Genomic DNA, 57,333 nt, shown 5'->3' with positions numbered 1-57,333 from the left:
TATCAATAAACACCATTTTACCGCGTTGCCAATCGTCTACACAGTTGATGTAATCGATAGACGGGCACAAGGTTACATTTACCTGCTCATTGACACCAGTAAAGCGCGCTCGTTGCACAATAGCACTAAGACTGTTTATATCGGCAGTTATCCTATTCTTTATAAGTATACTGGATACATTGGGCCCTACCATAGTCACCATGATGGCCAGTATTGCTACCGTAATTAGCATTTCAAAGAGGGTTAGCCCTGCCTGAACGTGGGCCGAAATAATCGACGTGGGGCGCGGTGCAATTTTCACTATTTATGTTATCCAAAGCCACTAAGGTCAAAAACAGATTATACGAGACCAATGTGATAGTAGAGCCAACGTATGATGCGTGGTTTAGAGTAAACTATAATGGCGAGAGTTGGGTATGCCAATTAACAATTAGGCATTGTTGACAATACAATGGCTGTTAGCGAGGCGCTTAATTTAACCTTTATGGATAAGAATGTACCCAATAGCACTAACATCTGGTTTCAGTTTGGCGTAAACTCAGACCTCAGGACGCCTTAATCAATGTGGACATTATAATGCAAAAACAAGCAGTTATTGAAGAAATGAAAGTGCTGCCTGAAATCGACGTAGCCTTTGAAGTCACGCGTCGTGTGTCTTTTATCAAGAAGCAGTTACTTTCTTCAGGGTTAAATGCACTTGTGCTAGGAATAAGCGGTGGCATTGACTCTTGTACGTTAGGTCGGCTCGCTCAGCTCGCAGTGGATGAGTTGAACGCCGAGCAGCACGAAGCGTATCAATTTATTGCCGTTAGATTACCTTACCAAACCCAGGCTGACGAGCAAGATGCGCAGGCATCTATAGATTTCATCAAGCCCACCCACGCGGTAACCGTAAACGTACAGCCTGGCGCAGACGCTATCCACCAAGCTACTTCTGATGCGCTTAATGGTACAGGCCTATTGCCTGACAACGACGCCAAAGTAGACTTCGTTAAAGGTAACGTTAAAGCGCGTACGCGTATGGTTATCCAATACGAGATAGCCGGTTTGGTGGATGGTTTAGTTCTAGGGACAGACCATTCTGCTGAAAATATCACAGGCTTTTACACTAAGTACGGAGACGGTGCATGTGATCTAGCCCCCTTGTTTGGGCTTAGTAAACGTCAAGTGCGTCAAGTTGCAGCCTATTTGAAAGCGCCTGAGCATGTTATTACTAAAGCGCCTACCGCTGATCTAGAGAGTTTGTCGCCACAGAAGGCTGATGAGAAAGCCTTAGGCATGACTTATGATCAAATTGACGATTTCCTTGAAGGTAAGTCTGTATCAGCGGAAGTGGTTGAGAAGCTACTGTACATTTATCAGCGTACTCAACATAAGCGCGTTCCTATACCCACAATTTACGACGAGTAGGTGCTATGAAAAAAATAGAAGCTATAGTTAAACCATTTAAAATGGACGATGTAAGAGAAGCGCTGGCAGAAGTTGGTATTGCTGGTATGACAGTATCTGAAGTAAAAGGCTTTGGTCGCCAAAAAGGTCACACCGAGTTATACCGCGGCGCAGAATATCAAGTTGATTTTTTACCTAAAATTAAAATTGAAGTGGTGTTGGATGACGACCGCGTTGAGCAAGCAATTGAAGCGATAGAATCTTCGGCTAAGACAGGTAAAATTGGCGATGGTAAGATATTTGTTTACAACGTTGAGAGCGCCATACGTATTCGTACTGGTGAGCAAAACGAAGAAGCAATATAAGTATTACTAATACCCTAGCCTATAAACAAAAAAGGGAGCCAACTGGCTCCCTTTTTATTAACTAAGATTTAGTGATCGTGGCCGCAACCGCCAGCTGCGTGTGCGTGGCCATGCTCAAGTTCTTCTGCGGTAGCATCTCGAACATCAACAACTTCTACATCAAAGGTAAGGGGAATACCCGCTAGCGGGTGATTACCGTCCACCACAACTTCCTCGTCGGTGGTTTCAATAATGATAACCGATTGCTCACCTTCAGGGGTTGTCGCTCTAAACGACATACCCACTTCCACGTCCATGCCATCAAACATTGAACGTGGCACTTGCTGCACAAGGGCATCGATACGTTCTCCGTACGCTTTTTCTGGCTCAACCGATAGGTTGAATTTGTCGCCTTTTTGTTTTCCCATTAAGGCGTCTTCTAAGCCTTCAATAAGAAAGCGGCGGCCTTGTAGCACTACTAAAGGTTCTTTACCAACAGACGAGTCAAGCTCTGTTCCGTCTTCGGTAGACACTGTGTAGTGAAGGCTAACAACACTATCAGAAGTAATGGTCATAATAGATCCTATTTTTTGGGCCTCGTAAGGCGATGAATTTAAATTGTTTGAACCCCAGACGTATCTATTTACGCTTTTTCACAATTTTACTGGCCGCTTGTTCAATACTGTAGGGCAGTGGATTTGGGTAGCACACAATGTCTGGTTGCTGTGCTAAACGATGAGCGTCGTCTTGCTGTGTATCATTGGCAAGTACCGACATTATCCACGTTTCTTCGGCGAGCGTGGCCGATGCTATGATCATACCTGCTCTGCGCCAATTGTCACCCAACTGTTTCTCGAGGTTACTGCCAACTTCAACATCAACTGCTTTGGGTATAGTAAAACTATAGGCCGCTCGCTTATTTTTTCCAAGAAAGCGAGTGCGTGCGACGACTTCTTGGCCCATATAGCACCCTTTATCAAAGTCGATACCATCGATGGCCTGCACGTTAAGCATTTGCGGAATATACTCATTAACCCCGCTCTCACTAAGTGTCGGAATTACGTTGCTAATCAATAAAGCATTATAAATCTCTTGCGAATAGACAGCGCCCTCGGCTTTTTCGCTAAAGCGTTCTTCTAAGGCTTTGGATTCGCTAGCCGCGATAATGAGATAGTAGCCGGCCTGGCTTAACGGGGCTTTGAACACTTTTCCCGCAGAAGATTGCGCAGAGCTCATAGGCTCTTCAGGCAAGCTATCAAAATAAGGCGTTAATACCGATTCAGCTAAGGCTTGGCTAATAAAATACTGGTTATACTCATCGCTCTTATCCACAATGTCTACTTTGGAGAAAACGCCGTACTTATTGAGCTGTGCAAGGGTGTGCGCACCTGCCTCTTTATCGGTAACGAGAACTATTTCATTGTTCATTCGTGTAATCATCGAAACAGACCAAGTTTTGCCTTTATTGTCGCAGTGGGCGCAAAATCTAACCTTGGTGTTATCCAGTTCGTTAACATTCACCGTTACTTGCCCGTGTAAATAGCTGTCCGCCTGCTCGCCTTCAAGGCTTATCAACATTTGATTGGATAAACGGATGGCGTAATGAGATGGCAGATCTGAGAGCGAGTGTAATGCTGTCATGTAGAGTCCTGAATAAAATTGCAAATGATAGCGTCAGTAAAACGCGTTTAACTATTCTCTTTAAGGTGTGGTGCTAAATCAATATATCAAGGGGGGAATGCACAATCGCGCGTATATGCCGTTCGCGAAGTATTAAAATACAGGAAAAAAGGCGTACCCTCGTTACAATACTCAGCGAATCAGACTAAAAGGGCAGTGATCCTGGCCCCCGCGCCATGATATTATCTAACAGTCCTAATAACTAGAATGCTGATATGTTTGAACAAAAAAGATTATCTCGCCTTAAATGGGCCTGTCGCCGCGGAATGTTAGAGCTAGACGTTCTTTTGTTGCCGTTTGTAGAAGAAGCTTTTGCTGATTTACCCTATGAAAAACAAGAAACATTTGAGCGTTTACTCACGTGTGATGATCCCGATTTATTTGCATGGATAATGGGCCACCAGAAGTGCGACGACCCTGAACTCGCCGAGATGGTTTCCATCGTCGTCAATCGTGTCAAAGCACAGGGTTAAGCTGCATTATTGTGCAATAAGACGCTACGGTTTCTTATTACCCGTGGCGTCGTTGGCCCTTGCCCTTGTTGCTATGCCTGAACCAGTATGGTCTTACGCAGTGGCCCCCTGGCTGGCATTAGCGGCGTTTACAGGCCTTGTCGGATTAAAAAACGTATTTGGTTACAAAAATATAGGTCATAGTGATCTGTATACCTTAGCCTGTGATGGTACACTGCAAACCCACTTATTGGCTGGGGAAGAAGTAAGTTTTCCTACCTACAGTATTCACCCTGCGTCAAAGATAATGCCGTGGGGCATTGCATTAGCAGTGGCGAAAAACGCCGATTGTGGCAGTAGAAATTCGGCGAAGCACTTACGCTGGATATTGAAAGGTGAATGTGCAGAAGCGGACTATAGACGTTTTTGTCGCTCCGTTTTACAAGCACACATTCACAACGTAACAAGGAATAACATTGATGTTTCGTGAGTATATAAAAGCCCTCTTTAAACGAGCAGATTCGCGGCAGTTATCACAATTTCGCCCGCCTACGTTACCTCCTCGTATTTATACTAAATACATTAATGTGGATAGCACACACTACCAAAAATTCTGCCATGAAACGCAGTGGCATAGCGATGATCACATGCATCCCTTGTATTTGCAGGTACTGTCGTTGCCGTTGCAAATGCAGTGTTTACTTGACAAAAAAAGTCCATTTCCCTTACTCGGTTTAATTCATTACGCCAATAAGGTTCAAGTGCATGGGAACTGCAATATAACCGACGTTTTTGAGTGCCGCGTTAAATTTAGCGACGTGCGGCCTCATAGCAGAGGGTGGGAATTTGATGTGTCTTTGTTTGCTTTTCAACATGGACAATGCGTTTATGAAGCCATTAGCACCTACTTATTGAAAGCAAAAGCGGTACATGTTGCGCCTAAGCCTATTCCAGCGCAAACGAATGATAGCTGTTTTGAAGAAAGCCAATGTGAAATCGGGACCCTTGATGTTTCTACTGACATTGGGCGCAGGTATGCCAAACTTTCGGGCGATTATAACCCTATTCACTTGTATCCATTCACGGCTAAAGCGTTTGGATTTAAACAACCCATTGCACATGGCATGTGGACCTTGGCGCGAACGATTTCTGTGGTTATGCAAAATGAAGACAAAGTGCTAAGTCAGGTAGATTGCTACTTTAAGCGCCCCATTTATTTGCCCTCGAAAGTACAGTTAATAACCTATTGTGAAACTGAAAACGCATGCAATGTGGATGTAGTTGACGAAGAACACGCATATACCCATCTAAAAGCGCAGCTTACCTTTTAACGGCGCGTAAACTACCTAAGCACAGCACAGATACATGCGCATAAAAAGCCCCCGAATATAACTTGCATTATGGCGAGCAGGGGGCTTTTTTGTTACCGCTTTTTATTACCGCACCTTAACCTTATTTCGATGTCCACTGTGTGCACGGTAAAACCGCGCGGCATATGTGAGCACTAGAGATGGGGGCTCGATGAGGTAGCGTTTAATGAGCCCGGCACCGATTGAGATTCGTTAGGTTCGGGGGCAAGTATGGTCGGCACAGGGTTTGCTAATTGTTCCGGGTGATCAAGGTTAAAGTGCAAACCGCGGCTTTCTTTTCGCGCCATTGCACAACGCACGATAAGTTCTGCTACCGTCACTAAGTTTCTTAGTTCAAGTAAGTTGTTGCTTACCCTAAAATGGGAATAATACTCGTTAATTTCCTGCTCTAACAATTGAATACGGCGCATAGCACGCTCTAAACGTTTATTGGTTCGAACGATCCCGACGTAATCCCACATAAACAAGCGCAACTCGTGCCAGTTATGTTGAATAATAACTTCTTCGTCTGAGTCTGACACTTGGCTTTCGTCCCACGGTAATATGGGCTCTTCACAAGAGGCGATGGGCAATTTAGAAATAATGTGCTCAGCGGCGGCAGTGGCAAAAACGATACATTCTAATAGCGAGTTTGACGCCATACGGTTAGCACCGTGCAACCCCGTATAGGCCACTTCGCCGATAGCATACACGTTCTCTAAATCTGTCTTAGCGTTGAAATCAGTCATTACACCGCCACAGCTATAGTGCGCTGCAGGTACCACGGGAATAGGTTCACGGGTAATATCAATGCCCAGTGAGCGACATTTACGATAGATATTAGGAAAATGTTTAACGATAAAATCGGCAGGCTTATGGCTAATATCTAAATACATACAATCAGCGCCTAGCCGTTTCATTTCATAATCTATCGCACGCGCAACCACATCCCGCGGCGCCAAATCGCCACGCTCATCAAACTTTTTCATAAACCGAGTGCCATCGGCATGGCATAAAAATGCACCTTCGCCACGTAGCGCTTCAGTAATCAAAAAGTTGCGAGCTTGTGGATGGAACAAGCAGGTGGGATGAAACTGGTTGAACTCCATATTTGCAACCCGACATCCTGCTCGCCATGCCATCGCAATACCATCGCCGCTAGACACGTCAGGGTTAGAGGTATACTGATAAACTTTACTACCGCCCCCTGTGGCCAACGCAATAAAAGGTGCGCGAATCACTTCTACATGTTCCTGCGTGCGATTCCACACGTAGGCCCCTACGCAGTGACCCTTTTGGGTTTTTGAGGGAATGAGGTCGATAGCGTTGTAACGTTCAAAAATATGTATGTTAGGGTGCGTAGATACGGCATCGTTAAGGGTAATTTGCAACGCCTCGCCAGTGGCATCTGCGGCATGCAAAATACGTCTATGGCTATGGCCACCTTCGCGGGTTAAATGAAAGCGCTTTTCACCTGATTCGGTCTTTTCCGTATCAAACGGTACCCCATAACCAATTAACCAGCTTAACGCATCTTTAGCCCGTTCCGTAGTGAACCGTACGGCCGGCTCTTCACATAGGCCGCCGCCTGCGTTTAGGGTATCTTTTACATGCGCATCAATTGAGTCTTGTTCATCAAATACTGCCGCAATACCTCCTTGCGCATAGCGTGTTGAACCTTCGTTCCTATCACTTTTACTTAATACAATAACCTGGCAATGTTCTGCCAATTTAAGTGCTAGGCTTAATCCGGCAGCTCCGCTACCGATAACGAGCACATCACATCGATGTTCTATGGCATTTGACGTGGAAGTTAGTGAAGACGACACTGATTTCATGTATTTTTATATATATTCAAATGAGCAAAGGTTCGGCAAGTCTAATGGATGAGTGATAAAACACAATGATCCTTGCGACTTTCCCTAAGCATTTTTTATTATTTTTAATATTTTTAATGTGAATTAAGAACTTTATTTAAAAGTTAACGTCTACATCCATGCTTGTGAGAGCTATGTTGTAGTTGAAGTAGGAGTAGTGGCTCGAATGAGCGAGCAAATAACCGACCAACAATTGGTTGAGAAAGTACAGCACGGTGATAAGAATGCATTTAACCTACTGGTGACACGATACCAGCATAAGGTTATGCATTTAGTATCCCGCTATGTGAAAAATTCAGGCGATGTGGCAGATGTTACTCAAGATGCGTTTATTAAGGCGTACCGTGCCCTACCAAATTTTCGTGGCGACAGTGCGTTCTATACTTGGCTGTATCGGATTGCGGTAAACAGTGCTAAAAATTATTTAGTAGCACAGGGCCGCAAGCCTCCCGCGAGTGATGTAGATGCTGAGGAAGCTGATTATTACGAAGGCAGTGACGCGCTAAAAGAACAATCGACACCGGAACGAAGCTTACTCTCCGATGAAATAGAAGAAACGCTATTTCGCGTAGTAGAGAAATTACCCGATGACTTACGTATGGCCATTACCTTGCGCGAGATTGAAGGGTTAAGTTACGAAGAAATTGCAGGGGTGATGTCTTGCCCTGTAGGCACGGTTCGTTCACGTATTTTCAGAGCTCGGGAAGCAATAGATAAGGTTATCCAGCCGCTGTTAGAAAATTAAATATGCGGAAAATGAACTTTCTGCATATTGAGTAGACTAACAGGTGTGTTAGGGTAGAAAATGATCACGAATGGTCAGGAAATGAATTTATGACGCAACAGCAAGAAAAAATGTCCGCATTCATGGATGGCGAAATAGATGATGATAGCATCATCAACGCCATCAAAAATGATGACGCGCTACAAGCGAAGTGGCAACGCTATCATGTAATGAGAGGCGTAATGCGAAAAGAAGCGCATGTTGCACCTGAACTTGATATTGCTTCGGCAGTGGCAACGGCACTTGAAGATGAGCCGGCTATAGTCGCGCCGAAAAAACCGCGATGGCGCAATGTTCCCGTTTTAGGGAATGTGGTACCCTTTGCGAAGCAGTCAGGGCAGTTTGCCATGGCGGCATCAGTGGCCGTAGCGGTTATTCTAGGTGTTCAGAACTTCAATCAACCCGCACCGACGGAACCCTTTATGACCGCACCGACGGCAGGGCCACAAGGTGGGTTGGCGCCGGTAAGCCTTGAGCAAACCCGTGCGTTACCACGAAACGACATGAACGAAGTGCTTGTGAAGAAGCGTAAAATCAACGCATTAATTGCCGACCATGAACAGCAGTTAAAAATTAAGCAAGCGCAAGAGTCAGAAGAGAATGAATATGAGGGCAGCCCTAACCAGCGCCCCTAATGACGAAGTTGCATGAAAAATACAGTGAATAATAACGTACCAGCGCCAAAGTCGCTGGTACGTGTGTTTTCGGACACAGTAAAACAACGTAGCAAAGTGAATTTTTCCCTTCTATTGGTCGCTGGCTTATTTACAAGTGGTTACGCGGCTGGCCAACAAACCACACCCTCTAACAGCGCTATCGAAGTAGAAGAGACGCAAGCGTCAACGCAAACTTCGCCACAAACCTCCCTTGATCGTATTGAAAGTGAGTCCACCGTGCTCGCCGATAAGCCGCCTTTAGCGATGCCAGATAGTACCGCGGAATGGCTAACGCGTTTAAGCGAAGTGGTTAGCACAAGAAATTTTCAGGTGTCTTTTGTACAAAGTCGGGCAGGAGGCGAGACCGTTCCATATCTTTGGCGTCACGCAGTGATGCCTGATGGCACTGTGATGGAACAACTAAATTTACAGAACGGGCCAGGTCGAGAGTTAATCAGAGTTGGCGATATAGTGAGCGTTTTCGAGCCGGATGTATCGCCTTATAGCTTGAAGTCTGAGCATATCAATGGCCCTATCCCAAGTTCGTTGTTACACCATCCCAACCGGCTTAAAACAGGGTATGAGTTCGTATCTGTAGGAAGAGCGAGGGTTGCAGGACGTCCAGCGCAGCAAATTCGTATTGTTAGCAGAGACAACAACCGATTTAGTTATCAGCTATGGTTAGATGAAGAAACCGGTATGCTACTTAAGCTTAATATGCTTGATTTACAAGGCGGCTTGCTCGAACAAATACAAGTGACTTCGATGGAGTTAACTGCTGCGCCAGATGCGTATTTTGAGCGTATTAACAAAGCGAGCTTGCCAAAGCCAATGGTGATCCCGCAGCGTCAGTCGAAAGCACATTCTTGGTACGTAGACTTTCTTCCCAAAGGAATGACAGAAGTAAAACAAGATACTCGAAGACTTGCGTTAACTGGGCAAGTGGTAGAGTACAAAATGTACAGTGATGGGCTAGTTGATGTGTCTGTGTATGTGCAACCTGCAGCAGATGCACTGGGAAGCGATCTAGTTTTGCGTAATAATTTAAGTACATTTCTTACCTTAACCGATGGTAAAGCACAGGTTACGGTAGTAGGGGAAATTCCTCTGCAAACCGCCAATGCTATGGCTACATCGTTAACGCCAACGCCAGCGGCAAACCCATGATTAAAGAAACTGCTACGGTTGTCGCCATCGACGGTGATCTCATTACCGTTGAAGCAGCTATAAAGTCTACCTGCAGTAGTTGTCAGGCACAAAGCGACTGCGGTACCGGCGCAATATCCCGCGCACTGGCGCCGAAAACGCAACAGTTAACCTTGCGTTCGCCGCTGCCCGTTTCGCTCGGCCAGCAGGTTACTGTAGGCGTACCAGAGGCGGGGGTTTTAAGCGCATCAGCGTGGTTATATTTAATTCCGCTATTGGTCTTTATTACGGCAATGTTGGGGCTATCCCAATTACTGCCTATGATGGGAATGACCCATGAATTATGGCCACTTATTCCTGCCGTGCTTGTCACCTTTGCTACCTATCGTTTTGTAGCCAAGCGATTAAAGCGTCGAGATCAAGGTAAATATCAAACTGTCTTACTTCGTGCTATCAGCGAATAATCGCGCCCTACAGCCAAGGGCTTTAATGAGATAGGTAAAAATAACGGTGTTGACCCGCCCAAATATGCAAGCTAATTCGCTTTTCGGCAAAGAAATGGGTAAAATCCGCACGCGCTAGGCAGAACCTCAATAATTAGGGCTGTCGGCATTTTTTTGTTTAATGAATTTTTCTGCAGGTAATTTCCAGCATTATGCAACAATCGCACATTCGTAACTTCAGTATTATCGCCCACATTGACCACGGTAAGTCTACCTTGTCAGACCGTCTAATTCAGCATTGTGGAGGGCTTTCCGATCGCGAAATGAATGAGCAAGTTCTTGACTCGATGGACCTTGAGAAAGAGCGTGGAATTACCATTAAGGCGCAAAGCGTTACGCTAAATTACACTGCCCAAAATGGTGAAACCTACCAGTTGAATTTCATCGACACTCCAGGGCACGTAGATTTTACGTATGAAGTTTCTCGTTCTTTGGCCGCCTGCGAAGGTGCGCTTTTAGTGGTTGATGCGGGGCAGGGTGTGGAAGCGCAAACACTCGCGAACTGCTACACCGCCATTGAAATGGATATGGAAGTGGTTCCGGTACTTAACAAGATAGACCTGCCGCAAGCCGATCCTGACCGCGTGGCTGAAGAAATTGAAGATATAGTCGGTATTGATGCACTAGATGCGGTTCGATGTTCAGCGAAAACCGGCATCGGCATCGAAGATGTATTGGAAGTTATCGTTAATAAGATACCACCGCCAGAGGGCGAGCGAGAAGCTCCGCTTAAAGCCCTGATCATAGATTCATGGTTTGATAATTATCAAGGCGTGGTGTCGTTAGTACGCATCGTAGAAGGTCAATTGACCAAGAAAGATAAAATTCAAATTATGTCGAATGGTCAAATACACCAGGTAGACAAAATTGGAGTATTTACCCCTAAGGCATTAGACACTGGCGTGCTAAGAGCTGGTGAAGTAGGCTTTATTATTGCGGGCATTAAAGATATTCAAGGCGCCCCTGTTGGCGATACTATTACGTTAGCCAAGCAACCTGCCACCGACATGCTTCCTGGTTTCAAAAAAGTGAAGCCTCAGGTATACGCAGGTATTTTCCCCATTAGTTCAGATGATTATGAAGACTTCCGCGATGCGCTGGCGAAATTAAGCTTAAACGATGCCTCATTATTCTATGAACCGGAAAGCTCCGCGGCGCTAGGCTTTGGATTCCGTATTGGTTTCCTTGGCATGTTGCATATGGAAATTATTCAAGAGCGTTTAGAACGTGAATACGATCTTGGTCTTATTACTACCGCCCCTACCGTTATTTATGAAGTAGAGACTACCAAAGGCGAAATTCTTACCGTTGATAGCCCTGCTAAATTACCAGCAGTTAACGATATTGAAGAAATTCGCGAACCTATGGTTGAAGCCAATATCCTGGTACCACAGGAATATCTCGGTAATGTTATTACTTTATGCGTTGAAAAGCGTGGTATGCAAACTAACATGACTTATCATGGTAAGCAGGTGGCAGTAACTTACGAAATCCCAATGGCAGAAGTGGTACTCGACTTCTTCGATAGACTTAAATCTACCAGCCGTGGATTTGCTTCGTTAGATTATAACTTTAAGCGTTTTCAGTCTTCTGACATGGTACGCGTAGATATACTGATTAACGGCGAGCGTGTGGATGCATTAGCCGTTATTACCCACCGTGAAAACTCTCAAGGCAGAGGCCGTGAATTGGTAGAAAAACTTCGCGAGTTAATTCCTCGCCAGATGTTTGATATTGCGATCCAAGCGGCCATTGGTAATCATATTGTAGCTAGAAGTACGGTTAAACAATTACGCAAAAACGTTATCGCCAAATGTTACGGTGGTGACGTAAGTCGTAAGAAAAAGCTACTTCAGAAGCAGAAAGAAGGGAAGAAGAGAATGAAGCAGGTAGGTAATGTCGAATTACCGCAGGATGCATTCCTTGCAGTGTTAAAGGTGGGTAAATAATGGCCAATTATTTTTCCCAAATTCTGGTGGCACTAACGGTGCTTACTGGTCTTATTTGGTTGGTTGATAGTTTAGTGTTTGCCCCTAAGCGAAAGGCGCGCCTACAGGCCGCGGCAAGCTCAGAAGGTGCAACCTATGGCGAAGATCCTCAACTACCGTATTTGGTAGACACTTCGCAGCAAATTTTCCCCATTATCGCGTTTGTACTGGTATTGCGCTCGTTTATTTATGAGCCCTTTCAAATTCCATCAGGTTCAATGATGCCCACTCTACTGGTAGGCGATTTCATTTTGGTTGAAAAGTTTTCCTACGGCATAAAAGATCCGCTATTTCGCTCAAAGCTGATAGAAACTGGTGAGCCAGAACGTGGTGATGTTGTGGTATTTAAATACCCCGAAGAGCCTTCAGTTGACTATATTAAGCGTGTTGTTGGCTTGCCAGGCGACACGATCGTGTATAAAAATAAACAGGTTTTTATTAAACCCCATTGTGAAAGTGCCACAGCAAGTTGTGAAAAGCTGCAAGCAGTTCCGCTGAAATTTGTTGAGCGTGGAGAGTTTGTGCAGGATATGGCGCAGCTAATGCGCTATACGGAAACGTTAGGCGATACTAAACACGACATTTTACGTCACCCTGTACGTGAAATTTCACCGGTTAATTTCTACACGCAACCGGGTACCCGCAGCAACGAGTGGGTAGTGCCTGAAGGTCAGTATTTTGTGTTAGGCGACAATCGTGATAATAGCCGCGACAGCCGTTTTTGGGGCTTTGTGCCAGACGCTAATTTAGTGGGTAAAGCGGTGGCTATTTGGATTTCATTTGAATTCGAACGTAGCCCTCAAGACTTTTTGCCTTCCTGGATCCCAACCGGCGTGCGTTTTGAACGTGTAGGTGGCATTGATTAATGCAAGGAATTGATAAATATATTCGCCTAAATAAGGCGATAGGTTACACCTTTAGCGATGTAGCCTTACTAGAACAAGCGCTCACTCATCGAAGCGCGGCGAAAAAGCACAACGAACGACTAGAATTTCTCGGCGACGCTATACTTGGTATGGTGATTGGCGAAACCTTATATAAACGCTTTCCAAACGTGCCTGAAGGTAAACTTACGCGTATGCGCTCTACCTTGGTAAAAGGAGACACGTTAGCGGAATTGGCAAGAGAAGCCTGTATGGGTGAACTTTTGTTGCTAGGGCCTGGCGAACTCAAAAGCGGCGGACACCGTCGTAGTTCTATTCTTGCCGATGCAGTAGAAGCTTTGCTAGGCGCTATTTACTTAGACTCTGGTATGGAGGCAGTACGCAGCGTCATCGATCGTTTGTGGGAAAGTCGTATTGAAAAGCTCGACCCGAACGCCCATCCAAAAGACAGTAAAACGCGACTACAAGAATACCTTCAAGGTAAAAAATTACCGTTACCAACCTATGAAGTGATATCGATAACCGGCAAAGATCATGCGCAAACCTTTGAAGTTTGCTGCAAGGTGGAAGGTGAAAGCACGCCGGTTTCTGCAACGGGTAACAGTAGACGCAAAGCGGAACAAGAAGCCGCTAGACTGACTTTGGAGAAGCTAGATGACTGAGCCGAATATTACAACGCGGTGTGGCTTAGTAGCCATCGTAGGCCGGCCTAACGTGGGTAAATCCACCTTATTGAACCGTTTGCTAGGGCAAAAAGTGAGTATTACCTCACGTAAGCCGCAAACCACCCGCCACCGTATTCTCGGTATCGATTCTGAAGGCGATTACCAAGCGGTATACGTGGACACACCAGGATTACACCAGGAAGAAAAACGCGCCATTAACCGTTACATGAACCGCGCAGCGTCAAGCTCTTTAGCCGAAGTAGGCTTAGTGTTGTTTGTCATTGAAGGTACACGCTGGAACAGTGATGATGAAATGGTGCTATCTAAGGTAAAAGAGTCAGGGTTGCCCTGTTATCTTATCGTCAACAAAATGGATAAAGTTGAAGATAAAGAAGCCTTTATGGTGCATCTACAGCAGTTAGCTCAAAAGCATACGTTTGAACATATAGTGCCGGTAAGTGCTACTCAAGGCAAAATGGTGGATGAAATCCGCGAACTTGTTGCGAAGAATCTGCCAGCAAGTGAGTTCTTTTTCCCCGAAGACTATATTACAGACAGGTCTAGCCGGTTTATGGCCGCGGAGATTATCCGTGAAAAGCTTATGCGTTTCACCGGTGATGAACTTCCTTACTCTACTACCGTAGAAATAGAACAATTTAAACTTGCTGATAACGGTATCTATCGCATTAGCGGGCTCATTCTCGTTGAACGTGAAACCCAAAAACGTATGATCATAGGTAAAGGTGGTAAGCACCTTAAAACCATCGGTGAGCATGCACGAAAAGACATGGAAAAGTTATTTGATAACAAAGTGTTTTTGGAATTATGGGTAAAAGTAAAACAGGGGTGGGCCGATGATGAGCGTGCTTTGCGTTCGTTAGGTTATGGTGACGAAAACTAGTTACTAAGGTTTCGTTTTTTGCGTTATAGGGTTTGTGCTATGTCTTTATCTAATTTACGCCGTCAGTATTCAAAGGGAAGCTTGCAGGATGCAGACCTAACCGACAACCCAATGACATTGTTTGAACGCTGGTTAGGGGATGCTATCAAGGCTGAAATTCCTGACCCAACAGCCATGACAGTGGCCACCGTAGATGAGCACGGGCAACCTTCTCAGCGTATCGTGTTGTTAAAAGATGTAAGCGATAACGGGTTTGTTTTCTACACTAATTTAGGCAGCAGAAAAGCCAAAGAGCTAGCGCAAAACCCGAAAGTGTCCTGCCATTTCCCATGGTTTTTTATGGAGCGTCAAGTTCGTGTTTGCGGCGTAGCTGAGAAGCTGTCAATGAAAGAAAATACGCGTTACTTTTTCTCTCGTCCTAAAGATAGCCAATTGGCGGCTTATGTGTCTAAGCAAAGTACGCCAATTAGTAGTCGCGAGCTACTCACTACCCAATTTAGTCAAATGAAAGCCAAATTTGCGAACAAAGATCTTCCCATGCCGGATTTTTGGGGTGGGTTTCGAATAGTGCCTCACCAAATTGAGTTTTGGCAAGGTGGGGAAGATAGACTGCACGATAGGTACGAATATAATCGTACCACGCAGGGCGAGTGGACGACCCGAAGGTTAATGCCTTAAATACACGCTTTTGATCGATGTCGTTTAAAAGCAGCCTTCATCTTGTATTAGTACACGGTGAGTTTTGCTCCAGAAATATTGAGGTTTAGCCGTGATAGACAGCCATTGCCACCTCGATTTAGACCCCTTCAAACAAGACTGGGAAGCCGTTCTTCATCGGGCGAAAAAAGAAGGATTAACCCGGCTGTTAATACCGGGCACCCATCCGCGTAATTTACCTTGGCAGCGAAATATATTCTTAGCTGCGTCATCATGTCTTCCTGTAGATCTGGCCCTAGGCGTTCATCCTTATTTTATTACCCAAGATCTCCAGCCTAGCGATATTGTACGCTTTCTTGAAGCGGCGTTTTCCTGTGACGAGGTAAATCCAGTAGCAATAGGTGAGATTGGTCTTGATGGACACATAGATACCCCAATGAAGCGCCAAAAAGATTGTCTTAACGTGCAAATTCAGTTTGCTCAGGAACGACAGTTGCCTATTATTTTGCATCATCGTAAAACCCATCATCTACTCTTTGAGGCGCTAAAAGAGACTCAATTTGAAGGAGGCGGTGTAATACATGCATTTTCTGGTAGCAAAGAGGTGGCGCAAGCCTATATAGATAAAGGGTTTTACTTAGGGTTTGGTGGCACGATAACTTATGCGCGGGGCGCAAAAACCAAAGAGACGTTAGCCTATGTGTTTGAAAAGCACCCAGAGCGAATACTTATTGAAACAGATGCCCCGGATATGCCCATGCAAGGCCGCCAGGGTGAGCGCAACAGCCCAGAGTATCTAGGCGAGGTGATATCTTCAATAGCAAAGCAAACTGGGGCTACAAAAGAGGCCATCGATAAGTTAAGTAGCGACAACTATTATAAATGTTTTGGTTTATCAGCAAAAAGTCTGTAAACCGCTGGCGGGTCAATATAGCAAAAAGCTTATTTCGCTTTAAGCTGCAAGGTTTCCAGTAACCAAGGGCGGAATTTATAAAAACCGCGGGTAAGGTACACACCGATTATAAGCGTAAGCGCGATAATAATGGCGGCGATAAGGTCTTGTTGATGACGTAGTACCAAAGGCTTGGTAAGAATTTGCGCGGTATCTATATTTACGCTCAAATAACCGATGGTGTTACCTTCATTATCTGTAACCATCTGTAAATAAGTCACCGGAGGGACCGTTCGTTCCCGCGATAAGGTCACCACACTATCCACTTGAGGCAAAGGTGCTAGGTATTTCCCTTTATCGTCAAATACGCTTAGCGATAAAATGGCAGGGTCTTGAACAGCAATAGCGGTAAGTGCTTCTATACTTTCTCTATCTTCTTGCATTAGCGCAGGGGCGATAATTTTGGCATATTGTTCACTCATACTGCGTCCTGGCTGGGCAGTTTGAATCTCTATCCAGTCTTGTTGATATTGATCGTACACAAGAAAAAGGCCAATAGTGAGTGCCACCCCAATGCTCATAATCATCGTATGAACCAAGCGCTTTAATGCCGTGTACATAGAGTGCGACACAGGCGGGCGTTGGGTTTTTATTTCTTTTTCGGTGTGAGTTAGCATATCACCTGAATTTTTAAATTTGCTTGCGCTTACAGTAGGTGAATTTAGCTAAATTTAAAAGAGGCTATTTTCACATGGGTCCTGTTTAAGTAGCATAGAGACAATTATTTTTAAGGTGTGTATAAAAAGTGTCCATGTTTTTTAGCGATCTCTCCATTCAGCAGCAACATCAAACAGACGTTCTTACCACAGTATTACGCCGCGGGCTTCCTACTTCACAGGGGTCTGTACAGAAAGAAACTGATGGTCAACGAAAGTTGACCATTATAGGTCAAGCGCTAACGCCTTATCAGGTTTCACAGACATTGGCCGCATTGGAGGATATTTTTGTTCCCAGCCAACTTGCGCTACATCCCTTTCACAATAAATACGGCGATAGTGTGGTGATGTGCTTCGGTGATATGCAAAGTAGCGACAAAGCGCATATCGCCAATACGCTAGAGCAGGTATCTACACGTTTTCATGTCGATATAGGTTTTACAGACGCAACGCCCTCACTTAATCAGGCAGGTTTATTGGTAATGGATATGGATAGCACTGTGATTGCTATTGAATGTATTGATGAAATTGCCAAATTAGCTGGGGTAGGGGATGAAGTTGCCGCTGTGACCGAAAAAGCGATGCGTGGCGAAATTGCGTTTAATGAAAGTCTGCATCACCGTGTCGCATGTCTTCAAGGGATACCTTTAGATCACTTACAGCAAATTCGGGACGCCATCCCCATTATGCCGGGCATACAAACCCTTATTAGCGTGTTAAAACATCATGGCTGGAAGATAGCGATTGCCTCCGGCGGGTTCACTTATTTTGCTGATCATCTCAAGCTGAGGTTAGGCCTAGACGCTGCGGTATCTAATACGCTGGTCGTTGAAAATGGCGTTCTAACCGGGGAAGTTCAGGGCGAAATAGTTAATGCTGATGTCAAGGCGAGAACCGTCAATACGCTAGCGAATGAGTGGGGTATACCCTTGTCGCAAACCATTGCCATGGGAGATGGCGCAAATGATTTGGTCATGATGGCCGCGTCGGCACTCGGCGTTGCCTGTCATGGTAAGCCTGTAGTAAACAAAAAAGCAGACGTAGCGCTGCGTTATGGTGGCCTACACGCACTTCTTTATTTTTTGGCCTAGCCAAGGCTGCGTAAGCTTAGACATGGTTGGCCATGTCTAAGCATGCAATAGCGCTTGTATACTGCTTTTAACGGCGGCTTTTTCCACAGTACTATCTCGGTTCGCCTGAATAGTTTCGTCATCAAAGCCATAGCGAATGAGTACTTCATCGGTAACGTCGACTAAATGCGCACACGCTGCCACGCTCCACAGTTTTTGCTCTAGTTCGCGTGCGCGGTGCAACGCATACATGCTAACGTAATTTATCTCTGTTTGTAGCATAGATAAATCAGGTTTCCCTGTGGTGGTAAGCATGACATGTAGCGCAATAAACAAACCACGATTCATGGCTTCGCGGATAAAGGCTTTACGCTGTTCTATATTTTCGAAGCGATGGGAATAACGAGGAAGAATAGCGAGTCGTTGATCTTTTTGCGTGGGATCAAAAGACACCAATAATTCCTGTCGCATGGGCATGTTTTCAAGTTTTACCTGTTTAATACCACTTTGTACAAAAGGGGTGTCCAATTTTCTATCGCGAAACAAGAACTCTAAGTTTACTTCACGTTGCGAAGCATAATGGGTAGTAAGCAAAGATACTTTTTCATCTTGCTTACCTATTATGCCTGCTTGCGGGGTGTATCTAACCCCATCTTTACTCATAAGAAACGACATAGATGTAGGGTTTCGCGCATTAATACAACGAAGTGCTTGCCCCATACCCAGAATTTCTTCTTCGCCGTCGTCTTCTTCTAAGCTATGCTTGTTTTTCTTAATCAATTCGTCGAAAAAGGCCCGTGCTGATTTACCTTCTTCACCGGGCATTGCTTTAAGGTGCAAAATGTTTTTATCTACATTGTGATAAACCACCATGTACTGCAAATGCATGACATCAAAGGATTTGGTTATATTTTGTAACCGCGGAAAGGCCACTTCAACCTGGCCTTCTAACTCGCCGCTGTATTCCTTATTGAGCTCTATGCGTAGCCCTAAACCATGTACCGATATATCTTCACTTACACCTACATGAACACTATCATCGCCGGGTATCCTAAGCTCAATGCGAGAGCGTAACCGGTAGCGAGACTCTAAACGCTGCTCTTCGTATTTAAACCGCGATAAAGAAATTGTAGAGGGAATACGATTTCTTGGGTGTCCGAAGTTACGAAGATGAGATAAATCTTCACGGCTAAAAGTAAAGGTGTTATACGCCTGCTGCCCAAAAACCGACGACACGTCAGTGACATGAACAAGGTATTTTAAATGCTTTAACTTTGCCATTAATCGCGGAGAAGGTGGTGTATTTTGGCGTTTTACCTTACTACCTACGGAATCTGGAATAGACGTAGGGACATGGGCTTGTTCTGGGCTCATTTCGGTTAGCGTAACTTTAAACACCCGCCAACTTGCCTTTCTTGAGCCAAAGCCTAAAAATACGCTTTTAAACACATCCTTGCGCTGTAACTCATCATAAGATGCGGAATAAAAGTACACTTTCTCATTTTGCAAATGGGTAAAGCTGTAAATAAAGAGCGCACGGTTTTCTACCGGTTTATCAACCAGCTGTTTTAAACGGGACTCATTTAATAAATATCCAAGCTTACATTCGTCTTCTTCGTCTTGCCAATAACTAACGGTTTCTCGGTTAACTTCATTCGTCATGGCAAAGCGGGGGATAAGCTTTCCGTTAACTTCATCAATGTAGACCGGAAGAGTAGGGCTACGCGGCGAGAAGTATTGTTCGCAGGTTTTACTTGTGATGGCTTCAATCGTATTGGCCATATTCACTTTATAACGGCGTTTGTTACCATGAATGAAGCTTTCAAGAAACTTATCGAAGCTGGGGTTAGGACGGTCTGTATCCCGTTGTAGTGCTAAATAGATAATGTCATTTTTGCGACTGATTTTAACCAACTTATAGGCTATGCCACGCTTTCTATCCATGGCAAATTCGTTTTCCAAGCCTCTAAAGTAAACCGAAACGCGCTCATCTTTCTTAAATAAACTCTCTTTGGTTAGTTTAACTTGCAAACCTTCCAATGAGATATCTACACTTAGCCCACGTATCGACTGGTTACTCTCATTAAACAGTTCAACCGCCACTGCAAAATTCATACGTTCAGTATTGCGTTGGCGGTAATCAAGCAAGTTAACGATAGGCACTTTAAACTGAGAGAGAATAGACGACGTCTTTTGCGTACCTGGCGATTGCTTGCTTTGATCTCGCGCCTCTGCCCTTTCGCGAAGCACACGGTAGTTGTTTTCGGTATTTTGTACCGCCTCATAAACCCCAAACGTGTAGCCACCAAAAACCCGAATTTGTTCTTCGAACTTTTCTACCGCAACTTCATCCATATAATGTTTGCGGCCTTCGTGCTCGTACAACTTACATTTACCGTCAACCAATCCTCTTAGGTCGATAGAACGCATGCAAGGCTTAGCTAAACGCTTTACTTCCATCTTTATTAAGAAGCGCTTTTCTTTTGGGATGTCCGCACCTACCTGCAATAAAACCTGATTAAATTCAGGCTCGTTTACCATAGGTTTTAGCTGGTCAATGATGTCTGCGTATTGCAGTAAATCCTGGTTCATGTAGGCATAACTTCTTTGCTTGAGTCCATGGTTATAGCTTTTTATCGGCAGATTCACTCAACACATTAATATAACCCTATTGTGGCGTTAAAGCTTACCTATTTAACTAGGTCAATTGGGGTAGAAAGGGTACGTTGAGCGAGTTACTTATGCCTTTATTATCGTGTTAGAATACCCCTTTTAGGGTGTGGATAAAACTGAAATATGGCAAAACGCAAAACCGCATACGTGTGCTCCGACTGTGGAGCAGAATTTCCCCGTTGGCAGGGGCAGTGTTCAGAGTGTAAAGAATGGAACACTATTAGTGAGTTTGTGGTAAGTAGCGCAAAGACTAGTTCAAAGCCAACCTTATCAGGGTATGCGGGGCAAACGGTTGCAAAAATTGAAACCCTTAATGCCATTGATTTAGAGGCGTTACCGCGCTTTAGTGCTGGGTTTAAAGAGTTAGACCGTGTACTGGGTGGTGGTATTGTACCTGGCGCAGCCATGTTAATAGGGGGGTCGCCGGGGGCGGGTAAAAGCACACTATTACTACAGGTGATGTGTCAAATGGCACGCACTGCATCGGCGCTTTATGTAACTGGTGAGGAATCACTTCAGCAAGTCGCAATGCGGGCAAAACGCTTAAACTTGCCCGACGATAAGTTAATGATGTTAGCGGAGACTAATGTTGAAACCATTTGCGATCTAGCCTTGACAAAAAAACCGAAAATTATGGTTATCGATTCTATTCAAGTTATGCATGTGGCCGATGTTCAATCTGCTCCCGGCAGCGTTTCCCAAGTCCGTGAAAGTGCCGCATATTTAACTCGTTTTGCCAAACAGCAGCATATTTCTATGTTTATCGTTGGTCATGTAACTAAAGATGGCAATCTCGCAGGCCCTAAGGTTCTTGAACACTGCATTGATAGTTCTATGATGCTTGAGGGGGAGAGCGACGGCCGTTATCGCACACTGCGAAGCCATAAAAACCGGTTTGGCGCAGTAAACGAACTTGGTGTGTTTGCCATGACCGAACGAGGCCTTAAAGAAGTAAGTAACCCATCGGCAATATTTTTAAGTCGCGGAGAAAACGAAACCCCGGGTTCCAGTGTAATGGTAATCTGGGAAGGAACACGTCCACTACTGGTAGAAATTCAAGCACTGGTTGATTACTCCCAAATGTCTAACCCCCGTCGAATTGCCGTAGGGCTGGACCAAAACCGTCTGTCTATGTTGCTAGCGGTCCTTCATCGCCACGGTAATGTGCAAATGAATGACCAAGACGTTTTTGTCAATGTGGTGGGCGGGGTGAAGGTAACTGAAACCAGCGCAGATTTGGCGTTGTTAGTCGCTATGGTTTCAAGCTTTCGAAATCGTGCGTTACCTAAAGATCTTATCGTATTTGGTGAAGTAGGCTTAGCGGGGGAAATTCGCCCTGTGCCAAATGGTACCGAGCGTATTGTCGAAGCCGCAAAGCATGGTTTTAAACGCGCCATTGTACCTAAAGCTAATGCACCTAAGCAGGCTATTGCTGGTATGACAGTTGTGCCTGTCGCTCAGCTGTGTGATGCCCTTGAAGCACTTCAGTAAAGTGCATTTATAAGCGCGTTGATTTCTTTCTCGTCAATGTGGGTGTCTGCGCTGTTTAATGTAATTAAGCGGCGTAGGGCGCTCACGCTTTCAATATCAATTTTATCCACCTTACAACCCAGCGATACGTAATCTGTGCGACCGTCTGAGTGTCGATAGAGCTGTTCAATATGCAAACTGATTTCGGGGCTATCCGCATTAGCCTGAAAAGTGGCGGTATAAGGAAAATGGCTGTCAAAAGGTAATTTTGCTAAATGCCCTTCTTCGGCGAGCAGTTTAATTCCGTGAAGCGACACATCACTAACAATGATGTCTACGTTTTGCCCACTATGAGAAAGTGTACCTGGTACATTTAAAGCCACCCTTGTAAATTGGCGTTTATCAGACATAGCTGCGAACCACACTGCACTACGTAAAATGATACCCACAGTATTGGTTAAATAGTGAAAGGTCGCAACCTTTGTGCTTGTTCGATTGCCTGTAAGGTAAACGCACATACAAAACCCGTACAAAAAAGCGCCCCTTAAAAGGAGCGCTTTAGAAAAATAGCTTAAGAAGCCTTATCAAGGTTAACCCTTGCTATTATTTAGTCATACGTTTGTATTTTAAGCGGTGAGGCTCAACCACATCTTGGCCATATTCTGCTTTTAACCAGCTCTCGTAGTCGGCGTAGTTACCTTCAAAGAAATTGATGCTGCCTTCGTCGCGATAATCCATGATATGGGTTGCTACGCGGTCTAAGAACCAGCGGTCATGGGAAATAACCATGGCACAGCCAGGAAACTCTAAGAGTGCATTTTCTAGTGCACGAAGTGTTTCAACGTCCAAGTCGTTGGTGGGCTCATCTAAAAGCAGCACGTTGCCACCCGCTTTCAATAGCTTAGCAAGGTGTACTCGGTTACGCTCACCACCCGACAAATCTTTAATAAATTTCTGCTGGCTGTTGCCTTTGAAGTTAAATCGGCTGCAATACGCGCGGCTATTAATTTCAAAGTTGCCAATACGAATAATATCTTGATCGTCGGAAATCTCCTTCCACACAGTGTTATTTTCATTCATGTGGTCGCGAAACTGCTCTACACTGGCTATTTTAACCGACTCACCAATATCGATTGAACCAGAGTCAGGTTGCTCCGCGCCGGTTAGCATTCTAAATAGTGTAGATTTACCCGCACCATTTGGCCCGACGATACCCACGATAGCGCCTTTAGGTACTTTAAACGAAAGGTTGTCTATTAGAACGCGTTCACCATAGGATTTGTTAAGCCCTTCCACCTCTATCACTTTATCACCTAGGCGTTCGCCTGGCGGAATGAAGAGTTCGTTGGTTTCGTTGCGCTTTTGATAGTCGCTGGTAGACATTTCTTCAAAGCGGGTCATACGAGCTTTACTTTTTGCATGCCGGCCTTTCGGATTTGAACGTACCCATTCAAGTTCTTGCTTCATACTCTTTTGACGGGCACTTTCAGCGCGTTCTTCTTGCTCTAAACGTTTTTCTTTTTGTTCAAGCCACGAAGAATAGTTGCCTTCCCACGGAATACCTTCACCACGGTCTAGCTCTAATATCCAGCCAGCAACATTATCAAGGAAGTATCTATCATGGGTTATGGCAACTACTGTACCCTCATAGTCATGAAGGAAACGTTCTAACCATGCAACAGATTCGGCGTCTAAGTGGTTAGTTGGTTCATCAAGCAACAGCATTTCTGGTTTTTCTAATAGTAAGCGGCAAAGCGCAACCCGGCGGCGTTCACCCCCTGAAAGTTTGCTTACGTCGGCGTCCCATGCAGGAAGGCGAAGTGCATCGGCGGCACGCTCAAGAGCATTATCCAAATTATGACCGTCTTTGGCTTGAATAATAGCTTCTAGCTCGCCTTGTTCTTTTGCCAACGCATCAAAATCAGCATCGGCTTCTGCGTAGGCAGCATAAACTTCATCAAGGCGAGTTAATGCGTGCTTCACGTCGGCTACGGCTTCTTCAATATTGCCGCGCACATCTTTACTTTCGTCAAGCTGCGGCTCCTGTGGAAGATAACCAATTTTTAAACCGGGTTGAGGGCGAGCTTCACCTTCAATATCGGTATCTAGCCCTGCCATAATACGAAGCAAGGTAGATTTACCCGCGCCGTTAAGACCTAGCACACCAATTTTGGCACCAGGGAAAAAGCTCAGCGATATATCTTTTAAAATCTGACGGTTCGGGGGAACAATTTTTCCTACCCGATGCATACTGTAAACGTATTGAGACATGCGGTGTCCTTGGCTGAAAATAAATCATGATTATACGTGCAACAGGATAACCTGCGCCACCCTGTAACGCCAACGTACCACGTAGGTGCTGTTATTTTGCGCAGTTAGGGCTAAATTAGCGAATTATAGATCGGTAGCCTTTTCGATTTAAGGTAAACTTGGTTAGCATAACCGAAACGATTACACAGGTATTATCTGAATGACTGCAATGAACAAACCCACTTATAGCCTTTCAGAGCTTGCTAACCTAGTTGGCGGGACAGTGCACGGAAACGGCGATGTGAGCATATCGGCGGTAGGCACATTGGCAGGGGCAAAAGCACATCAAATTTCGTTCCTTACAAACCCTAAATACAAAAGCCAGTTGGCCAGCACGCAGGCTGGTGCTGTTATTGTTCACAGTAATCTGCAAGATGAAGTTCCTTGTGCAGCGCTTGTGGCTGATAATCCTCATGCAGTGTTTGCTAAAATAGCGCAACTTTTTGACACCACGCCGCCGGTGGCAAGCGGTATAGCAGATACCGCCATCGTCGCGCCTTCTGCCAACATTGGTAGCAATGTATCGTTAGGACATAATGTACTAATAGAAGAAAATGTAGTGCTTGGCGATGGTGTGGTTATTGGCGCAAATACGGTTATCAGAAAAGGGGCGCGTATTGGTGCTGACAGTATTATATATCCCAACGTAACCATTTATCACGATGTTCAAATTGGCAAACGGGTGACAGTACACAGCCAAACCGTAATAGGGGCTGCAGGTTTTGGCTATGCAAACGATAAAGGGACATGGCTTCCTATCCCGCAGACGGGGTCTGTGATTATTGGTGATGATAGTCAGATAGGCGCAAGTAGCAGTATTGACCGTGGTGCCCTTGACGATACAGTGCTAGGCACTAACGTGATTATTGATAACCAAGTGCAAATTGGACATAACTGTATTATTGGCGATCATTCCTGTGTTTGCGGTCATACCGGGATCGCAGGAAGCTGTAATATCGGTAAACACGTAATTATTGCAGGGGGGGTAGGTGTTAATGGCCACATTTCAATTTGTGACAATGTACAAGTAACAGGCTACACCATGGTGGTGCAGGATATCAAAGAACCCGGCGTATACTCTTCGGGGCAGCCCGCGCAACCAAATAAGCAATGGCGCAAAAATACCGTGCAACTTCAAAAAATCGGTAGTTTGTTTAGCCGCGTAAGGGCGTTAGAAAAACAGGTCTGATCACCTTGTAAGGCTGGTATTACGTTAAACCTAGCTCATTTGCTGGGTTTTGCGCACAAAGCGGTATACAAGCGACTGAAAATGGCTAGAATATGAGGCCAAAATTAGCCAACGATATGCCTAATTTAACGTGCCAATTTACTACTGCAGTTAAGGAGCCCCCATGTTACCTCGCGAAATGAACATAGCTGACTTTGACCCTGAATTAGCCGATGCAATGGCAAAAGAGGTTAAGCGTCAAGAACATCACATCGAACTGATTGCTTCAGAAAACTACTGCAGCCCGCGCGTAATGGAAGCGCAAGGTTCTCAGCTTACGAATAAATATGCTGAAGGTTATCCAGGGAAGCGTTATTACGGTGGTTGTGAACACGTAGACGTGGTTGAGCAACTTGCCATTGATAGAGCGAAAGAGCTGTTTGGTGCGGATTACGCCAATGTACAACCCCATGCAGGTTCGCAAGCGAACTCAGCGGTTTTCATGGCGCTATTGGAAGCCGGTGATACTGTATTAGGCATGAGTCTATCAGAAGGTGGCCACCTTACGCATGGTTCGCATGTTAACTTTTCTGGTAAGACCTACAATGCAGTACAGTATGGCTTAAATAAAGAAACCGGTGAAATCGACTACGCGCAAGTAGAGGCATTGGCTAAAGAACATAAGCCGAAAATGATTATCGGCGGCTTCTCTGCGTACTCAGGTATTGTGGACTGGGCGAAATTCCGCGAAATTGCCGATATGGTAGGGGCTTATTTGCTGGTAGATATGGCTCATGTTGCCGGTCTTGTTGCAGCAGGCGTTTATCCTAACCCCTTGCCCCACGCGCACGTAGTAACAACGACCACGCATAAAACATTAGCGGGCCCGCGTAGTGGTCTTATTTTGTCTTCATGTGGCGATGAAACTCTTTACAAGAAGTTTAATAGCTCGGTATTCCCTGGCAACCAAGGCGGCCCGCTTTGTCATGTCATTGCAGCGAAAGCCGTAGCGTTTAAAGAAGCACTTCAGCCAGAATTTAAACTGTATCAGCAACAAGTTGTTGCCAATGCCAAAGCGATGGTGTCGGTTATGCAAGAGCGTGGCTATAAAATTGTATCAGGCGGCACTGATAACCACTTGTTCTTGCTCGATCTGATTGACAAAGATATAACTGGTAAAGAGGCTGATGCGGCGCTTGGTTCAGCTAACATCACAGTAAACAAGAACTCGGTTCCTAACGATCCTCGTTCTCCGTTTGTAACCAGTGGCTTACGAATTGGTAGCCCAGCGATTACCCGTCGTGGTTTTAAAGAAGAACAAGCGAAACAAGTTGCAACGTGGATATGTGACATTCTAGATAACATGGGCGATGAGTCAGTTATCAAACGTGTACAAGATGAAGTTGTAGCACTGTGTGAACAGTTCCCTGTTTACGCGTAAATAGGTAGGTTTGAGATGTTTTGCCCTTTTTGCTCACAGCAAGAAACTAAAGTTATAGACTCTCGCTTAGTGGCTGAGGGGCAGCAAGTGCGCAGACGACGCGAGTGCGTCGTCTGTCACGAACGTTTTACTACCTTTGAAAGTGCCGAATTAGTGATGCCGCGGGTGATTAAGCGAGACGGCTCACGGGAGCCTTTCAACGAAGACAAGTTGCGTGCAGGGTTACAGCGTGCATTAGAAAAAAGGCCCGTCAGTACTGAAAAAGTTGAGCAGTGCATTCTTTCGCTTAAATCCGAGCTAAGAGCCACTGGTGAGCGTGAAGTGAGCAGCGAATTGCTGGGTAACTTAATTATGAAGGCGCTCAAAGAACTGGATAAAGTGGCCTATGTGCGCTTTGCCTCAGTCTACCGTTCTTTTGAAGATATCCGAGAATTTGGTGAGGAAATTGCCAGACTAGGAGACTAACAATAGGGTATGTAGTGGACACATCTACCATTGACCTAGATTATTTTTGGATGGCGAAAGCCATTCGTCTTGCAGAAAAAGGGCGCTTCACTACGTCACCAAACCCTCGCGTTGGGTGCGTTATTGTTAATAGCGATAACACCTGTGTAGGAGAAGGCGTACATCTTCAAGCCGGCACCCCCCATGCCGAAGTTCATGCGCTGCGCCAAGCTGGCGGAAAGGCTAAAAACGCCACTGCATACGTTACCTTAGAGCCATGTAGCCATTTTGGCCGAACCCCCCCATGTGCTGATGCACTTATTACATCAGGTGTCAGTCGTGTAGTTATTGCCATGACAGATCCTAACCCCAATGTAAGTGGGAACGGAATTAAAAAACTCCAAGATGCCGGTATTGAAGTGGTCGCAGACATCCTTTCTGCCGAAGCCGCGGCGCTTAATCCTGGGTTCATTAAACGCATGCTCACTGGTAAACCCTATGTTCGCCTGAAACAAGGTATTAGCTTGGATGGAAAAATTGCATTGGCTAACGGTGTCAGTCAATGGATAACGGGGCCTCAAGCTCGCAAAGATGTACAGCAATACCGAGCGCAAAGTTGCGCTATATTAACGGGTTCAGGCACCGTTCGTAATGACGACCCTAGCTTACTTGTACGTCCTGGCGAAGCAAATATCAGTGACTATCCTTTGGATACTTATCGACAGCCAGTGCGTGTTGTAGTGAGTAGTCAAACGGCACTTGCTCGTCATTACCAGTTATTTAACGATGGCCATCCTACGTTTATAGCCACCACAAAAGCACAGGCCGATACCCAAAATGGCCAGTTTATTCAAGTAGATGAGGTCAATGGAAAGGTTGACCTTAGTAGCCTAATGCTACAATTAGGTGCTATGCAATTTAACGAAGTTTGGGTAGAAGCGGGTCCTGGGCTTGCTGGCGCATTACTTTTGGCTGGTGAGGTGGATGAGCTAATCTGCTATCAAGCGTCTAAGCTATTGGGTGATAGCGCGCAAGGTATGGTATCGTTACCGCAATTTAGTGATTTGAATCAGGCGATTACGCTATCTCTTGCTGAGGTGAGACAGATTGGTAACGATATCAAATTAAGTTACCACGTTAGGTAAGCGAATTAGTACCACGAGGAAGGTTATGTTTACGGGAATTATTGGCGCTCTTGGCACCATTACAAAGTTAGAAAACCGCGGCAGTGATATACGCTTGACGGTATCTTCTCCTACATTAGATATGTCAGACGTAGCCTTAGGTGACAGTATTGCCACCAATGGCGTGTGTTTAACGGTTACTGAAAAAGGCGCGGATTATTATTGTGCTGATGTTTCTGCTGAAACCATAAAACTTACCGGTTTTGCCCATTATGGTGGGGGTTCTCGTGTTAACCTTGAAAAAGCGATGCGTCCAACTGACCGACTTGGCGGTCACATTGTTTCTGGACACGTAGATGGCGTAGGTGAAGTAAGCCAGATTATCAAGCACACCGACTACATTGAATTTTGGGTAAAAGCGCCCACATCTTTAGCGAAGTACATAGCGCATAAAGGCAGTATTACCGTTGATGGCGTAAGTCTTACCGTTAATCAGGTTAACGGTGCTGAGTTTATGTTGTGGATAATTCCCCATACATTACAAGAAACCATTATGGGCACTTACACCGTGGGTACGCAGGTAAACTTGGAAGTGGATGTTATCGCCCGCTATTTAGAGCGCTTGATGATGGGCGATAAAGCAGCGTCGCCGACAACCAAAGGCATAGACATGGCTTTCCTAGCAGAAAACGGATATTTAAAAAGATAACCCTACAAGAAGCACACACAATGAAATTTAACACGACACAAGAAATTATCGAAGATATCCGCCAGGGTAAAATGGTTATTCTGATGGATGATGAAGATCGCGAAAATGAAGGCGACGTTATAATGGCGGCAGAACACGTCACACCTGAAGCGATCAACTTTATGGTAACCCATTGCCGTGGGTTAGTGTGTTTACCTATGACGCAAGAGCGTTGCCTACGTCTAAATTTGCCACTTATGGTAGATAAAAACGAAGCCCAGTTTTCGACAAACTTTACCGTATCTATTGAAGCCGCCCGCGGCGTGACCACGGGTATTTCTGCGGCTGATAGAGCTGTTACCATAAAAGCCGCGGTAGCCGAAGATGCTAAAGCATCAGATATTGTACAACCTGGACATATTTTCCCCCTTATTGCTAAAGAGGGCGGGGTACTTAATCGTGCCGGTCACACAGAAGCAGGGGTTGATTTACCGCGTTTGGCGGGACTGGAGCCGGCAGGCGTCATTGTTGAAATACTCAATGAAGACGGCACCATGGCACGTAGGCCTGAACTTGAAAAGTTTGCGGCCAAACATGGGCTTAAAATAGGTACGATTGCAGATCTTATCGAATATAGAAATTTAAATGAAACTACCATTGAAAAGGTAGCGCAGTGTATATTGCCTACAGAATATGGTGAGTTTGAACTCCATACCTTCAAAGACAGCATAGACAACCAACTACATTTTGCCCTCAAAAAAGGCGAAATCACTGCGCAAAACCCTACGTTGGTCCGTGTACATCTGCACAATACATTCAGTGACTTACTAGGTTCTACCCGTGGAATCCATCGTTCTATGACCCTAGAGCAGGGGATGAAAACGATTGGTGAAGAGGGCGGTGTGTTAGTGTTATTAGGCAAAGAAGAGCACATTGAAGAACAAGTACGCAGGTTCGCCGCTGAAGACCGTGGTGAACGCCCGGCAGGTGCTGATTGGCAAGGCTCATCGCGTACAATTGGTGTGGGCAGTCAGATTCTTGCTTCCATGGGGGTACATAAGATGCGTTTACTCAGTAAACCCATTAAATATCATGCGCTATCGGGCTATGGCCTTGAAGTCGTGGAGTACGTGCACGATTAAGGAAAGCCGGAGAAGGGATGCAGCGCGTAAACTCGCGTTGACTACATCCTTGTTTTCTAGCCACCCCAATTATGCGGCGGCTGGGGTACGATAGACATCTCTTCCCCTTATCAAAGTACGCGCTAGCGCTACTTGTCGAATAGTTGAACTTAAATAAACAATCGATTCAGTTTAGGTGCAGTTGTGGTATACTTCGCGCCGTTTTTCTCGAGGAATGAATTCATGCAAGTAATTGAAGGTAACATCAGAGCAACCGGTAAAAAAATTGCCATCGTTGTAGCGCGCTTTAATAGCTTTGTAGTAGAGAGCTTGTTAGAAGGTGCGTTAGATACATTAGACCGTCACGGTGAAGTAAATACCGACGATATTACGCTAGTGCGCGTACCGGGCGCATACGAGTTACCTATTGTTGCTAAAAAACTCGCCGAGAAAAAATCTTTCGACGCCATTATCGCGCTAGGTGCGGTAATTCGTGGTGGTACACCTCATTTTGATTTTGTTGCAGGCGAATGTAACAAAGGTTTAGCGCAAGTATCGCTAGAATACGGTGTGCCGGTTTCATTTGGCGTCATCACTACAGATTCTATTGAACAAGCTATCGAACGTTCTGGAACCAAAGCAGGCAATAAAGGTGCAGAAGCTGCACTTGGCGCGCTAGAAATGGTTAACGTTATCGATGCTGTTGAAAAGCTTTAAGGTAAAAATACGTGAAAGTTTCAGCTCGTCGTAAAGCCCGTGAACTCGCCCTACAGGGTGTTTACTCATGGCAAATGAGTCATAACGATATTCAGCAAGTTGAGCTCGCATTAGCGACTAGCAACGACATGCAGAAGGTTGATATGGCTTACTTTCAGGCGTTGCTTCGCGGTGTAGCGCATAATGCTAGCCATTTAGATGCAACCATCAAGCCTTACTTAGGGCGTTTGCCTGAAGAGCTTGATGCTATTGAAAAAGCGATTCTTCGTATCGCAACGCTGGAGCTAACAGAACGTATGGACGTTCCGTATCGCGTTATTATTAACGAAGCCATTGAGCTTGCTAAGGCATTTGGTGCCGAAGAAAGTCATAAATTCATCAACGGCGCGTTAGACAAAGCGGTTCGTACTTTACGTAAAGACGAACGCAACTAATACCGTGCCAATGGCACTTAGTGTCATTCAAGGGCATTGCAAACTACAGTGAAAGAATTTGATCTTATTAGCCGCTATTTTTCTAATGGCGGTTACAAACGCAGAGATGTTGTCATAGGGATTGGCGATGACTGTGCAGTCACAAATGTTCCTGAAAATCAACAGCTTGCAGTAACTACAGATACCTTGGTTGCGGGCGTGCACTTTCTCGATAGTGCGCCTGCGAAGTCTGTGGCCTATAAAACTGTGGCAGTAAACCTAAGTGATTTAGCGGCTATGGGCGCAGAGCCAGCGTGGATTAGCCTATCGCTTTCGTTACCTGAAGTTAATGAAGATTGGCTGGCAGAGTTTGTCGAAGGCTTATACGAGCTAACACAATACTATTCGGTACAGCTTATCGGTGGCGATACCGTCAAAGGTCCGATGGCAATGACTATTACTGCGCAAGGCTTCATTCCGCCGGGATCTGAGCTTACCCGCAGTGGCGCCAATCCTGGTGACTGGGTATACGTTACCGGTACCTTGGGCGATGCGGGGGTAGGCTTAGATATATTACAAAATAAGCTTACCGTTGAAGGTGAAGCACGTGATGTTCTGGTTAACCGACACTACTATCCCACGCCGCGTGTAGCAGTGGGCACGGCGATACGTCGCATTGCAACATCCTGTATCGATTTGTCTGATGGCCTAATTTCCGACCTCGGTCACGTACTGGAAGCCTCGGGTTGTGGCGCTAATATTCACGTAGACAGGCTACCGTTATCTCGGGCCATGACTAGCGCCGTTGATACCAAGACCGCAATTGAATATGCCCTCTCTGCTGGCGATGACTATGAATTGCTGTTTACGGTAAGTGAGGAGCAACGGGGCATCTTAGAAACGTCTCTGGCTAGCACAAACGTAAAGGCCACGTGTATCGGTCAGTTATCAGGGCATACGGAAAAGCTGTCGCTATTTAAAGGCGATAAGCCTTACGAAGCGGCCACAGAAAATGGATACGAGCATAGCTTCTAATGCAAAAAGAATATAGAGCCCGGGTGAGCATGAAAAACCCAGTGCATTTTTTAGCGTTGGGTTTTGGTAGCGGGCTTATCCCCTTTATGCCTGGAACTTTTGGTTCTATGGCCGCGATACCCTTGCTACTGCTAAGTGCTAATGCGCCCGTATGGACCTTTATCGCATTTACGCTTTTTGCCTCAGTGATTGGTATTTACCTATGTGGTAGAACGGCTGATGATATGCAAGTTCATGATCATGGCTCCATAGTGTGGGATGAAGTGGCGGGTATGTTCGTAACCTTCCTATTTGTGCCCATTACTGCGCCGACCTTGTTAATTGGGTTTGTAGTGTTCCGTCTTTTCGATATTTTAAAGCCTTGGCCTATCGGCGTGATTGATAAGCGTCTTCACGGCGGTACGGGGATCATGCTTGACGATTTATTAGCCGGCGCGATGGCCTGTGCATGTATGCACATTAGCCTTACGATGTGGCCCGCTTTAGTGGTATGGTTTTAGCTCGCTTGTTAGCCTGTCATAAAGGTTAAGTTACTGCGTTAATCAATAATAATACGCAAAAAAGAAAGCGAACAAGAGCACGATAAATAAGAGATAAGTGCCGAAATGATCAAAAAAGCCGCTGATGGTTAATTACCCACAGCGGCTTTTTTGTATCTCTTTTGTTTCATAAACCTATTGGCTTTACGGGGCATCGCAGAGGTATACCGTCTACGTATAACCGTTAAACGCAACGTGTATGGAACGCCAGCCCTATTATATGAACGTTCTAGGGGGCGTAACAGCTTAATTGCTTTATCGTATTGGCGATACCTTCACCGTCCAAGCCATGCTCACGGTACATTTCTTGTTGGGTACCTTGCAAAATAAAGCTATCAGGTAGCCCTAACATACGCAATGGCTTTAATACGCCTTTTTGTTGTAAATACTCGTTGACCGCGCTTCCCGCACCCCCGGCAATACACCCATCTTCAAGGGTGACTAAAATATCATGCTCGGCGGCAGCCTTCAGTATTGCTTCGCCATCAAGGGGCTTAACAAAGCGCATATCAATAACCGTCGTATCTACGTGTTCTGCGGCTTCTAAGGCATAGGGTAAAAGGGTACCAAAATTTAAAATGGCAACTTTGGTGCCTTTTTTTCGGGTCAATGTACGTACTGTGCGCGACTTACCTAGTGGAATTTCTCGCATAGCACTGTCGGGCGTGACATTCATGCCAGACCCTCGTGGATATCTAACCGCCGCAGGCTTTTGCGCTTTATGGCCAGTATAAAGCATCTGACGACATTCGTTTTCATCGGCTGGGGCCATAATAATCATGTTAGGTATACAGCGTAAAAACGCAATATCAAACGCTCCTTGGTGAGTAGGGCCGTCAGCGCCCACAATACCGGCGCGATCAATAGCGAAAAGAACAGGTAGTTCTTGTAATGCCACATCGTGAATTAATTGATCATAAGCACGCTGTAAAAAGGTGGAATAAATTGCCACAACGGCGTGACAACCGTCTTTAGCAAGGCCTGCGGCGAAGGTAATAGCGTGTTGCTCTGCGATAGCAACATCGAAGTACTGATCAGGGTATTTTTGCGAAAAAGCTACCATACCTGAGCCTTCTCGCATAGCAGGTGTTACTGCCACTAATTTAGAATCTTGGGCTGCCATGTCGCACAGCCATTCTCCGAAAATAGCAGAGTAGGTAGGAGCTGAGGGCTTCGATTTAGGTAGCGCGTTATCCGCCGGATTAAACTTAGGCACGGCATGAAACTTAATTGGATCTTCCTCTGCCAGCGCATAGCCTTTCCCTTTCTTGGTAACCACATGAAGAAGCTGCGGGCCTTCGAAGTTACGCATATTGCGCAATGTGTCAACCACAGCATCTACATCGTGTCCGTCAATTGGGCCAATATAGTTAAAACCTAACTCTTCAAATATGGTCCCAGGCACAACCATACCTTTAAGGTGTTCTTCTGCTCGGCTGGCAAACTCTCTGATAGGGGGAACATTGCTAAGTAGTTTTTTACCGCCGTCGCGAATTGAATTAAATAAATTACCTGTTAATAGCCGCGCAAGGTGGCTATTAAGTGCACCTACGTTCTCGGAAATCGACATTTCATTGTCGTTTAATACCACCACCATATCTTTTTTGATGTCGCCGGCATGGTTCATCGCTTCAAAGGCCATACCTGCTGTCATCGCACCATCGCCGATGACTGCTACCACTTTACGCCCCTGCTGTTCTTTTTCAGCGGCGACAGCCATACCTAATGCGGCACTAATAGAGGTAGAAGAGTGCCCTACTGCAAAGGTGTCGTATTCACTTTCCGGCGGCCAAGGAAACGGATGTAAACCATCTTTTTGACGAATGGTAGACATTCGCTGAGCGCGGCCGGTGAGAATTTTATGAGGGTAGGCTTGATGACCGACATCCCATAGCAAGCGGTCAAAAGGAGTATGATAAATATAGTGTAGCGCAACGGTGAGTTCGACCGTACCAAGCCCCGAGGCAAAGTGTCCGCTCGTTTGACTTACACTATTAAGTAAGTACTCTCGAAGTTCATCGGCCAAGTCGCGTAGTTTTTCTTGCGGTAATTGACGTAATTGTTCCGGCGTTTGCGCAAGCGCAAGCGTAGGATAATGTTGGAGGTCTAAACTCATTATTTATTATCTTTTTTCAACATGATGGCAGAACTAGTGGTCTCTTTTCACCAAAAGCTCGCTAAATGCAATTAAACTTTCTGTATTGTAGGGCAAACCAGTTAAAGCTTGAAGGGCATTATTGTGCAGGGCGGCGCGCTCTTTTTTCGCGCCCTCTAAGCCTAACTTCGCTGGGAAAGTGTTTTTACCTAGCGCGATGTCAGAGCCTGCAGGCTTACCTAACTGCTCACTACTGCCTTCTACGTCTAAAATGTCATCTTGGACTTGAAACGCCAACCCAATTTGTTCGGCATAAGCCAGTAACTTTTCTTGTGCACCTTCATCTAAGGATTCTGCAGCAATACACGTCATCTCAACACACGCTTTTAATAATGCGCCTGTCTTTAACGTATGTAAGGTTTTTAACGCTGCCAGGTCAATGGTGGTTCCGGTACTTGCTAAGTCAATCGCTTGTCCGCCACACATACCCACATAACCTGATGCCTTTGCCAGAATAGACAGTAGCTTAGCACGGTTAGCATGAGCGAATTCACTTAATTGTGTGTCAGCTAAATGAGAAAAAGCGATAGCTTGTAAGGCGTCGCCCGCTAAAATAGCCGTCGCTTCATCAAACGCAATATGGCATGTGGGCTGACCGCGGCGTAAATCATCATCATCCATCGCCGGTAAATCATCATGTACCAAAGAGTAAGCATGGATACACTCAATAGCCACACTAATCGCTAACTGATCTCTTTTAGGCACGTCGAGCACATTTCCCACTAACTGCACTAGCAGCGGGCGCATTCGTTTTCCACCCGCAAGTAACGCATGGCGCATTGCGGCTTTAAGGCGGGGAGCATGCTCTGGGAGGTCGTCAATAAGCGCCACTAAAGACGCATCCGTTTGCTGCTTAATCTGCTGATGCAATGCAGTAAAATTCATACGCTACCTGTATAAATGTAGGGGAGGGCTTGATTAAGGCTGCTCGTCGTCAGAAAACGGGCGCAATGCATTTTCGCCCTGCTCATTAAGAAGAATGCTTATTTTTTGCTCGGCTTGTTCAAGGGATTTTTGGCCTTGACGAGAAAGGGCGATACCGCGCTCAAATTTTTCTAACGCAACTTCTAACGGCAAATCGCCATTTTCCATTTCTGTTACTATGCTATCCAATTCGCTTAAGGTTTCTTCAAATGAAGATGAATCAGTTTTTTTGGTCACGAGAGCACTCAATTCTAGGTGGATTTTCGTATAACGCGCACATTAACTGAGGCCTGCCAACGGGTCAAATGAAATGTCACTTTCGCTATTTCAAACCCTAAAACTGCTTGTGATATAAACAAAAAGAAAAAACTTCTTATTATCTGTACGATAAATAACGAAATTTACGATATTCTTGTTATAGAATTTTGTAAGCATGCCGATAGAATAACCAAAGAAAGCTAGCGGCTGTGTAGTTAGTGCAAAGAATGAGGAAGATTTAGTGGATTTAGCAACCGTCATAGGTATGTTGGGCGCCATTGGTTTTGTGGTAATGGCCATGGTGATGGGCGGAAGTATGAATCTGTTCATAAACGTCCCTTCTGTATTAATTGTATTCGGTGGAACCCTCTTCGTTGTTTTGTCTCAGTACACAATGGGGCAGTTCTTCGGCGCAGGCAAAATTGCCGGCAAAGCTTTTATGTTCAAAATAGACTCGCCAGAAGACTTGATAGAAAAAATTGTCGAGATGGCCGATGCTGCACGTAAAGGCGGTTTTTTGGCCTTGGAAGAAGCGGAAATCGACAATCCTTTCATGCAGAAAGGCGTAGATATGCTGGTAGATGGGCACGATATAGAAGTTGTACGCGAAACCTTAGCTAAAGATATTGCTATGACCTCCGATCGCCACGATTTCGGTGCCACTATTTTTAAAGGGATGGGGGATGTTGCGCCTGCAATGGGCATGATAGGTACACTTATCGGGTTAGTTGCCATGCTGTCTAATATGGATGATCCTAAAACCATTGGTCCTTCTATGGCGGTCGCGTTGTTAACTACCTTGTATGGGGCCTTTTTAGCCAACATCGTTTGCTTACCTATGGCGGTGAAGCTTCAAAACCGCGCGCAGGAAGAAAAGCTCAATCAAATGTTGGTCCTAGACGGCATTGTAGGTATTGCTGACGGCCAAAACCCTAGAGTTATTGAAGGCATACTTAAAAATTACTTAGCCGCGAGCAAACGTAACAACGGAAACGAGGACGACTAATGGCTGAAAAAGAGTGTCCCAAATGTCCGCCAGAAGGCTTACCTGCGTGGATGGGAACCTTTGCCGACCTTATGTCACTTTTAATGTGCTTCTTCGTGCTATTGCTGTCTTTTTCCGAAATGGATGTGCTTAAATTCAAACAAATTGCCGGCTCTATGAAGTTTGCCTTTGGTGTTCAAAACAAGATAGAAGTCAAAGATATACCTAAAGGTACCAGCGTTATTGCAATGGAGTTTAGACCGGGTAAACCCGATCCTTCCCCCATAGAAAACATTCAGCAGCAAACCATAGAAATGACCCAGCAGATGTTAGAGTTTCAAGCGGGCGATGAAGACTCTGCAGGGGGGCGTCAAAAGCAGCGTGGCGAGCAGCGCGGGGGCCAGTCTCAGCAAACTGCAACAGATGCTTCTTCAGCAACAAAGCAAACTGCCAGTGAAAGCGAAACTGCCGAGTTAATGAAAAAAATAGCCCAGCAGTTAGAAAAGCAAATTCTCGACGGCGCTATTGAGCTCGAATCCTTGGGGCAACAAATTACCATTCGAATTCGAGAAAATGGGTCGTTTTCTGCGGGCTCTGCTTTTTTACAACCTCAGTTCCAACCTATCTTAAGAAAGATAGGTGTGTTGCTGGCGGATGTACCTGGCGAAATAGAAATTTCGGGCCACAGCGATGGGCAGCATATCGCTAACGAACTCTACCGTTCAAACTGGGATTTATCCGCACAGCGCGCCGTGGCGGTAGCAGAAGCGGTAAGAAAAGCGCCTGGCTTTGACGAGAGCCGCATGTCTGTAGTAGGTAAAGCTGATACTCAGCCTATGGTAAAAGATGCTGTAAGTGCAGAAGATAGAGCAAGAAATAGGCGTGTTGAAATAAATATTAATCAAGGTAAGCCTATGCTGTCTGAGCCAATTTCAGTGGTGGAAGATTAACCCTTAAAACACTATCAACGTGTTTTTCGTTCTGCGCCCTACCTTTAAGCGTAAAACCAGCGTACGTGTTAATACGTACGCTTTTATCGGTATTTTCCTTACGGCACGCGCTTGTGTAATACCTTATCTTTGCAAAGAGGCGCGATAATGGGGCTTTGAAATCACTAATTGTACAGTGCTGATTGTTCGCTCTAAAAAACCCCCTTCACAATATTTCAGATAGTAAGTCCACATCCTAACAAACCGTTCATCGTAGCCATCATTAAGCAGTGAATCTTTTGCGCTGATAAACGCTTGATACCAGTGATTTAGCGTATACGCATAATCTAAACCTATATCGTGAAGGTCGCGGATCATCATATCGCTGTAACGTTTTAAGTGAGCATTGAGCTCATACTGAGAGGGGAGAAACCCGCCTGGAAAAATATATTTCTGAATAAAGTCGACACTCTTTGCATAGCTTTCATAGCGTCTATCATCAATAGTGATGGACTGAAGTAGCATTAGGCCATTATCTTTCAGTAACGACGAGCACTTCTCGAAAAAGTTACCTAAGTAGTCTTTACCCACTGCTTCAATCATTTCTATTGAAACCAGTTTATCGAATTTACCTTCTAATAGGCGGTAATCCTTTTTAAGTAAGGTAATGCGCTCAGTGAGATTTTCTCGTGCAATCCAATCTTCAGCCCAGGCGTGCTGCTCTTCGGATATAGTGGTGGTGGTAACCCTACAGCCATAATGTTTTGCTGCATACACCGCCAGACCGCCCCAGCCCGTACCGATTTCAAGCAGGTGATCGGTTTTTGATAGCTGTAACTTATCGCAAATGGTTTTTAGCTTATTATTTTGAGCTTGGTGTAAGTTTGCATTCGAATCGGGGTAAATGGCCGATGAATACATCATGGTTTCATCGAGAAAACGGGTGTAGAGCTTATTGCCTAAATCATAATGCGCTTCGATATTTTTCTTCGCTTGGCGCTGGGTATTCTTGTTGGCAAAGTGCTGAATTTTCATTAAGGGCATAGAGAGCCATTTAAATTTATTCTCCCACTTATCTAAAGTGGGAAGGTTACGCGCAAACACCCTTACCACTGCGGTCATATCATCAGTGTCCCATAACCCATCCATGTAGGCCTCCCCAGCGCCCACGCTGCCGCCGAATAAAAGTGGCCGATATGCTTTTATATTTTTTATATTGACGTTACCGTGAAGAGCGTCGTTTCCCTCGCCGAATGTGGCTACCTTATGGCCGTCTTCCAAAATGGTTAGCGAGCCCAATGGTAAGCTTTGCAAACATTTAAGGAAGATAGTGCGGCACACCTTATCAATCAATGACGCATCAGATGTAGTTATTAGTACAGATTCACCAAAAGACATGTTGTTATTATTCCTGACTCTTTTTAGGGTGATCGTATATTGGCGTGCGTTTGAAAAAGAGCTTTATCGCTTGCCAATATATTCCCACCATGGTTTTAATTGTCATACTAGGTATACGTTTCATTACACGGCTTAGATTCGTGTTATTTAAGCTTAGTCTGGATAAGCGAATACCGGCGCTAAATTCTTTTTTATCCCGTACACAATTCATTGTTAATGAAAGCCGGCTTGAGGGTTGGCCAATGTGCCATTGGTATGTCATATCCATTGGGTTGAAGGGAGAAACGTGAAACGCTTTTTCCGTGTCATCCTGTTTGTCTAAATCAACCAAATAATAGTGGCGTTCGTTCCAAGGTGTATTGCTAACTTCAGCCAGTAAATAGCTGAAATGACCACAGGGCGTTCGCAGATAATAAAAATTCACCGGGCTAAAATACAGCCCCCATATGCGTAATTGGCCGAGCATAAAGATGTCACCCTCAACGTCATTAGCGCCTAACTGCGTCATTTTTTCTTTCACGGCTAGGGCAAGAGACTTCTCGCGAGGGCCTAAATAGTCGTCACGGTTGAAACGTACCCGCGCCCGAGAGGTTGCAGAAAAGTGCATAAGCGACTCGCTTAAATCGGCGAGTTCATCAAGGTGTAGCCAAAATAAATATATGTCATAGTCAAACTTATGCTGCGTGGGGACAAAGCGTTGGTGGAATACCTTGCCTTGATATATTGCACTGTCCATTACAGCTTGGCTCCAAAACGTTCGCACACCTCAAGCGCACTTCGCACACCATCTTCGTGAAAGCCGTTGTACCAATAAGCGCCGCAAAAATGCAGGCCATCAATGCCACATATTTCGCCACGGCGTTGTTGCGCCGCTACCATAGCAGCACTGTATTGCGGGTGCTCATAGCTATAACGGCCTAAGATGGCACTAGCGTCTATCTCATCTGTATTATTTAAGGTTACACAGTATTCGTTGGTAGCGATAAGCCGTTGTAAAATGTTCATGTTATAGGTGACAGTAGCAGGTCTCTCTTCTTCGTTGCCTTCGTCTTTCAAGCGATAATTCCAGCTTGCCCACGCCAGTTTGCGTTTGGGTAATTGTCTCGTATCTTTATGTAGCGCTACATCGTTTTTTGAAAACGGGATGGCGCCGAGTATTTGTTGTTGTTGTGGCGTGGGTGTGTCTAGCATGGCAAGAGCTTGGTCGCTATGGCAAGCAAACACTACTTCATCGTAGTAGCTTTCGCTATTTAGTGAATCTTTAAGCCGCCATCCCTGGTCTGTTCTGGACACAGATAGCACCGGACACGAAAGCTTTATTTTGTCTTTAAACGACGCTATTAAAGGGGCAATGTATTGATTAGACCCCCCTTTAATCGTAAACCATTGAGGCCTATCGCTGACGTTTAAAAGCCCATGATTATTAAAAAACTGAAGAAAGAACGTAAGGGGAAATTGCCTCGTTTGTGCCAAGCTGGCAGACCAAATCGCCGCACACATGGGCAAAATGTAGTAGCGCGAGAAATCCTCACTTAAATTAAGTTCCTCAATAATGTCGCCTAGGGTAAGGTGGTTAGTCTCTCGCTTTTCCGCCACCATAGTTTTGCACGCTTTATTAAAGGTAAGAATGTCAGCAATAATTCGCCAAAATCGCGGGCGCATAAGATTTCTGCGTTGGGCGAAAAGGCTATTTAGGTTATTACCGTTATATTCGATATTTGCTTTTTTACTGGCCACAGAAAAGCTCATTTCTGTGGGTTGGTAGGCAACGTTCAATTTATCCATTAGCTTAATGAAGTTTGGGTAGGTCCAATTATTGAACACGATAAACCCAGTATCTATGTTATGGGTTTCTTGCCCGTCGTTTATGCGTTTAGTTGCTGTATGACCGCCGATATAATCATTAGCTTCGTAGACGGTGATATCCTGGGTTTGATTAAGTAAGTAAGCACTGGTCAATCCTGATATTCCAGTCCCAATAATCGCAATTTTTTTCGCCATTTAGTTATTCTCGTTGAAGGAGTGTTGCTTATTTTTCGCGCATCGATAAAGAGAGTTTTTTCTTCAAGCTCTCGGGCAGTTTATGCATAAAGCGTAAGAGTAAACCAAACATTCGGGGAAAATAGACTGTTCCTTTACTGCTCTCTATCCCTTTAAGCATAGCCGATGCCGCTTCTTCCGCCGTAATCTTCATGGGCATTTCAAATTCATTTTTATCGGTTAACGGCGTTTCAACAAATCCCGGAGAAACGGCTTGAACATGAATACCTTTGTCATGTAAATCTACGTCAAGGCTCTTAGTAAAGTAGTGTAGCGCAGCTTTGCTAGCACCATAGGCTTGGGTTCGGGTGAAAGGGAGTAATCGCGACATGCTATCTACAATAATAAGCTTATTGCCGGGCCTAAGGTTGGGTAAAAGCCCGTTCACGCAGTTTACTACGCCAAAAAAATTAGGTTCAAACACGCGTCTGAACATCTTAGGTTCAAAAGCATCTACATCAACGTATTCGCAGGTGCCCGCGTTAAGTACTGCGTAATCTACATGAATGTCCTTTAATGCTTTCAGCGCATCTTGCTCATTGGTAACGTCAAAACGCAACGACGTAATATTAGCCTGTTGCGCTAACGCATCGAGCGCGTCTTGATTTCTTCCGCACGCAATTACGTTATAGTTATTTTTCGCGGCGTGTAGAGCAAGCGCCTTACCGATACCTGAGGTCGCCCCGGTAATTAAAATGCGTTTCATTGCGCCATCCTCGCCTTTATTTTCTTAATAAAGAAACGCAAAATAGGAATATGTTCATAAACCATTTGGCCTAAATCATAGTAATCTCTGTGGTAGCAAATGCGATCATCTCGAACACTAAGCTGAGTCGTGCCTTTAAGGGTGATTTCGTTAGAATACTTTTGGATGTTAAGGTACATGGTCCAATTAACCACATGAGTAATATTGGTTGTCTGGCTTGGTTGGGTAGCAATAATTGTCGTTATATCAAAGCGACAGCTTTGTGCTCGCTCAAGTAGGTGGGCGAAATAAGATTGAACATCGGCTAAGCCACGGTGGGCTTTAATTGGGTCAATAAACACTACATCTTGGCTGTAAATGTTTGCTAAATCCTCTTGGGATACTTGGCATAAATCAGAATATACTGTGCAAAATCGGTCGATTACATCCATTACCATCGCTCTCTTAAGTATGTCGTTAAAGCGCAATGCCATACACGGAATACCCGTGGCCGAATGTTCCTAGTTGCGCTGGTGCCTAGTAATCTTACATATTAACAGCTACAACCGACTGATATAGTTAATTTTAGTTAATTTATTTACCCTGTTTATTGGCACATGGATCAGTTAGGTGACGCCATACTATGAAAATCTTTCCCATGCGATCCAAATTGTTCACATTGGCGTAATGGCATTAGTGTTTAAGAGTTAAGTGTTTATGAAGATTCCATACGTCCCATTATTTCCGCTATCGGCTCACCTGCTTCCTGAAGGGCGTATGTCGTTGCGTATTTTTGAGCCCCGTTATACTCGCATGATTAAGCAGGTATGCGCCGAAAACAGTGGCTTTGTCATGTGTATGCTCAATGCGAAAGGGGACAGAGAGTGCAACCAACATATATACCCTATTGGTACTTACGCAAAGGTCGTAGACTTCGATTTACTAGATGATGGATTGCTTGGCATAAAGGTTGCTGGTTCTAAGCTTGTAGAGGTGTCTGATATTGTCACCGAGTCCGATGGACTCAGGGTGGGGCGTTGTGAAGAATTAACCCCGTGGCAATGTGACATAGACCCGAAGCAAATATCGCCTATGGATGAGCGACTCAAGGAAATTTTTGCGAAGTACGAAGACATTGCTGCGTTGTATGAAGCACCAAGGTTCGATGACCCCATTTGGGTAATGCAGCGTTGGCTAGAATTACTTCCGGTAGATGGTGGGCAAAAGCAGCAATTTTTACAGCAACATAATTGTACAAAATTGTTGAATTACCTAAGTGCATTAATTCCTTAAGGAGCGGTCGCAAAGGGAGAAAAGCGTATGAATGACGCATTCATTACATAATTGTAATGCAAATCAGCGCCATTAGCCGAACGCTTTCTACTTATTATTCGTAGAATGTATTAACTAATCGAAAAGCGGACGAATCATATGTTAGTTGGAATTCCACTGGAACAAAGTAACAGCGCCATTAAACCTAAAGAATGCGCAGTTGAAATGTCAGAATATTTGGTCGCCGTAGCAGAGCATCGTTGCAAACGCTCTTTTGCTCGCGTGTTTAATTATTTCGCGCCACGTTTACGTTCTTATGCGCTCAAACAAATGGGTAATGAAGCACTGGCGATGGAGTTAGTACAAGACACAATGTCGAATGTATGGCAAAAGTCTCACTTATTTAACGCAGAAAAAGGTTCGCCTTCTACCTGGATTTTCACGATTGCACGAAATATCCGTTTCGATATGTTACGCAAACTGCAAAACCGTAAAGAAGATGTGTGTTCTGACGATTTATGGCCCGTATTATGTGAACAAACTGCAGACTTAAACGAAGCGCCTCTTGACGAACAAGTGACGTTAGAGCAAATTGGACACTTATTTGAGGCTCTGCCAGACAAACAACAAACGGTAATAGAATCAATCTATATAGATGGTAAATCGCAACAGGAAGTAGCGGATGAATTGGACATTCCATTAGGAACAGTGAAGTCTCGCACTCGTTTAGCGCTGCAAAGACTTAAAGGTATGCTGCAAGATAGTGAATAGACAAGCAAATGATTAGGTTTCACCCCCATACTCAACAACTCGAGTCGTTTGTTGAGGGTAGCTTATCGCCCGCCGTTTCAATTTTAGTGTCGGCGCATTGTGATATGTGTTCGCATTGCCAGCGTATAGTAGAAATTGAAACAGAGCGGCTAGCTAGCAGTTTATTTGAAGATAATCGTGTTAGCGAGCCGCTTTTCTCCCCTGATTTTGACAACATGTTGGCACACATTACGCAGATGCCATCAGCGGTCCATCCCGACCACCCTGCACAAAGCCGTCATCATAAGCCGCGCTCACACAACAAAGAGCGAAGTGCGTCGACCATAGAATTAGATGGCCGGGCATTCACGTTACCGCGTACGCTTCGCCGTTACGCCGATAAAACCGGAAATTGGTCTAGTTTGGTAGGCAAGTTGTGGCAGGCTCCGGTTGAACTTGGAAACCAAGGTGTGGCTAATTTTATATATATGGGGCCAGGTGGCAGCGTACCTGAACATACACATAGAGGCACTGAGTACACGCTGGTACTTGACGGTGAGTTCAGTGATGGGTTGAATAACTATGACACTGGCGACTTTATATTTATGGACGACCAGCACACTCATACGCCCCGCGCGGATAAGAAAGAAGGGTGTTTGGTATTTAGCATTGTGGATCAACCGCTTCATTTTACATCAGGGCTGGCGCGGCTACTTAACCCCTTTAGTCATCTCTTCTTTAGATAACTAAGCGCACCATAGATACCAGTGCGCTTTTATCTGTACACTAAATTAGCTTATAAAGTCACTTTCTGGGTAATTAAGCTTTAGCGTTTTCATGGCATTTTCACGCAATTCATCTAAGCCTAATTGTTCGTAACTAGACACCATAATTTCAAGTGCCTGTTGTACTTGCGTACTGTCTGGAAAATGTTCAATCACATATCGACCGCGGTTAGCGGCTGCTACATAAGCTTGGCGGCGCATGTAAAAGCGTGCAATCGCAATTTCATAGCGCGCAAGTCTATCTTTAATATGCAACATGCGCTTTCGGGCGTCTGCGGCGTATTTGCTATCTGGGTATTGCTGAAGTAAACGTCTGAAATCTTCAAACGCTTCACGTGACTTCGATGGATCTCGATCGGTTCTATCGATATTCATCAACTCTTGAAATAAATTACTGTCAGCTTCCATGTTTGTTAAACCACGCATATAGTACGCATAGTCTACATCCGCATGGTTAGGGTTCAGACGGACGAAGCGGTCGATGGTGGCAAGTGTTTCATCAAGTTTACCCGACTTATAATAGCTATAAATAAGGTCTAACTGAACTTGGTGCGACAACGGACCAAACGGGTAACGTGAGTCTAAGGCGCTAAGGGTTTGTGCAGCGGCACTAAAGTTACCCACTTCCATATTTTGCTTGGCTCGCTCGTAGAGTTGCTGAGCGCCCATGTTCGCCAATACGGCTTTTTCTTCTTCATTGCCGGAGGAACTACACCCTGCGACCGATACCATAGCACCGAGTACTACGGGCGCTAATAAACGAAATGATTTCATAATAATTCTAATTTCCTGCTAAACAGAGTGGATTACTTCGCTGTCTAAGCTCATGTTTTTCGTATTCTAACGTACTCGCGATGAGAAAAACCATACAATTTAATAAACAACGCAGTGTACCGACAGAAAGCTTGTTATAATACCCCTTTTACATTTAATCATTGGTGTTATGACAGAGTCGGACAACACAATACAATTAGACGAGACTACAGGGCCTGAGCACTTTGGTCTTCGTTTAGATCAGGTTTTAGCTGATTTGTTCCCTGAATATTCACGTTCTAAGTTAAAAACTTGGATTCAAGACGGCAAAGTTGCGGTTAATGGTGAGGTTATCACAGTTCCTCGCCATAAAATGCAGATGGAAGAACGGGTAACGGTGAATGCTGAGATAGAAATTCAAGTAACCAGCCAGCCGCAAAATATAGACTTAGATATCGTTTATGAAGATGAACATATTTTAGTTATCAACAAGCCTGCCGATTTAGTAGTACATCCCGGCGCGGGAAATCCCAACGGAACTGTGCTTAATGCATTATTAAATCATGTACCGAATATCGATAAGGTACCGCGTGCAGGTATCGTCCATCGTCTTGATAAAGATACTACTGGGCTTATGGTGGTTGCAAAAACCTTACCTGCGCAAACCCATTTGGTCGATCAACTTCAACATCGAGTAATGAGCCGAGAATATGAAGCCATTGCGCTTGGCACTATGGTGGCCGGTGGAGTGGTTGAAGCGCCTATTGGTCGCCATGCTACTAAACGCACCCATATGGCGGTAAGAGAGGGCGGGAAGCCTGCAACTACGCATTACCGAGTGATGGAGAAATTCAGAGCTTATACGCATCTGCGCTTGAAGCTTGAAACTGGACGTACCCACCAAATACGGGTGCATATGGCTTATGTAAAGCACCCTTTGTTGGGCGATCCTGTCTACGGCGGTCGGCCCCGTCTTCCAAAAGGAGCATCGGAGGATTTTATATCCACGCTAAGAGGCTTTCAACGTCAAGCACTGCATGCTGCTCAACTCTCTTTGTATCATCCAGAAACAGAAGAGTGGATGACATGGCAAGCCCCGCTGCCCGAGGATATGCAAAACTTGTTAGAGGCGGTACGCTTAGATACCAAAGAGAACCCTGAAGACATTATATGAGTAATAGCCCCCATATAATTACGCCTTCATGGAATGCGCCTAGTAATATAGTGGCGTATACCAGTACACGCAATCATGGTGTAAGCGAAGGCGAATATGCTGGGTGTAATGTTGGCGATCATGTGGGCGATGACCCTACTGCTGTTAAACGCAATAGAGCGACTTTGCCCTATGCTGATCGCATATGCTGGCTCCAACAGGTTCATGGCAATCATATAGTTGGCTTACCTATTGATGCTAATAGAGTGAGTGACCAGGAAGATAATCTTAACAGCACTAAGATACCCAGGGCAGATGCGGCAATGTCTTCCTCTTCTCATTCTTTTTGCGCTGTAATGACCGCTGATTGTGTTCCCATACTCTTATGTGATTCATCAGGAACGCAAGTAGCAGCAATTCATGCTGGTTGGAAAGGCTTACGTTTAGACATAATTACTAAATGCGTAAAGCAGTTTAATGCTGTGCCTAATCAACTAATGGCTTGGATAGGACCGGCTATTTGTCAAACGTGTTACGAGGTCGATCTGCAACTCGCCAATACCTTTTCGCATTACGCTGGCGCCATAAAAGCCGGTACAAAAGTAAATAAGTTTCAACTAGACCTTCCCAAAATCGCTGAGTTTCAACTACTGTCTCTTGGTATCGATAACGTTATCAATAGTCGTCGTTGTACCTATTGTGAGTCAGAGTCGTTTTATTCCCACCGACGCGCCACACACCAAGGGTTAACTTCTACCGGACGCATAGTTAGTGTTATAGGTTTGCGCTAAATCAAAGGTTTAGTGAATTCTTTTCCTCTTCCACTTGAATCAAAATGCATCAGATACCATAACTTAGTCATAGGTTATTGTGATCTTCCTTGAGGGAAAATTATGCGTTTAGATAAATTCACCAGTAAATTTCAACTTGCCATTTCCGACGCTCAATCCTTAGCGCTGGGGCGAGATCATCAATATATAGAACCCGTTCATTTAATGTCTGCCATGCTAAACCAGCAAGGGGGCTCAGTTCGGCCGGTTTTAGATCAAGCGAACGTGAATGTGAATGCGCTACGCTCTGCATTAAGTGAAGCCGTTGACCGTATCCCTCGTGTAGAAGGTATTGGCGGCGATATACAGTTAAGCAAGGAATGCGGGATCCTGCTTAACCTTTGTGACAAAATTGCGCAACAGCGCAAAGACGAGTACATCACATCGGAAATTTTTGTTCTTGCAGCCTTACAAGATAAAGGTCGTTTAGGCGATATACTTAAGCAGTTAAATATAACTAAAGAAGGTATCGAGCGTGCTATTGACGATATGCGCGGAGGGCAAAAAGTAACCGATCCGAATGCAGAAGATGTGCGACAAGCGTTAGAAAAATACACCACAGATCTTACTGAACGCGCTGAACAAGGTAAATTAGACCCTGTCATTGGGCGCGATGATGAAATACGTCGAACCGTTCAAGTATTACAGCGCAGAACCAAAAATAACCCTGTGCTAATAGGCGAGCCGGGGGTTGGTAAAACCGCCATCGTTGAAGGGTTGGCGCAACGTATTATCGACGGTGAGGTACCTGAAGGCCTTAAAAATAAGAAAGTATTGTCTTTAGATATGGGCGCGCTGGTTGCCGGTGCAAAATACCGAGGCGAATTTGAAGAAAGATTGAAGGCTGTACTTAACGAGCTGGCCAAGGAAGAAGGCAGGGTAATACTGTTTATCGACGAACTGCACACGATGGTAGGCGCAGGAAAGGGCGATGGAGCAATGGATGCAGGTAATATGCTTAAACCTGCCTTGGCTCGCGGCGAATTACATTGTGTTGGCGCTACCACGTTAGACGAATACCGCCAATACATTGAAAAAGACGCAGCGTTAGAACGGCGTTTTCAAAAAGTGCTGGTGGAAGAGCCAAGCGTTGAGGACACCATCGCGATTTTAAGGGGATTGAAAGAGCGCTACGAGCTCCATCATTCGGTGGACATTACCGATCCGGCTATTGTGGCGGCAGCCAGTTTATCTCACCGGTATATTAGTGATAGGCAGCTACCCGATAAAGCCATCGATTTAATCGATGAGGCTGCGTCGAGTATTCGTATTCAAATCGACTCTAAGCCTGAAGACATGGACAGGTTAGAGCGTCGTATCATTCAGCTTAAACTTGAAGAGCAAGCGCTCGCTAAAGAAACCGATGAAGCAAGTCATAAACGCTTGGAAATGATTGAGTTAGAGCGAGAGCAGCTAGAAGCTAAATACGCTGAACTTGAAAAAGTATGGTTGGATGAAAAAGAAGCTATGCAGGGTACACAGACAATTAAGTCTGAACTTGAGCAAGCCAAATTAGATTTGGAAATAGCACGGCGGGCTTCCGATTTAAATCGCATGTCAGAATTACAATATGGCCGAATCCCAGAACTTGAAGCTAAGTTAGAACGGGCCGCAGAGAATGAAACACGAGAAACACAGTTGGTGAAAAATAAAGTAACCGATGTGGAAATAGCGGATGTACTTTCTCGCTGGACGGGAATTCCTGTGTCGAAAATGCTAGAAGGCGAACGAGATAAATTGCTGCGGATGGAAGATGTGTTGCATAAGCGCGTAGTGGGGCAGGGTGAGGCCGTACATGCGGTCTCTAATGCTATCCGCCGCTCTCGGGCGGGCTTAGCCGATCCGAATAGACCCATTGGTTCATTTTTATTTTTAGGGCCAACGGGAGTGGGTAAAACTGAACTGTGTAAAACCTTGGCGGGTTTTATGTTCGACACCCAAGATGCAATAATTCGCATCGACATGTCGGAATTTATGGAGAAGCATTCGGTGTCCCGTTTGGTGGGCGCACCTCCAGGCTATGTAGGCTATGAGGAAGGAGGCTATCTCACTGAGGCAGTACGCAGGAAACCCTATTCAGTCATACTACTCGATGAGGTAGAGAAAGCGCATCCCGATGTGTTTAATATATTACTTCAAGTTCTTGATGACGGCCGTTTAACTGACGGCCAAGGTAGAACGGTTGATTTTAAAAATACCGTGGTCATTATGACCTCTAACTTAGGCTCTGATGTTATTCAGGATAAACATAATGAAAGCCAATATGAGGAAATGAAAGCGGCGGTTATGGACGTGGTAGGCCACCACTTCAGGCCTGAGTTTATTAACCGTGTAGATGATATTGTGGTGTTCCACCCATTGGGTAAAACGCAAATACAGTCGATCGCTAAAATCCAGCTTGCGTCTTTGCGTGCACGATTAGCTGAGAAAGGGTATAAGCTAACTTTATCTGGTGCGGCGATGGATAAGCTAGCGGAAGCCGGCTTCGACCCTGTGTATGGGGCGAGACCTCTAAAGCGTGCTATTCAGGTTCATATTGAAAACCCGCTGGCGCATAAATTGTTATCTGGCGATCTTATTCCCGACTCCACCGTTCGCATAGATGTGAACGGCGAAGATTTTATCGTCACCAGTGAATAAGCCCCTAGGGAATAAGGACACAACGCAATTAGCGAAGTTTAAATACAAAAAAGGCCTTAACTAAAGGCCTTTTTTGGTTCTTAACTGACTAACTCATGCTGCACATTTACGTTGGCTAGCCATTTCTGTCTAAAGTGAGTCTAGCAATGCTTGCGCTTGTGGGCGCAGGAAAAACGGGCGCTTCACATTAGCAGCGTATGTTAATTCTTGCTTCGCCTCTTCTATACGTCCAAGCTTCGCTAACGTATACCCTAAGTGATAACGAATATTCGGATCGTTTGCATCTCGGGAAAATGCTTCGCGTAACAAGCGTAGGCTTTCTTCATATTTTCTTTGCTTTGCTTTTATCCACCCGTATGTATCGAGAATACTGGGTTCATCAGGGGCAAGATCATATGCTCTATCGATATAGCTAGCAGCCCTATTTATTGCGTTATCAACCCACATAATAGCTAATCGGTTATAGGCTTGAGCAGGGTTTAATAAATTAGGCTCCTCAACCAACGACGTATATAGGGGAATTGCTTTGTCGTAATCGCGAGTAAAAAACAGGTATTGAGCGAGCAAATTCTTCGCCAGTAAGTTGTTCTCATCCTCATCAATTAGTTGTTGTGCTGTATCGAAAAAGGTTTCTACATACTGTTCATTTAATGCATAGGTGTATATAGCAACGAATGCCTGAGCATAGCGGGGGTTTATTGCCAGCGCCTTTCTATACGCGCTTACCGCATCATCATCATTTCCAACGTTGGCTGCGATACGCCCGAAAAGGAACCAATAAAGTGGGCTTTTTTCCTTTGCCGATGGCATTCCTTTTAACACCTTTTCAGCTTCGCTGTTTTTTTGTAAATCAATAAGTAAGCCAGCGTACCTAAAGGATACAATAGGGCTATTAGGTGCTAACTCATGGGCTAGTTTCATTGATGCAAGTGCGTCTTTCTCATTCCCAAGAGAGCGCACCAAGTTAGAATAGGTAATAAGTTTACCCGCATCCTCTTCAATAAAGTTTCGTACGATACTTAAGGTTTTCTCTGCGTCAGTTCGCTGACTCATCTCTATCTGTAAAGATGCTTTACGAAGCAGGTAATCTGGGTTATCAAATTCGTCTTTTAATAATAAATCAAGGTGATACAGGGCATACTTTGCATCACCTTCGCGCTGATAAAGTGAAGAAATACGTTCGCGCGCGCGTTTATTTTCTGGAGACATGGTTAATAAATCGAGATATATCTGTTTAGCCGACTCAGTGTCACCCTGTTTGGTTAAATTGAATGCCTTAAGCATTAAGGTTTCATTGTGCTCAGGAGAAAGTGTAAGCAATTCCTCTATAAGTGCATTAGATGCTTCTAGGTTACCCATTCGGCTCTCTGTAGCAGCTAAATTAAACTTAGCAGGAAATAGCGTGGGACTTTTCTCTAACGCCTTCTCAATGTTGGTTTTGGCCACTTGATATTTGCCTTGGCGAATATAAATCCCTGCTTTCAAATTATATACTTCAGCTTCGTCAGGAAATAATTCTGCCAAGAAATTAGCGCCCTTTAACGCCTTATCAAAACGTTCGGCCTGTAAATTCATTAAGGAATAGGTGAATAGAAAGCCAGCATTGTCGCTATAATTTGATAAGTTATTTTCTAATATAGCAAGCGCTTCATTTTGTTTACCTCGCGCGGCCATAAGTTTTATTTCAAACAGTTGTAGTTTACTAGCACCAGGGTATTTAGCTTCTAAATTTCTAAGTAAGCGTTCTGCCTTAAACGCCTTATTCTGGCGTATAAACAAATCGCCGAGCATCAGTGCAGAGTCTATATCTTCTATCAAAGCATCTTGATGGCGTTCAAGTAATATCAATGCTTGTTTATCTTGTTGCGTTGCTGAATAAACTTGGCTTAGCATAAGCACCGCTTGTAAGTCATCCGGCTCTTTTTGCAAATAAGCGATAAAGTCCTTAGCGGCGGTCTCCATATTGTTATTGAAGAAATTAGTTAGCCCACTGATGTACAACAGCATAGGTTGTGAGGTAATTAACTCAGGGTCTAACTGCGCCATAAAGTCATTGAGTTCTTTGATTTTCTCGTTATCAATAGCTTCTTTGGTATCGCGACTTTGTAGCCAACTGTTCAATAGGATAGCGAGGGGGTCGTTCGGCGTGTCTTGAATAATTTCGTCGACAAATAGCTTGGCGGTGTCGTAGTCTTTCGCTTCTAAGTACAAATCTACCAAGTTTCTTAATGCAATGGGGTCATCTCTATTAAAGGTGAGGGCAGTTTGCAAGTGTGAAATTGCCGCTTCTTTATTACCTTCTCGATAAGCAAGTTGACCCTTCAATCGCCAAGTAATTGGGTTTTCAGGATCATTTGCCATGGCGCGTTCAATAAGCTTTCGCGCTTTGTCAATTTCGTCATCTTGCAGCGCTATCGCAGCGAGCCCATTAATTGCTGGTACAAACGTGGGCTCTTGCGCAATAATAGTGCTGTAGTCTTGCAAGGCACATGCTGGGTTGTCTAGTCTAAGGCACGCGGTTGCACGAATTAACAGCCATTCGCGCTGTGCGTCACCGGTTAACTTACTGGTATCGCTAAACTCAACTATTGCTTGATACTTATTTAAAAATAGCCAAGTGTTACCTAAAGGCTCAGCCAGTAGATTAATATCAGCGCCCATTTCGAGTGCCTCAACAAACTCTAATTCGGCGGCATTTAAATACCCGTTAATCAATAAAATTTTACCCATTAATAGCTTGGCAGCTAAGTTTTCAGGGTCTTTTTGTAAGCTGTTCTTTAAATGGATATACGCTTCATCATACTCATCAACATTATAGGCTTTGAGTGCTTTTTCGTAGTCTTTTGAAGTGGTGGCAGCGCTACCGAACGAAATTGTGAGAAGAAGTGTGCTAAAAGCACAAAATTTACTAAAACGAATTCTTTGAAACCCAAGCATATGTACAACTTTCCTAATGACCACAATAAAAAAGGTGGCCTTAGGCCACCTTAGTAAGATACGTGTTTTTACGCACTATTTAAACTATTTAAAAGATTCGTTTCCTGCGCAAAACTAATAGCCCTAGACCGATTAGCATTAATGCTACTGGTGCTGGCTCACTGACCTCTGTTGGTGGTTGGTTAATCTCTGTTCCGTTCGTTGTAAGGTTAAGCGATGCTAGTTTAAAGCCTGTGTTACTATAACTTGAACTGCTATCGTCAAAATATACATTGTAAGCCCCAACTAACCAATATTTTGCAGCGCTTAAATCCGAGAACTCACTGGTATAACCGCTGGTCGACCAATAGTTACCGTTAGACGAGATGTTGAAGTGACCGTCGGAAAGCACAAGGCCGTCGCTGGACGCTACATCTGCCCAGCCGAATTCATTCGAAGCATGATTTTCAAAAAGTGATATATCACTTAAGCCAACAACAGAAATCTGTTTGCTTGAAGCACTGCTATCCAGATAAGTGAAGGACGCACCAGTTAGCGTTACCGCTTCACTGAATGAAAAAAGCACCATGTCAAAATCTTCACCACCCGAAAAGTTATCAAGGGTATGGGAATCATTTCCATTGCTATTTACTAAACCAAAACCATAGTCATTGAAGTGTTGATAAGCATCGAGTGAATCGTAGTGTACAACCTCATTATCATCGTTCCGAATGCCATCTGTACTAATATTGCTGGTATCAGACCAAGCACTTACACCTACTCTAATGCTTGTGCCGTCGATAATAATATTCGATGAACTGCCATCTAACGTATAATCGATGTTAGTACCGCTATCCATGGTGTAGAGGTCGTAGACGTACTGGTTTAGTGTAGAGTCAACAGATGTTGAACCTGAACTATTCGAACTTGAGCTACCACTACCTGCTAACAGAGGTGATGATACAAGGAAGAAAGAAACGCTTAATGCTAACAACAGCAAAGACTTCATAAACAATGACTCACATTTAATGCTAAACTACTGGTGTAGCTTAAGCATTAAATGTGCCAAAAATTAAGCGTTTGATATTTAAGGGTTTTAAATGATTGGTGTTCGGGAAAGTCAAAAAACCTGACACTGCTTAACAGATCTAATAGTCCATAGGTCTAATAATAGATCACTTACGTTTGCGCCTCCAGGCAACAACCAAAGCACAGGCTAAAAATGCGCCTAGCGTGCGGGGCTCACTAACTGACGTGGGATCTGTTTGAGATGATCCCGGTTTAGAAAACCCAATACTCGCGAGCTTAAAGGCGTCGTCAAACATAGTACTATCAAGCTGTCCAAAAACCGAATTATAGGCTCCGACGAGCCAATACTGCGCAGACGCAGTTTCATCGAACTGAGCAATATCAATGGATTGATAGCTGTTAATATCATAAGACCCTGAGGTCAACGCGCCTTCTACTATATTAGCCCAAGTCTGCTCGCTAGAAATTAAACCAGAGATATCATTTAATCCAGCAATAGAAAGTTGGGTATTATCGTCATCTCCTACCCAAGAAAATCCGGCACCGGTTAATGTAACTTCCTCTGAAAACGAAAACATGACGTAATCGAAATCGTAATCCACGTTATGGGACAGTGTATTAACGCTGTCGATTGCGTGATCAGGATTTGAACCATAATACTCGTCATCTTTGTTATACACGCCGTAACCGTAACCTCCTAAGTCTACAATTGCGGCATCGGTGACGATATCATCATTATATGTCCCTACAGTGTCAGACCATGCCGTCATAGATATAGATACGCCATCAATTTCAATATCAGAAGATGAGGCGCTCTTCCACGGGTCAATGCCATCTGTAATGAGGTTGTAGACGGACTCGCCAAGGGCACTATTACAATCGCCCTGACTTGAACTTTGGCAAGCATCGTATTTTTCATAATAGCTACTTGAATGACTAGAGCTGCTTCCTGCTGTAGCATAAAAGCTTACTACAGCAAAACCCGAAACCATTATCGCGCTTATTGTGTTACTAAACTTGGTGGACTTCATAAACTTTGGCCTTACGACAATTAGTAAAAAGTGTCGTTAATTAAACGCTAACGCCGCAGCATAATTACGCAAACGTACCGTTTTAAAACTTCAACATGATATAAAGATCTTACTAGAAAGATGGGCGTATTAAGGTATATAGATACATACTTACTTATCTGAGGCTTACTAAAAGAAGGTATCAAAGCGTCAATGACTAACCCTAGAAGGGGCTGGACAACACGATAACTTCGTACCTAGCATCTATGCGCCGCTAACTATATATGGAATAATTAGCGACAATTAATTAGTGTTAACGAGGACTTATGTCTGAACAAAAGAGAAAGGGGATTTACTTACTCCCCAATTTATTAACTACAGCAGGCCTGTTTTCCGGTTTTTTTGCGGTAGTTTCGTCAATGAACGGCAGATTTGAAGCGGCAGCGGTCGCTATTTTTGTTGCTATGATATTTGACGGGCTTGATGGTCGAGTAGCAAGAATGACCAATACACAAAGCGATTTTGGTGCTGAATACGACTCAATGGCAGACATGGTGTCGTTCGGCATGGCACCAGCTCTTGTCGCCTATAACTGGGGCCTGACAGAATTCGGAAAAATAGGTTGGTTAGCAGCATTTGTTTATGTTGCGGGGGCCGCACTTCGTTTAGCCCGCTTTAATACGCAGGTGGGTATCGCCGATAAGCGGTTTTTCCAAGGGCTAGCGAGTCCAGCAGCAGCTGCGGTTGTAGCAGGTTTAGTTTGGGTTGGCGTTGAGTACGACGTTAATGGTGCTGACTACGGCCTCGTTGTAGCGGCGGTTACAGGTTTAGCTGGCCTACTGATGGTTAGTAACTTTAAGTATAATTCCTTTAAAGAAGTTAACTGGCACGGCAAGGTTCCTTTTGTGGGCCTGCTAATAGTTTTGCTTATATTTGTTATTGTTGCCACCGAACCAGCGCTTGTCTTGTTCATTGTTTTTGCACTTTATGCACTAGCGGGCCCGGTAAATACATTTAGAACGGTAGATAAAGTTACCCTAAATGATGTTGTTGGCGATCACGAAGAAGATGCAGACTTTTCTGAGGATGCTCAAAACGATCTTGATGAGAACAAAGCAAAAGGGGATAGCGACAAATAGTTGTTGCTGGTAAAGCAATATTAGGTGTAGTTGCTACGCGCCTCATAGTAGTGAATTAACATACTGAGATGGGGATAGTATTTATTTAGACGCTGTATAGGTCTGATAAAAGCACGAGCAAAAAGGGTTTTATCTAATCCAACAGATTATTGACGCGGCTCTTAAGGCTATCCAAAGCATGCATTTATAATATAATTGCTTAATAGTTAATCTATGCGTACAAAAAGCGACCAAACGGTCGCTTTTTTTATGTTTTTAGTCAAATTGCAGTTGACCTGGCTAAGCATTTAAGTAGAATGCGCCTCTCTTCAACGAGAGGCAGAAAACGCAATAAGTTGAAGAGTTTGGACAACAAATTTGATTAAAGTTTTTTGATAAAAGTTGTTGACAAAAAAATGATGCACTGTAAGATACGCATCCGCTTCGAAAGAGGCAGCCACTAAGAAGCAAAGCGCTTCACGGTGAGCAAGGAAAACGAATCAACTGAGAGTGATGTTGGTCCTCCTTGCGCAGAAGTCACGACAAAAAGCGTCATGATTCTGCACTATGTTCTTTAACAATTTAGACAAGACAATCTGTGTGGGCA

The 57,333-nt window shown here is 44.6% G+C and carries 56 protein-coding genes (1 of these 56 only partly in view); 36 read left to right on the top strand and 20 right to left on the bottom strand.

The window, feature by feature from the left end:
- Window positions 1–301, bottom strand: the 5' portion of a protein-coding gene (locus tag GTH32_RS13425) for a GspH/FimT family pseudopilin (RefSeq protein ID WP_163086531.1). The gene continues 287 nt to the left of window position 1, outside the view; 301 of the gene's 588 nt are visible here — the first part of the coding sequence; its start codon is at window positions 299–301; its stop codon lies beyond the left edge, outside the window.
- A gap of 275 nt (window positions 302–576) precedes the next feature.
- On the opposite strand from GTH32_RS13425, the gene nadE reads away from it, so the two are divergent.
- Window positions 577–1,410, top strand: coding sequence for an ammonia-dependent NAD(+) synthetase (gene nadE, locus GTH32_RS13420; protein ID WP_163086528.1), 834 nt, complete (start codon window positions 577–579; stop codon window positions 1,408–1,410).
- A gap of 5 nt (window positions 1,411–1,415) precedes the next feature.
- Window positions 1,416–1,754 carry a P-II family nitrogen regulator gene (locus GTH32_RS13415; RefSeq protein ID WP_163086525.1) on the top strand — a complete coding sequence of 113 codons (339 nt, stop codon included), beginning with the start codon at window positions 1,416–1,418 and terminating at the stop codon, window positions 1,752–1,754.
- Window positions 1,755–1,822: 68 nt separating this feature from the next.
- Here GTH32_RS13415 and GTH32_RS13410 read toward each other — a convergent pair whose 3' ends face one another.
- Together GTH32_RS13410 and ygfZ are read right to left on the bottom strand one after the other, a co-directional pair.
- On the bottom strand, window positions 1,823–2,308 hold the full coding sequence (locus tag GTH32_RS13410) for an FKBP-type peptidyl-prolyl cis-trans isomerase (protein ID WP_163086522.1): 486 nt from the start codon (window positions 2,306–2,308) through the stop codon (window positions 1,823–1,825).
- Window positions 2,309–2,372: 64 nt separating this feature from the next.
- Window positions 2,373–3,374: a CAF17-like 4Fe-4S cluster assembly/insertion protein YgfZ gene (ygfZ, locus tag GTH32_RS13405; RefSeq protein WP_163086519.1), complete on the bottom strand. Its 1,002-nt coding sequence runs from the start codon at window positions 3,372–3,374 to the stop codon at window positions 2,373–2,375.
- Between the two features lie 254 nt (window positions 3,375–3,628).
- Here ygfZ and GTH32_RS13400 point away from each other — a divergent pair, with 254 nt between their 5' ends.
- The 3 genes from GTH32_RS13400 to GTH32_RS13390 are packed head-to-tail and all read left to right on the top strand — an operon-like array spanning window position 3,629 to window position 5,196.
- On the top strand, window positions 3,629–3,886 hold the full coding sequence (locus GTH32_RS13400; protein WP_163086516.1) for an FAD assembly factor SdhE: 258 nt from the start codon (window positions 3,629–3,631) through the stop codon (window positions 3,884–3,886).
- Entirely contained in the window at window positions 3,867–4,355 is a 489-nt protein-coding gene (locus GTH32_RS13395) for a protein YgfX (RefSeq protein ID WP_163086513.1), read from the top strand. The genes GTH32_RS13400 and GTH32_RS13395 overlap by 20 nt, the downstream gene beginning before the upstream one ends.
- Complete coding sequence (locus GTH32_RS13390; RefSeq protein ID WP_163086511.1) at window positions 4,345–5,196, top strand: MaoC family dehydratase; 852 nt, start codon at window positions 4,345–4,347, stop codon at window positions 5,194–5,196. The genes GTH32_RS13395 and GTH32_RS13390 overlap by 11 nt, the downstream gene beginning before the upstream one ends.
- 173 nt (window positions 5,197–5,369) lie before the next feature.
- Here the strand turns inward: GTH32_RS13390 and nadB are convergent, their stop codons facing one another.
- A complete protein-coding gene (nadB, locus tag GTH32_RS13385; protein ID WP_163086508.1) occupies window positions 5,370–7,052 on the bottom strand; it encodes an L-aspartate oxidase in 1,683 nt (560 codons plus the stop codon).
- Between the two features lie 205 nt (window positions 7,053–7,257).
- Between nadB and rpoE the strand changes: the two genes are divergently transcribed.
- The 10 genes from rpoE to GTH32_RS13335 all read left to right on the top strand — a co-directional run bounded on the left by rpoE (window position 7,258) and on the right by GTH32_RS13335 (window position 16,188).
- Window positions 7,258–7,836, top strand: a complete 579-nt coding sequence (rpoE, locus tag GTH32_RS13380) for an RNA polymerase sigma factor RpoE (protein ID WP_163086505.1) — start codon at window positions 7,258–7,260, stop codon at window positions 7,834–7,836.
- An 89-nt stretch (window positions 7,837–7,925) separates the two neighbouring features.
- Window positions 7,926–8,510, top strand: a complete 585-nt coding sequence (locus GTH32_RS13375; protein WP_163086502.1) for a sigma-E factor negative regulatory protein — start codon at window positions 7,926–7,928, stop codon at window positions 8,508–8,510.
- A 12-nt stretch (window positions 8,511–8,522) separates the two neighbouring features.
- Window positions 8,523–9,698: a MucB/RseB C-terminal domain-containing protein gene (locus GTH32_RS13370; protein WP_163086499.1), complete on the top strand. Its 1,176-nt coding sequence runs from the start codon at window positions 8,523–8,525 to the stop codon at window positions 9,696–9,698.
- A complete protein-coding gene (locus GTH32_RS13365) occupies window positions 9,695–10,141 on the top strand; it encodes a SoxR reducing system RseC family protein (protein ID WP_163086497.1) in 447 nt (148 codons plus the stop codon). Before GTH32_RS13370 ends, GTH32_RS13365 begins: the two co-directional genes overlap by 4 nt.
- A gap of 191 nt (window positions 10,142–10,332) precedes the next feature.
- Window positions 10,333–12,129, top strand: a complete 1,797-nt coding sequence (gene lepA, locus GTH32_RS13360; RefSeq protein ID WP_163086494.1) for a translation elongation factor 4 — start codon at window positions 10,333–10,335, stop codon at window positions 12,127–12,129.
- Window positions 12,129–13,034, top strand: coding sequence for a signal peptidase I (lepB, locus tag GTH32_RS13355; protein WP_163086491.1), 906 nt, complete (start codon window positions 12,129–12,131; stop codon window positions 13,032–13,034). The genes lepA and lepB overlap by 1 nt, the downstream gene beginning before the upstream one ends.
- On the top strand, window positions 13,034–13,714 hold the full coding sequence (gene rnc / locus GTH32_RS13350) for a ribonuclease III (protein WP_163086489.1): 681 nt from the start codon (window positions 13,034–13,036) through the stop codon (window positions 13,712–13,714). The genes lepB and rnc overlap by 1 nt, the downstream gene beginning before the upstream one ends.
- A complete protein-coding gene (gene era / locus GTH32_RS13345; RefSeq protein ID WP_163086484.1) occupies window positions 13,707–14,618 on the top strand; it encodes a GTPase Era in 912 nt (303 codons plus the stop codon). The genes rnc and era overlap by 8 nt, the downstream gene beginning before the upstream one ends.
- Window positions 14,619–14,657: 39 nt before the next feature.
- Entirely contained in the window at window positions 14,658–15,296 is a 639-nt protein-coding gene (pdxH, locus tag GTH32_RS13340; RefSeq protein WP_163086482.1) for a pyridoxamine 5'-phosphate oxidase, read from the top strand.
- A gap of 91 nt (window positions 15,297–15,387) precedes the next feature.
- Window positions 15,388–16,188 (top strand): TatD family hydrolase, encoded by an 801-nt coding sequence (locus GTH32_RS13335; RefSeq protein ID WP_163086479.1) that lies wholly within the window; start codon window positions 15,388–15,390, stop codon window positions 16,186–16,188.
- Between the two features lie 29 nt (window positions 16,189–16,217).
- Here GTH32_RS13335 and GTH32_RS13330 read toward each other — a convergent pair whose 3' ends face one another.
- Window positions 16,218–16,844, bottom strand: a complete 627-nt coding sequence (locus tag GTH32_RS13330; protein WP_163086477.1) for a hypothetical protein — start codon at window positions 16,842–16,844, stop codon at window positions 16,218–16,220.
- Between the two features lie 128 nt (window positions 16,845–16,972).
- On the opposite strand from GTH32_RS13330, the gene serB reads away from it, so the two are divergent.
- The gene (gene serB / locus GTH32_RS13325; protein WP_343033433.1) at window positions 16,973–17,974 is read left to right on the top strand and encodes a phosphoserine phosphatase SerB; all 1,002 of its coding nucleotides are present in this window, start codon (window positions 16,973–16,975) and stop codon (window positions 17,972–17,974) included.
- 36 nt (window positions 17,975–18,010) lie between these two features.
- Here serB and GTH32_RS13320 read toward each other — a convergent pair whose 3' ends face one another.
- Window positions 18,011–20,545 carry a PilZ domain-containing protein gene (locus tag GTH32_RS13320; RefSeq protein ID WP_163086474.1) on the bottom strand — a complete coding sequence of 845 codons (2,535 nt, stop codon included), beginning with the start codon at window positions 20,543–20,545 and terminating at the stop codon, window positions 18,011–18,013.
- Window positions 20,546–20,749: 204 nt separating this feature from the next.
- On the opposite strand from GTH32_RS13320, the gene radA reads away from it, so the two are divergent.
- Window positions 20,750–22,117: a DNA repair protein RadA gene (gene radA / locus GTH32_RS13315; protein ID WP_163086471.1), complete on the top strand. Its 1,368-nt coding sequence runs from the start codon at window positions 20,750–20,752 to the stop codon at window positions 22,115–22,117.
- Here the strand turns inward: radA and GTH32_RS13310 are convergent.
- Window positions 22,111–22,506, bottom strand: a complete 396-nt coding sequence (locus GTH32_RS13310; protein WP_163086468.1) for a PilZ domain-containing protein — start codon at window positions 22,504–22,506, stop codon at window positions 22,111–22,113. The genes radA and GTH32_RS13310 overlap by 7 nt on opposite strands.
- Before the next feature lie 193 nt (window positions 22,507–22,699).
- Window positions 22,700–24,367 carry an energy-dependent translational throttle protein EttA gene (ettA, locus tag GTH32_RS13305; protein WP_163086465.1) on the bottom strand — a complete coding sequence of 556 codons (1,668 nt, stop codon included), beginning with the start codon at window positions 24,365–24,367 and terminating at the stop codon, window positions 22,700–22,702.
- A gap of 199 nt (window positions 24,368–24,566) precedes the next feature.
- Between ettA and lpxD the strand changes: the two genes are divergently transcribed.
- The 10 genes from lpxD (at window position 24,567) to GTH32_RS13255 (ending at window position 33,057) form a co-directional block, all read left to right on the top strand.
- A complete protein-coding gene (lpxD, locus tag GTH32_RS13300) occupies window positions 24,567–25,595 on the top strand; it encodes a UDP-3-O-(3-hydroxymyristoyl)glucosamine N-acyltransferase (RefSeq protein WP_163086462.1) in 1,029 nt (342 codons plus the stop codon).
- Window positions 25,596–25,758: 163 nt separating this feature from the next.
- Complete coding sequence (gene glyA, locus GTH32_RS13295; protein WP_163086459.1) at window positions 25,759–27,015, top strand: serine hydroxymethyltransferase; 1,257 nt, start codon at window positions 25,759–25,761, stop codon at window positions 27,013–27,015.
- A gap of 15 nt (window positions 27,016–27,030) precedes the next feature.
- Window positions 27,031–27,480, top strand: coding sequence for a transcriptional regulator NrdR (nrdR, locus tag GTH32_RS13290; RefSeq protein WP_163086456.1), 450 nt, complete (start codon window positions 27,031–27,033; stop codon window positions 27,478–27,480).
- A gap of 50 nt (window positions 27,481–27,530) precedes the next feature.
- On the top strand, window positions 27,531–28,604 hold the full coding sequence (gene ribD, locus GTH32_RS13285) for a bifunctional diaminohydroxyphosphoribosylaminopyrimidine deaminase/5-amino-6-(5-phosphoribosylamino)uracil reductase RibD (protein ID WP_203565491.1): 1,074 nt from the start codon (window positions 27,531–27,533) through the stop codon (window positions 28,602–28,604).
- A gap of 25 nt (window positions 28,605–28,629) precedes the next feature.
- Window positions 28,630–29,292, top strand: coding sequence for a riboflavin synthase (locus tag GTH32_RS13280; RefSeq protein WP_163086450.1), 663 nt, complete (start codon window positions 28,630–28,632; stop codon window positions 29,290–29,292).
- 20 nt (window positions 29,293–29,312) lie between these two features.
- On the top strand, window positions 29,313–30,413 hold the full coding sequence (gene ribBA, locus GTH32_RS13275; protein ID WP_163086447.1) for a bifunctional 3,4-dihydroxy-2-butanone-4-phosphate synthase/GTP cyclohydrolase II: 1,101 nt from the start codon (window positions 29,313–29,315) through the stop codon (window positions 30,411–30,413).
- 222 nt (window positions 30,414–30,635) lie between these two features.
- On the top strand, window positions 30,636–31,109 hold the full coding sequence (gene ribH / locus GTH32_RS13270; RefSeq protein WP_163086444.1) for a 6,7-dimethyl-8-ribityllumazine synthase: 474 nt from the start codon (window positions 30,636–30,638) through the stop codon (window positions 31,107–31,109).
- Window positions 31,110–31,120: 11 nt separating this feature from the next.
- The gene (gene nusB / locus GTH32_RS13265; RefSeq protein ID WP_163086442.1) at window positions 31,121–31,543 is read left to right on the top strand and encodes a transcription antitermination factor NusB; all 423 of its coding nucleotides are present in this window, start codon (window positions 31,121–31,123) and stop codon (window positions 31,541–31,543) included.
- A gap of 48 nt (window positions 31,544–31,591) precedes the next feature.
- Window positions 31,592–32,557 carry a thiamine-phosphate kinase gene (gene thiL, locus GTH32_RS13260; RefSeq protein WP_163086439.1) on the top strand — a complete coding sequence of 322 codons (966 nt, stop codon included), beginning with the start codon at window positions 31,592–31,594 and terminating at the stop codon, window positions 32,555–32,557.
- A complete protein-coding gene (locus GTH32_RS13255; RefSeq protein ID WP_163086437.1) occupies window positions 32,557–33,057 on the top strand; it encodes a phosphatidylglycerophosphatase A family protein in 501 nt (166 codons plus the stop codon). Before thiL ends, GTH32_RS13255 begins: the two co-directional genes overlap by 1 nt.
- Window positions 33,058–33,325: 268 nt before the next feature.
- On the opposite strand, the gene dxs is transcribed toward GTH32_RS13255, so the two are convergent.
- Genes dxs through xseB form a run of 3 tightly spaced genes read right to left on the bottom strand, consistent with a single transcriptional unit; the run spans window position 33,326 to window position 36,412 of the window.
- Entirely contained in the window at window positions 33,326–35,212 is a 1,887-nt protein-coding gene (dxs, locus tag GTH32_RS13250; protein WP_163086434.1) for a 1-deoxy-D-xylulose-5-phosphate synthase, read from the bottom strand.
- 33 nt (window positions 35,213–35,245) lie between these two features.
- Complete coding sequence (locus GTH32_RS13245; protein ID WP_163086431.1) at window positions 35,246–36,136, bottom strand: farnesyl diphosphate synthase; 891 nt, start codon at window positions 36,134–36,136, stop codon at window positions 35,246–35,248.
- A 33-nt stretch (window positions 36,137–36,169) separates the two neighbouring features.
- On the bottom strand, window positions 36,170–36,412 hold the full coding sequence (gene xseB / locus GTH32_RS13240; RefSeq protein WP_163086430.1) for an exodeoxyribonuclease VII small subunit: 243 nt from the start codon (window positions 36,410–36,412) through the stop codon (window positions 36,170–36,172).
- A gap of 262 nt (window positions 36,413–36,674) precedes the next feature.
- On the opposite strand from xseB, the gene pomA reads away from it, so the two are divergent.
- Window positions 36,675–37,439: a flagellar motor protein PomA gene (gene pomA, locus GTH32_RS13235; protein ID WP_163086427.1), complete on the top strand. Its 765-nt coding sequence runs from the start codon at window positions 36,675–36,677 to the stop codon at window positions 37,437–37,439.
- The gene (locus GTH32_RS13230; RefSeq protein WP_163086424.1) at window positions 37,439–38,368 is read left to right on the top strand and encodes a flagellar motor protein MotB; all 930 of its coding nucleotides are present in this window, start codon (window positions 37,439–37,441) and stop codon (window positions 38,366–38,368) included. Before pomA ends, GTH32_RS13230 begins: the two co-directional genes overlap by 1 nt.
- 123 nt (window positions 38,369–38,491) lie before the next feature.
- Here GTH32_RS13230 and GTH32_RS13225 read toward each other — a convergent pair whose 3' ends face one another.
- The 5 genes from GTH32_RS13225 to GTH32_RS13205 are packed head-to-tail and all read right to left on the bottom strand — an operon-like array spanning window position 38,492 to window position 42,964.
- A complete protein-coding gene (locus GTH32_RS13225) occupies window positions 38,492–39,745 on the bottom strand; it encodes an SAM-dependent methyltransferase (RefSeq protein ID WP_163086421.1) in 1,254 nt (417 codons plus the stop codon).
- Window positions 39,746–39,752: 7 nt separating this feature from the next.
- Window positions 39,753–40,481 (bottom strand): DUF1365 domain-containing protein, encoded by a 729-nt coding sequence (locus tag GTH32_RS13220; protein WP_163086419.1) that lies wholly within the window; start codon window positions 40,479–40,481, stop codon window positions 39,753–39,755.
- Window positions 40,481–41,746, bottom strand: coding sequence for an NAD(P)/FAD-dependent oxidoreductase (locus GTH32_RS13215; RefSeq protein ID WP_163086417.1), 1,266 nt, complete (start codon window positions 41,744–41,746; stop codon window positions 40,481–40,483). The genes GTH32_RS13220 and GTH32_RS13215 overlap by 1 nt, the downstream gene beginning before the upstream one ends.
- A 28-nt stretch (window positions 41,747–41,774) precedes the next feature.
- Window positions 41,775–42,491, bottom strand: a complete 717-nt coding sequence (locus GTH32_RS13210) for an SDR family NAD(P)-dependent oxidoreductase (RefSeq protein ID WP_163086415.1) — start codon at window positions 42,489–42,491, stop codon at window positions 41,775–41,777.
- Complete coding sequence (locus GTH32_RS13205; protein ID WP_246223255.1) at window positions 42,488–42,964, bottom strand: nuclear transport factor 2 family protein; 477 nt, start codon at window positions 42,962–42,964, stop codon at window positions 42,488–42,490. Before GTH32_RS13205 ends, GTH32_RS13210 begins: the two co-directional genes overlap by 4 nt.
- Window positions 42,965–43,187: 223 nt before the next feature.
- Here GTH32_RS13205 and GTH32_RS13200 point away from each other — a divergent pair, with 223 nt between their 5' ends.
- From GTH32_RS13200 to GTH32_RS13190, 3 genes are all read left to right on the top strand, one after another.
- Window positions 43,188–43,763 carry an LON peptidase substrate-binding domain-containing protein gene (locus tag GTH32_RS13200; protein ID WP_163086413.1) on the top strand — a complete coding sequence of 192 codons (576 nt, stop codon included), beginning with the start codon at window positions 43,188–43,190 and terminating at the stop codon, window positions 43,761–43,763.
- A 138-nt stretch (window positions 43,764–43,901) separates the two neighbouring features.
- Window positions 43,902–44,513, top strand: coding sequence for a sigma-70 family RNA polymerase sigma factor (locus tag GTH32_RS13195; RefSeq protein ID WP_163086411.1), 612 nt, complete (start codon window positions 43,902–43,904; stop codon window positions 44,511–44,513).
- 8 nt (window positions 44,514–44,521) lie between these two features.
- Window positions 44,522–45,238: a ChrR family anti-sigma-E factor gene (locus GTH32_RS13190; RefSeq protein ID WP_163086409.1), complete on the top strand. Its 717-nt coding sequence runs from the start codon at window positions 44,522–44,524 to the stop codon at window positions 45,236–45,238.
- 45 nt (window positions 45,239–45,283) lie between these two features.
- On the opposite strand, the gene GTH32_RS13185 is transcribed toward GTH32_RS13190, so the two are convergent.
- Window positions 45,284–46,051, bottom strand: coding sequence for an outer membrane protein assembly factor BamD (locus GTH32_RS13185; RefSeq protein WP_163086407.1), 768 nt, complete (start codon window positions 46,049–46,051; stop codon window positions 45,284–45,286).
- A gap of 169 nt (window positions 46,052–46,220) precedes the next feature.
- On the opposite strand from GTH32_RS13185, the gene rluD reads away from it, so the two are divergent.
- From rluD to clpB, 3 genes are all read left to right on the top strand, one after another.
- Window positions 46,221–47,204: a 23S rRNA pseudouridine(1911/1915/1917) synthase RluD gene (gene rluD, locus GTH32_RS13180; RefSeq protein ID WP_163086404.1), complete on the top strand. Its 984-nt coding sequence runs from the start codon at window positions 46,221–46,223 to the stop codon at window positions 47,202–47,204.
- Complete coding sequence (gene pgeF, locus GTH32_RS13175) at window positions 47,201–47,974, top strand: peptidoglycan editing factor PgeF (RefSeq protein WP_163086401.1); 774 nt, start codon at window positions 47,201–47,203, stop codon at window positions 47,972–47,974. The genes rluD and pgeF overlap by 4 nt, the downstream gene beginning before the upstream one ends.
- Before the next feature lie 102 nt (window positions 47,975–48,076).
- A complete protein-coding gene (gene clpB / locus GTH32_RS13170) occupies window positions 48,077–50,653 on the top strand; it encodes an ATP-dependent chaperone ClpB (protein WP_163086398.1) in 2,577 nt (858 codons plus the stop codon).
- A 129-nt stretch (window positions 50,654–50,782) separates the two neighbouring features.
- On the opposite strand, the gene prsT is transcribed toward clpB, so the two are convergent.
- The 3 genes from prsT to xdp1 (GTH32_RS13155) form a co-directional block, all read right to left on the bottom strand.
- A complete protein-coding gene (gene prsT, locus GTH32_RS13165) occupies window positions 50,783–53,590 on the bottom strand; it encodes an XrtA/PEP-CTERM system TPR-repeat protein PrsT (protein ID WP_163086396.1) in 2,808 nt (935 codons plus the stop codon).
- Between the two features lie 88 nt (window positions 53,591–53,678).
- The gene (xdp1, locus tag GTH32_RS13160; protein WP_163086394.1) at window positions 53,679–54,578 is read right to left on the bottom strand and encodes an exosortase-dependent surface protein XDP1; all 900 of its coding nucleotides are present in this window, start codon (window positions 54,576–54,578) and stop codon (window positions 53,679–53,681) included.
- Between the two features lie 166 nt (window positions 54,579–54,744).
- On the bottom strand, window positions 54,745–55,629 hold the full coding sequence (gene xdp1 / locus GTH32_RS13155) for an exosortase-dependent surface protein XDP1 (RefSeq protein WP_163086392.1): 885 nt from the start codon (window positions 55,627–55,629) through the stop codon (window positions 54,745–54,747).
- A gap of 305 nt (window positions 55,630–55,934) precedes the next feature.
- On the opposite strand from xdp1 (GTH32_RS13155), the gene pssA reads away from it, so the two are divergent.
- Window positions 55,935–56,747 (top strand): CDP-diacylglycerol--serine O-phosphatidyltransferase, encoded by an 813-nt coding sequence (gene pssA, locus GTH32_RS13150; protein ID WP_163086390.1) that lies wholly within the window; start codon window positions 55,935–55,937, stop codon window positions 56,745–56,747.
- Window positions 56,748–57,333 lie beyond the last annotated feature (586 nt).

Source organism: Alteromonas profundi (assembly GCF_010500865.1).
GTDB classification, from domain to species: Bacteria; Pseudomonadota; Gammaproteobacteria; order Enterobacterales; family Alteromonadaceae; genus Alteromonas; species Alteromonas profundi.
Note: the sequence above shows the minus strand (reverse complement) of the source record. Positions and strands in the feature narration are given on the sequence as shown.

What these genes read in the sequence shown, in the direction of transcription:
- glyA (WP_163086459.1), top strand. Translation starts at nt 25,759, where the DNA reads ATGTTACCTCGCGAAATGAACATAGCTGACTTTGACCCTGAATTAGCC.
- GTH32_RS13245 (WP_163086431.1), bottom strand. Translation starts at nt 36,136, where the DNA reads ATGAATTTTACTGCATTGCATCAGCAGATTAAGCAGCAAACGGATGCG.
- GTH32_RS13415 (WP_163086525.1), top strand. Translation starts at nt 1,416, where the DNA reads ATGAAAAAAATAGAAGCTATAGTTAAACCATTTAAAATGGACGATGTA.
- clpB (WP_163086398.1), top strand. Translation starts at nt 48,077, where the DNA reads ATGCGTTTAGATAAATTCACCAGTAAATTTCAACTTGCCATTTCCGAC.
- ribBA (WP_163086447.1), top strand. Translation starts at nt 29,313, where the DNA reads ATGAAATTTAACACGACACAAGAAATTATCGAAGATATCCGCCAGGGT.
- GTH32_RS13375 (WP_163086502.1), top strand. Translation starts at nt 7,926, where the DNA reads ATGACGCAACAGCAAGAAAAAATGTCCGCATTCATGGATGGCGAAATA.
- GTH32_RS13185 (WP_163086407.1), bottom strand. Translation starts at nt 46,051, where the DNA reads ATGAAATCATTTCGTTTATTAGCGCCCGTAGTACTCGGTGCTATGGTA.
- GTH32_RS13190 (WP_163086409.1), top strand. Translation starts at nt 44,522, where the DNA reads ATGATTAGGTTTCACCCCCATACTCAACAACTCGAGTCGTTTGTTGAG.
- ettA (WP_163086465.1), bottom strand. Translation starts at nt 24,367, where the DNA reads ATGTCTCAATACGTTTACAGTATGCATCGGGTAGGAAAAATTGTTCCC.
- GTH32_RS13200 (WP_163086413.1), top strand. Translation starts at nt 43,188, where the DNA reads ATGAAGATTCCATACGTCCCATTATTTCCGCTATCGGCTCACCTGCTT.
- GTH32_RS13310 (WP_163086468.1), bottom strand. Translation starts at nt 22,506, where the DNA reads ATGTCTGATAAACGCCAATTTACAAGGGTGGCTTTAAATGTACCAGGT.
- xdp1 (WP_163086394.1), bottom strand. Translation starts at nt 54,578, where the DNA reads ATGAAGTCTTTGCTGTTGTTAGCATTAAGCGTTTCTTTCTTCCTTGTA.
- lepA (WP_163086494.1), top strand. Translation starts at nt 10,333, where the DNA reads ATGCAACAATCGCACATTCGTAACTTCAGTATTATCGCCCACATTGAC.
- GTH32_RS13215 (WP_163086417.1), bottom strand. Translation starts at nt 41,746, where the DNA reads ATGGCGAAAAAAATTGCGATTATTGGGACTGGAATATCAGGATTGACC.
- GTH32_RS13365 (WP_163086497.1), top strand. Translation starts at nt 9,695, where the DNA reads ATGATTAAAGAAACTGCTACGGTTGTCGCCATCGACGGTGATCTCATT.
- GTH32_RS13195 (WP_163086411.1), top strand. Translation starts at nt 43,902, where the DNA reads ATGTTAGTTGGAATTCCACTGGAACAAAGTAACAGCGCCATTAAACCT.
- lepB (WP_163086491.1), top strand. Translation starts at nt 12,129, where the DNA reads ATGGCCAATTATTTTTCCCAAATTCTGGTGGCACTAACGGTGCTTACT.
- GTH32_RS13255 (WP_163086437.1), top strand. Translation starts at nt 32,557, where the DNA reads ATGCAAAAAGAATATAGAGCCCGGGTGAGCATGAAAAACCCAGTGCAT.
- rnc (WP_163086489.1), top strand. Translation starts at nt 13,034, where the DNA reads ATGCAAGGAATTGATAAATATATTCGCCTAAATAAGGCGATAGGTTAC.
- GTH32_RS13205 (WP_246223255.1), bottom strand. Translation starts at nt 42,964, where the DNA reads ATGGCATTGCGCTTTAACGACATACTTAAGAGAGCGATGGTAATGGAT.
- pgeF (WP_163086401.1), top strand. Translation starts at nt 47,201, where the DNA reads ATGAGTAATAGCCCCCATATAATTACGCCTTCATGGAATGCGCCTAGT.
- GTH32_RS13225 (WP_163086421.1), bottom strand. Translation starts at nt 39,745, where the DNA reads ATGTCTTTTGGTGAATCTGTACTAATAACTACATCTGATGCGTCATTG.
- GTH32_RS13390 (WP_163086511.1), top strand. Translation starts at nt 4,345, where the DNA reads ATGTTTCGTGAGTATATAAAAGCCCTCTTTAAACGAGCAGATTCGCGG.
- ribD (WP_203565491.1), top strand. Translation starts at nt 27,531, where the DNA reads ATGGCGAAAGCCATTCGTCTTGCAGAAAAAGGGCGCTTCACTACGTCA.
- pdxH (WP_163086482.1), top strand. Translation starts at nt 14,658, where the DNA reads ATGTCTTTATCTAATTTACGCCGTCAGTATTCAAAGGGAAGCTTGCAG.
- GTH32_RS13400 (WP_163086516.1), top strand. Translation starts at nt 3,629, where the DNA reads ATGTTTGAACAAAAAAGATTATCTCGCCTTAAATGGGCCTGTCGCCGC.
- GTH32_RS13210 (WP_163086415.1), bottom strand. Translation starts at nt 42,491, where the DNA reads ATGAAACGCATTTTAATTACCGGGGCGACCTCAGGTATCGGTAAGGCG.
- prsT (WP_163086396.1), bottom strand. Translation starts at nt 53,590, where the DNA reads ATGCTTGGGTTTCAAAGAATTCGTTTTAGTAAATTTTGTGCTTTTAGC.
- pssA (WP_163086390.1), top strand. Translation starts at nt 55,935, where the DNA reads ATGTCTGAACAAAAGAGAAAGGGGATTTACTTACTCCCCAATTTATTA.
- nadE (WP_163086528.1), top strand. Translation starts at nt 577, where the DNA reads ATGCAAAAACAAGCAGTTATTGAAGAAATGAAAGTGCTGCCTGAAATC.
- dxs (WP_163086434.1), bottom strand. Translation starts at nt 35,212, where the DNA reads ATGAGTTTAGACCTCCAACATTATCCTACGCTTGCGCTTGCGCAAACG.
- GTH32_RS13410 (WP_163086522.1), bottom strand. Translation starts at nt 2,308, where the DNA reads ATGACCATTACTTCTGATAGTGTTGTTAGCCTTCACTACACAGTGTCT.
- GTH32_RS13230 (WP_163086424.1), top strand. Translation starts at nt 37,439, where the DNA reads ATGGCTGAAAAAGAGTGTCCCAAATGTCCGCCAGAAGGCTTACCTGCG.
- GTH32_RS13330 (WP_163086477.1), bottom strand. Translation starts at nt 16,844, where the DNA reads ATGCTAACTCACACCGAAAAAGAAATAAAAACCCAACGCCCGCCTGTG.
- ribH (WP_163086444.1), top strand. Translation starts at nt 30,636, where the DNA reads ATGCAAGTAATTGAAGGTAACATCAGAGCAACCGGTAAAAAAATTGCC.
- nrdR (WP_163086456.1), top strand. Translation starts at nt 27,031, where the DNA reads ATGTTTTGCCCTTTTTGCTCACAGCAAGAAACTAAAGTTATAGACTCT.
- rluD (WP_163086404.1), top strand. Translation starts at nt 46,221, where the DNA reads ATGACAGAGTCGGACAACACAATACAATTAGACGAGACTACAGGGCCT.
- lpxD (WP_163086462.1), top strand. Translation starts at nt 24,567, where the DNA reads ATGACTGCAATGAACAAACCCACTTATAGCCTTTCAGAGCTTGCTAAC.
- radA (WP_163086471.1), top strand. Translation starts at nt 20,750, where the DNA reads ATGGCAAAACGCAAAACCGCATACGTGTGCTCCGACTGTGGAGCAGAA.
- ygfZ (WP_163086519.1), bottom strand. Translation starts at nt 3,374, where the DNA reads ATGACAGCATTACACTCGCTCTCAGATCTGCCATCTCATTACGCCATC.
- era (WP_163086484.1), top strand. Translation starts at nt 13,707, where the DNA reads ATGACTGAGCCGAATATTACAACGCGGTGTGGCTTAGTAGCCATCGTA.
- nadB (WP_163086508.1), bottom strand. Translation starts at nt 7,052, where the DNA reads ATGAAATCAGTGTCGTCTTCACTAACTTCCACGTCAAATGCCATAGAA.
- GTH32_RS13280 (WP_163086450.1), top strand. Translation starts at nt 28,630, where the DNA reads ATGTTTACGGGAATTATTGGCGCTCTTGGCACCATTACAAAGTTAGAA.
- xdp1 (WP_163086392.1), bottom strand. Translation starts at nt 55,629, where the DNA reads ATGAAGTCCACCAAGTTTAGTAACACAATAAGCGCGATAATGGTTTCG.
- rpoE (WP_163086505.1), top strand. Translation starts at nt 7,258, where the DNA reads ATGAGCGAGCAAATAACCGACCAACAATTGGTTGAGAAAGTACAGCAC.
- GTH32_RS13220 (WP_163086419.1), bottom strand. Translation starts at nt 40,481, where the DNA reads ATGGACAGTGCAATATATCAAGGCAAGGTATTCCACCAACGCTTTGTC.
- GTH32_RS13320 (WP_163086474.1), bottom strand. Translation starts at nt 20,545, where the DNA reads ATGAACCAGGATTTACTGCAATACGCAGACATCATTGACCAGCTAAAA.
- GTH32_RS13370 (WP_163086499.1), top strand. Translation starts at nt 8,523, where the DNA reads ATGAAAAATACAGTGAATAATAACGTACCAGCGCCAAAGTCGCTGGTA.